Consider the following 57671-nt stretch of genomic DNA (forward strand, 5'->3'; position numbering starts at 1 on the left):
CCTGGTCATCGAGCACGTCTGCGAGCCCCCGATCGACCGGATCGACACCGCCGCGTTTGCCGGCAGACGCCTCGCCGACATGCTGCATCGTCGTCTCGCCGACGTGCCCGCGGCCTGCACCAAACTCAAGGTGGAGGCCATCACCGAACGCGGACAACGACATTCGCGGGTCTGGCGGTGCGCCCAGCCGCTGACCCCGGACGCCACCGCCGACCGCATCCGCTGGCAACTCGAAGGCTGGCTCACCGCCGGTGGGCGGGGCCGAGGGGAACAGGGCACCCGGCCCGACTCGCCGATCGCGATACTCCGGCTCGAACCGGTGGAAACCGTCGACGCGGGCGCCCTGCACTATGCACTGACCGGATACGGGCTACCCGGTGAGACGGAGGTCGGGGAGCGGGCAAGACGATCGCTGGAACGGGTACAGGGTTTGCTCGGCGGCGACGCGGTACGGGTTCCGGTGCGTGCGGGTGGTCGGGGACCGGCCGAACAGATCACCCTGATCCCGTTGGGAGACGAGAAGATTCCGGAGAGAGATGCCACCGCGCCGTGGCCCGGCCGGGTGCCCCGGCCCACCCCGGCGATCATCTCCGACACCCCGGTGCGGGTGACGGATCCGACCGGTCGGGAGGTCACCGTGACCGGTCGAGGGGCCTTCTCCGACGAACCGGCCGCGGTGCAGATGGCCGCACGCCGGCCCGGTGGCGACGATGCCGCCCGATCGGACAGCTGGGCGTTGCGCTGGTGGGCCGGACCCTGGCCGGACGGCATCGACGACGCCGGGATCACCGCCCGGGCGCAGGTGCTCCTCGACGACTCCCGGGCCCTGCTGTTGCACTACCGCGCCGGCGGATGGGTGGTCGAGGGTGTCTACGAATGAGTGCTGTTCACGTATTGCGACTCACGTATTGCGACTCACGTATTGCGACTCACGTATTGCGACCCCGGGCGGTCACCGGCCACATCGTGGTCTCGCCGTCGGAGGTGCTTGCGACGAGGGTGTCCACCAGGTTCACCGCGGTACACACGTGATTGGGGATCACCCGCGTCACCGCGCCCGGATCGGGCAGTTCATCGGCGGAGACGCCCGCGGGATACTCCACGACGGCATGATGTTCGGAGAGCGCGACGATACGTGCATCGGGTTCGTCGAGGATGCGGCCGTGCCCGCTCGCCCACACCGGCCGGTCGGCACCCAGGATCTTGCTGCCCGCATCCACCACCACCCGGTTACCGCTGCGGTGCACCACCGTGGCCACCGCGGTCAGCGCGACATCGTCGACGCCGCACGAACCGAGCTCCACCTGCTGCGCGTCGTAGAACGGGTAGACGCCCGGACGGATCTCGGTGAGCACGCCGGAGCCGGCGAACTCGATGGTCGGAGTGGACCCGCCGCTGCGCACCCGCGGTTCGATGCCGATGGTGCGCAACGATTCCGATGCCTCGGCCAGCGCACTCACCTCCTGGTCGGCGGCGGTGCGTCGCGCGTCGCCCGGTCCGTATCCGTGTCCGGGAAACGTGAAGACGCCCACCACCTCGAGTCCCGCGTCGCGTGCCGCGGCCGCCACCTCGCCCGCGGCAGCCGGCGCCACGCCGGTGCGGTGCTGGCCGGAATCGACCTCCACCGCCACCTGCACCCCGCGATGGGCGCCCGTCCACCCGGCGCCGAGTTCGGCACCGAGACGATTCGCCGCGACCACCGAGTCCACGCCGAGCCGCAACGACACCCGCTGCGCCAGCGCGCGCAGTCGCGCCCCCTTGTGCGCGGTCACCCACAGGGGGTAGGCGATGAACAGGTCGTCGGCTCCGCTGCGGGCGCTCCCGGCTGCGAATGCCTCTGCCTCGCCGATTGTCGCCACCGTGAGACCGACTGCCCCGCAATTCATCTGGCGGCGGGCGATCTCGTCGCACTTGTGTGTCTTGGCGTGCGGGCGCAGGTCGATGCCGGCCTGCGCCGCCAGGGCGGCGACCCTGGACAGGTTGCGGTCGAGCCGGGCGACGTCGACGGCGAGATACGGTGTGTCGATCAGCTGAGCGTATCCGACGGATCGGCCACGGTGCCGAGCGCGGCCGCGGACTCGCGCATCAGCAGGTACTCCTGGTGCAGAATCCACGCCGTCAGACGCGGGGCCACCCGCCGGCCGAACTCCGCGAGGTGGCCGATCGGCGGACTGATCCGGGCGGGGTGCGCAACGATGGCCCGCAGTACCGTGGCAGCGGCCTTGTCGACGTTCCACACGCCCAGCGAATCGCGGTACGCCTCGGTGGGCGCGATCATCCGGGTACGCACCAGCGGGAGCCGGACGTTGGTGAATGTCACGTGATCGGAGAGGGTTTCGGCTCCGGTCGATTCGCTGAACGCCTCCAGCGCCGCCTTGGATGCCGCGTACGCGCCGAATCGGGCGCCGTGGGTCTGCACCGCGATCGACGACACGTTGACCACATGACCCGACTGCCGTTCCACCATGTGGGGGAGCAGGGCGAGCACCAGGTTGACCGCGGCGAAGTAGTTGACGGCCATCACACGCTGATAGTCGTGGGAGCGGTCGGTGGCGTTGCGGGTGGCGCGGCGGATCGATCGGCCCGCATTGTTGACCAGGATGTCAACGTGGCCGTGCTCGCCCAGGATGTTCTTGACCAGGGTGCGCACCGACTCCTCGTCGGTGACGTCACACGGGTAGCCGAAGGCACGTCCCGGGGGCACACCGGGTTTGGACTGCGAGGCGTTGAGTTCGGCGACCGCGACAGCGAGATCGTCGGCGTTGCGGGCCACCACGTAGACATCGGCACCGCGCGCCACACACATCCGCGCCGTCGCCTTGCCGATGCCGCTGGATCCGCCGGTGATCAGGATGTGTTTGCCGACGAGTGGGCCGCGCGGATCGGAGCGACGGTGCCGGGCCGGGTCGAGGTGTTCGGCCCAGTACCGCCAGAGCCGGGGGCCGTAGTCGTCGAGGTCGGGAAGGGTGACGCCGAGTCCGCCGAGCCGCGTGAGCGTCTCATCGGCACGGAAATCCGCGGACATCCGGGTGGCGTCGAGCACCGCGGGCGGGATGCCCTCCCCGATGGCGATCAGGTCGCGGATCGGTTTGACCGGTCCGGCGCCGGACAGCGTGATCATCGGCGCCACCAGCCGACGGTCGAGGGCGGCGATGCCACGCGGGCCGCCGAAACCCGGTGCGAGGGCGTTGTACATGCCGACGACTCCGCGGTCCTTCGGGTCGGCGAGGTGAAAGACCAGTCCGCTGCGATCGGGGTCGGTGTCGGCCAGCGCCACGATCGCGTCGACCACGAAGTCGACGGGCACCAGATTGAGGCGGCCGAGGTCGGGCATTGGCACGATCAGCGCCGACGGCAGCATCCCCAACAGTCGCAGCCGGTGGAAGAAGTAGTAGGGGCCGTCGACCTTGTCCATCTCACCGGTGCGCGAATCACCGACCACCACCGACGGCCGGTAGACACGCCAGCGCAGGCCGTCGCGCTCGCGGACGAGCTTCTCGGCCTCGAACTTGGTGCGGTGATAGGGCGTCGGAAATCCTTGTCCCAGATCGAAATCGGCCTCGGTGAAGGCACCGGAATGATCTCCGGCGACGGCGATCGAGGAGACGTGATGAAGCATGGCGCCGCGGTCGGCGGCGAGGTCGGCGACGTGCGCGGTGCCGTCGACGTTGGCCCGCTGCTGCGCCTGCGCGTCGGCGGTCATGTCGTAGATCGCGCCCAGGTGGATCACGTGGTCGATGGTGGTCGGGGTGTCCGCGGGGTCCATGCCGAGGCCCGGTGCGGTGAGATCGCCGACCACCGGATGCAGTCGATCGGCGGATACGTCGGCGAACATCTCACTGAAACGGGTGAGCGAACCGGCGCGTACCAGTGCGTACACCGTGGCGTCGGGCCGGTTCTCGAGCAGCCGCCGGATCACCCGCCGGCCGATGAAACCGGTGCCGCCGGTGAGGAAGTACGTGCTCACTGTGTTGTCCCCGATCGCCGCACTGCTTCTTACTTGTCGGTAAGAACGCATCTCACCCTGACACTTACACCGACAGATGGCAAGGTTCCCGAGGGTCGGGGAACCGGTGGATCTGTTCACAACGAGGCGACGCGATCGACTTCATCGAACAGGTGTTCTATCATTGTCGGGTGGGCTGGAACCAGGGTCCGCCGACCTGGCGGGAGATGGAGCGGGTGCTGTCGGGGCGGGCGCCGGGAGGTGCGCGGCCCGGTGAGTTCTTCGGCCCGGAGAGCGGGGGGCGCAGCGATCTGTCGCCGCCCGGCGACGGCGGTGACAGCCCCGCCTGGTCGCGGAAGCGGGGCGCCTACACCGCGCCCGAGGTCGATCGGGTGCGCTCGTCGCTGCCCTACGCCGAACTGCACGCACACAGTTCGTACAGTTTTCTCGACGGCGCCTCGATGCCGGAGGAGATGGTCGAGGAGGCGGTGCGTCTGGATCTGTCCGCGCTCTCGATCACCGATCACGACGGCTTCTACGGCGTGGTCCGATTTGCCGAGGCGGCAAGGGAATTCGGCATGCCGACGGTGTTCGGCGCCGAACTCTCGCTGGAACCGGATGTCGCCCGCACGGGGGTCAACGATCCGGCGGGCGAGCATCTGCTGGTCCTCGCGCGCAGCGGTGAGGGCTACCGGCGCCTGTCGCGGGTCATCGCCGATGCCCACATGACCGGCGGCGAGAAAGGGTTGCTGCGGTACGACGTCGACCGGCTCACCGGTGAGGCCGGGCACTGGGTGGTGCTGACCGGATGCCGCAAGGGTGCGGTGCGTCGGGCCCTGGACCGGGCCGGGACCGGTGCGGCCGAGATCGCACTACGCGGGCTGGTCGACCGCTTCGGCCGTGATGGCGTGGTGGTGGAACTGACGGCGTCGGGACTACCCGACGACGATGAACGCAATGCCGCGCTGGCCGAACTGGCCGGGCGTTTCCGGTTGCCCACGGTGGCCACCACCGGTGCCCATTTCGCCGCGCCGCGCCGCCGGCGGCTGGCCATGGCGATGGCCGCCGTGCGGGCCCGCACCGACGTCGACACCATTGCCGGCTGGATGCCGGGTGTGGGCGGCGCGCATCTGCGCAGCGGTGACGAGATGGCGCGGCTGATGCCCGCCCATCGCGATGCCATCGTCGCCGCGTCGGAGTTGGCGGCCGAGTGCGCCTTCGAACTCGGGCTGATCGCGCCGCAACTCCCGCCGTTCGACGTGCCCGACGGGCACACAGAGATCAGCTGGCTGCGCCACCTCACCATGACCCGCGCCCAGCGTCGCTACGGCACACCCACCCAACACCCGGCCGCCTACCGGCAGATCGAACACGAACTCGCCGTCATCACCACCCTCGATTTCCCCGGCTATTTCCTGGTGGTCGCCGACATCGTCGACTTCTGCAAACGCAACGACATCCTGTGTCAGGGTCGGGGCAGCGCGGCCAACTCGGCGGTGTGTTACGCGCTCGGGATCACCAACGTCGACCCGGTGGCCAACGCATTGCTGTTCGAACGATTCCTCTCACCCGAACGCGATGGGCCGCCCGACATCGACGTCGACATCGAGTCCGATCGCCGGGAGGAGGCCATCCAGTACGTCTACCGCCGCTACGGGCGTGATTACAGCGCACAGGTGGCCAACGTGATCACCTACCGCGGCCGGTCGTCGGTGCGCGACATGGCGCGTGCGCTCGGCTACGCGACCGGTCAGCAGGACGCGTGGAGCAAGATGCCCGACACCGCACCGGACGACGTGCTCGAACTCGCCGCCGAGATCGAGGGGATGCCCAGGCATCTCGGCATCCATTCGGGCGGCATGGTGATCTGCGACCGACCCATCGCCGACGTCTGTCCCACCGAATGGGCTCGGATGGACAACCGCAGCGTGCTGCAGTGGGACAAGGACGACTGCGCGGCGATCGGGCTGGTGAAGTTCGATCTGCTGGGGCTGGGCATGCTCTCGGCGCTGCACTACGCGATCGACCTGGTGGCCGAACACAAGGGCCTCCACGTCGATCTCGCGCGTCTGGACCTCACCGAGGAAGCCGTGTACGAGATGTTGTGCCGCGCCGATTCGGTGGGGGTGTTCCAGGTGGAGTCGCGTGCCCAGATGGCCACGCTGCCGCGGCTGAAACCGCGGTGTTTCTACGATCTCGTTGTCGAGGTGGCGCTGATCCGTCCCGGCCCGATCCAGGGCGGGTCGGTGCATCCCTACATCCGGCGTCGCAACGGCGACGAGAAACCCGACGTGGAGCATCCGTCGATGCACAAGGCGCTGGCCCGTACCCTCGGGGTGCCGTTGTTCCAGGAACAGCTCATGCAACTCGCGGTCGACGTCGCCGGGTTCGATGCCGCCGGGGCCGATCAGTTGCGCCGGGCGATGGGATCCAAACGGTCGCCCGAGCGTATGCAGCAGTTGCGCCGCCGCTTCTATGAGGGGATGGAGCGCGAGCACGGTATCACCGGGGAGGTGGCCGACCGGATCTACGAGAAGATGGCCGCCTTCGCCAATTTCGGTTTCCCGGAGAGTCATTCGCAGAGTTTCGCCTCGCTGGTGTTCTATTCGTCGTGGTTCAAGCTGCATCATCCGGCCGCGTTCTGCGCGGCGCTGCTCCGGGCACAGCCGATGGGCTTCTATTCGCCTCAGTCCCTGGTCGCCGACGCGCGCAGGCACGGTGTGCGGGTGCATCGACCGCACATCAATGCCTCGCTCGCCGAGGCGACGCTGGAGGCCGGGGGACTCGAGGTGCGGCTCGGTCTGGCCGCGGTGCGCGGGGTGGGGGAGGAGGTGGCGGCGCGCATCGTCGAACGCCGTGTGGCCGACGGTCCGTACGAGAGCATCGTCGAACTGTCGCGGCGCGCCGATCTCGAGTTGCGACAGTTGGAGGGGCTGGCCGGTGCCGGGGCCTTCGAGTGTTTCGGGATGAGCCGACGGCAGGCTCTGTGGGCGGCCGGGGCGGCGGCCACGGCCAGTGCCGATCACCTCGACCTGCGCGGATCGGCGCAGACGCCCACCCTGCCCGGACTGTCCGACGTGGAACTCGCGGCCACCGACGCCTGGGCGACGGGCGTCACCCCCACGAACTATCCGACGCAGTTCCTCCGGCCGCGGTTGGCCGCCATGGGTGTGTTGCCCGCCGAGGCGTTATTGTCTGTGCCGGATGGGTCCCGCGTCATCGTCGGCGGGGCGGTCACGCATCGGCAACGTCCCGCGACGGCGTCGGGCGTGACGTTCATCAATCTCGAGGACGAAACCGGCATGGTGAACGTTGTGTGTTCGGTGGGGCTGTGGTCGCGGTATCGCGACCTGGCACATTCGGCCTCGGCACTGCTGGTCCGCGGTAAGGTGCAAAACGCCGAGGGTGCGGTGACGGTGGTTGCAGATCGTTTGCAGCGCATGGATCTTCGAGTCGGAACCCGTTCGCGGGACTGGCACTGAACCGAGTTGAACCGACGCGCGGTCTACCCGCGCGCTGAGCGAGAGACGAGAGATGGCACAACAGGTGATCGTCACGGCCAAGCCGAGCAGCCGAAAGGGGCCGCTGGTGGAGACCGGACCCGACGGTTCGATCACCATCTACGTGCGTGAACCCGCGACCGAGGGCAAGGCGAACAAGGCGATCGCCGAACTGCTGGCCAAGCATCTCGGTGTTCCCAAGAGCAAGGTGGCCCTCGTCGGCGGCGCCACCGCGCGCACCAAGCGCTTCCGCGTCGGCTGAGTCGAGCGTGCCCAGATCCGCGTCGAGCGTGCCCACATCGCGGTTGAGCGTGCCCGGTTTCGACTAGACGGCTCCGTCGAATCCGTTCTGTCGCCACGCCTCATAGACGACGATGCTCGCGGCGTTCGCCAGATTGTGTGAGCGGCGCCCGGCAAGCATGGGTATACGGATCTGGTCGGTGACCCGGTCATCGTCGAGGACCTCGTCGGGCAGTCCGGTGGGTTCAGGTCCGAACAGTAGGACATCACCCGGCTGGTAATCGACGTCGGTATAGAAGCGTTCGGCATGCGCGGTGAACGCGAACACCCGACGCGGGGCCAGTGCGTCGAAGGCCCGATCGAGATCGGGATGAACTGTGACAGTGGCCATTTCGTGGTAATCGAGCCCTGCACGCCTCACTTGGGCGTCCGACATGGAGAACCCGAGCGGCTCGATGAGGTGGAGTTCGCAGCCGGTGTTGGCGGCCAACCGGATCGCATTGCCGGTGTTGGGCGGAATGCAGGGCTGATAGAACATCATTCGGAACAAGTGAATTCCTCGGGCCTCGTGTCGTGGAACTGCGCCGAAGCGCACTCGGTCTCGCAGCGCACGACGCGTCGTCGTCTCATATCGAGGGTGGCACATGGAAGATTCGCCGATATGGGCACGGTCGACTCGGTTGTGGGCACGCTCGACGGGATTATGGGCACGCTCGACGGGATTATGGGCACGCTCGATCCGTCAGAGCCCGTCGAGTGACGTGTTGGCGCCGCACAGCACCACACACAGCGTGGAGTCGGCGGCGGGTTGCGCGGCCCCGGTGGTGACCGCGGCCACCGCGGTGGCGGTGCCGTGCTCCACCACGATGCGCCATCGTTGCCACAGCATCCGGCGGGCGGCGATGATGTCGTCGTCGGACACCACCACACTCTCGACGTCGCGGCCCGCGATGGTGGCCCAGCAGATGTCGCCGACGCGGGTGGCGCCCAGCGAATCGGCGGCAACGCTTTCCGGCCGCACCGAAACCGGGTGGCCCGCGGCCACGGCACCATGCAGGCACGACGCACCCTCCGGTTCGGCACCGATCAGCCGGTCGCCGGGGCGCATCTCGGCCGCGAGTCCGCCGAGCAATCCGCCGCCGCCCACGCACACGACGGTGGTCAGCGGCCCGTCGACCTCCTCGCGGAGCTCGGCGCCGATCGTGCCGGCGCCGGCGACCACGTCGGGCAGATCGTAGGCGTGCAGCAGCAGCGCGCCGGTCTCCTCGGCCCGCGCCGCGGCGTGATCGGCGGCGTCCTGATAGATCTGTCCCACCAGATGGACGTCGGCCCCCAACGCCCGCAGCGCCGCCACCTTCACCGATGGGGCCGTCTCGGGCACCACCACGGTGCAGTGGGTGCGGGTGATACGCGCCGCCCATGCGGCACCGATCGCGGCGTTGCCGCCGGAGGCCACCATCACACCCGTGTCGCCCAAGATCCCCTGCTCGCGCGCGTGGAGTACCGCATTGAGGCTTCCGCGCGGCTTGAAGCAGCCGCCGAGCTGCGTGAACTCGAGTTTGAATACCACGTCCACCGGGCCGGAAGGCGTGTCGATCCCGGTGCGCAGGATCGGCGTGCGACGCAGATGGCCGTCGATTCTCGCCCGCGCGGCCGTGACGTCCCCGGGCGAGATCGCGGAGACTGCCTGACCCGACATGGACGCACTGTATCCCGCGGCGGGGTTGCGGTCGGATCGGCCACCTCCCGGATGGAACCCTCAGAATGGAACAATGGACGGGTGAGTGCGATACGACTCGATGGCAAGCTGACCCGCGACGAGATCTTCGCCGACCTCCGCGAGCGGGTCGACGCACTACGTATGGCCGGTGTGATGCCCGGCCTGGGCACCATCCTCGTGGGCGACGATCCGGGTTCACACTCGTATGTGAAGGGCAAACACTTCGATTGCGCCAAGATCGGCATCGCGTCGATCCGCAAGGATCTGCCCGCCGACGCCACCACCGCAGACCTCAACGCCGCGATCGACGAACTCAACGCCGACCCGGGCTGCACGGGGTACATCGTGCAACTCCCGTTGCCGCGGCACCTCGACGAGAACGCCGCCCTCGAGCGCATCGATCCTGCCAAGGACGCCGACGGCCTGCATCCGATCAACCTGGGGCGCCTCGTGCTGGGCAAGGAGTCGACGCTCCCGTGTACGCCGCGCGGGGTGATCCACCTGCTGCGCCGCTACGACATCCCGCTCGCGGGGGCGCGCGTCACGGTGGTGGGCCGTGGGGTCACCATCGGCCGGCCCATCGGCTTGCTCCTTACCCGCCGCAGCGAGAACGCCACGGTCACCCTGTGCCACACCGGAACCCGGGACCTCGCCGCCGAGGTTTCGCGCGCCGACATCGTGATTGCCGCCGCCGGGGTACCGCATCTCGTCACCGCCGACATGGTCAAGCCCGGTGCGGCGGTGATCGACGTGGGTGTCAGCCGTACCGCCGACGGTCTGGTCGGCGACGTGGCGCCCGACGTGTGGGACGTCGCCGGGTACGTCTCGCCGAATCCGGGCGGGGTCGGACCGTTGACCCGCGCATTCTTGCTGGTGAACGTGATCGAACGCGCCGAGGCGCAGCTGGCGGCATCGGCTCAGGGTGCGGCCCGGTGAGTGCCGCCACCGACGCCCGCGTGGCGCAGTTGCGCCGGGCGCGGCGTGTGCGCCGGTACCTCGTGCAGATCCCCTACCTGCTGGTCATGCTGGGCGTGGTGGTCGCCGCGGCGCTGGTGCTGTTCGACCGATGGCGTCGCGGAGCCTTCGTCTTCGGTTCCGCACTCGTTCTCGGGTCGTTGCTGCGGGCCCTGCTGCCCACGTCCCGGGTAGGGTTGCTGCAGGTCCGGGGGCGGGCTTTCGACGTCTTCTGCTTGGCGTCGGTCGGCGGGGTGATGCTCTGGCTGGCCACGTCGATCGACCCGTTGGGCACAGATTGATTACGGTGGCCAACGACTTGTGACCCGGTCCGGCTGGGTCCGAGGCGCCACCACACAGCACACAACCAGCACATACACGAGGACGGCAGGGGACCCATCACTTCGACGTTCGAGACCGGAGACCACACCACCGACGAGATGACGTCGTTGGGTGTGTCCGCAGGTCAGGGGATGATTCATTACGTCCTGTTGACCCGGGACGCCGCTGGTCGCAACGTGGTCGACTCCCGGGTCATCGAGGTGGACCGCAGCGATGGGCTCGACGAGGTCGGGCGCGTCAACGCGGGTATCGACCTCGTGCTCGACGCGGCGCGTGAACGTGGACACAGGGTGGGGCCCATCGGGGTGGCCGCGCGGGAGGGAATGCGCCGCCGCACGTCGCGGTGGGGAGGGTCGGGCACGCGGCGCCAGGTGCAGTTGGTCTCCGAGGAGGCGGCCGTTGTCGCGTATCTGACCGGCACCGGTCAGATCGACCGTTACCGCAACGTCGTGGTGGCCGATTGCGGCGACACGGGCATGAGCCTGTACACCGTGCGGACATCGGACAGCGCGATCTCGGGGTTCGAGCGAACCGATGTGCTCGGCGGTCGTCTACTCGACGACGCCATCGCCGACCATCTCGCCGATGCGCGACCGGACGTCGGGCAACGGCTGACCGCGCGGTCCGACCGCACCGCGCTGTTGCGTGCAGCGCGGATGTCCAAGGAGGAGGCCGGGGGTGTAGCCCCGGTCGAATCCGTTGCGCGGGTGACTGATTCGGATACCGACGGTCGGCTCTTCATCACCCTCGCCGACGTGGAGTCAGCGGCGCGCCCACTCATCGAACGGGCACGCGAAGTGCTCGGACGCTACTTGTCGGAGCACCCCGCCGATGCCGTCGTACTGGTCGGTGGCCTCGCCAATCTGGACGTGCTGCGCGACATGGTGCCCGCCGATGAGCCGTCGGCCCCCGACATCGTCGCGCCGTCGGATCCGGAATTGGTCGCCGCGACCGGCGCGGCGATGCTTGCCCGCCAGGGTGCGCAGGCGCCGTCGCGTCTGGCGTTCCTCGGCGGCAATCGTCGCCGCCGGTGGCTCTCGCCGGTCCCGATCGCGGTTGCGGCGGCGATCGTGGCCGCGGTGGTGATGGCTGCCTACGCGATGGACAGTGCCCTCACCGGACAGAGCAGAACGGTGCTGCCGGCCAGTACCTCGGTGGCGGCGACGACGGATGTCACCACCACCGAGGCGGTCACCTCCCGGGGTACTGCCGAGGCGCCGAGTCCGATTCCGCAGACCACCGAGACCCCGTGGCTGCAGCGCGACGAGGCCGGTCCCCGATGGGCGACCACCGAGCTGCCGCCCACCACCTCGGTGGCGACGCGGACATTGTCGGCGACGTCGCGGCCGGTGGTCCCCGAAACCTCGACGCCGCCGCCCACCTCCACGCGCCCGACATTGCCACTGCCACCGGGCATTTCGATACCGCCCGATCTGCTGCCGCCGAATCTTCGGCCGTCGCGACCCTCCACGCCGCCGTCGACCTCTCCCACGCCGCGGCAGCCACCGCGCGACGACGCCCCGTCGACCACGACGACAACCCCGATGGCCGGACTGCTGCCACCGCCGTGATGGGCCGCTGCGGCCGCGCTATCGCCGCGCCAGCGCCACCGTACGTTTGAGTAGGTCGCTGATCGCGTCGAACTCGGTGAGGAATCCGTCGTGACCGTTGTCGGAATGCACCACCTGCAGGCCACCGATGCAGTTGCCGAGCTCCTCGGCGAGCTCCACCTGTAACCGCAACGGGTACAGGCGATCCGAGTCGATACCGCCGACGATCACCGGCACCCGACAACCATTGAGGGCGGCCTTGACCCCGCCGCGACCGCGGCCGACGTCGTGGTGGTTGAGTACCTCCGACAGCACGACGTAGCTGCCGGGATCAAAACGTTCGACGAGCTTGTCCGCCTGGTGCTCGAGATAGCTCTGCACCGCGTAGCGGCCACCGCGCAACGGCTTCTCGTCGCCCTGGGGGTTGTTGGCGAAACGCTCGTCGAGTTCGGCCTCGCTCCGATAGGTGAGGTGGGCGATGCGTCGTGCCACACCCATGCCGGCGGTCGGCGTGTGCCCGGTGCCGTGGTAATCGCCGCCCTGCCACTGGGAATCGGAGGTGATCGCGGCGATCTGGGTGGTCTGGGTGCCGATCTGGTCGGCGGTCGCGCGGGCACCGACGGCCAGCACTAGTGCGCTGCGCACCCGCTCGGGGTATTCGATGATCCACTCGAGTGCGCGGGCACCGCCCATCGAACCGCCGAGCACCGCCCCGACCTCACGGATGCCGAGGCGATCCATCAGGGCCACCTCCGCTCGCACCTGGTCGAGGACGGTGATCTGCGGGAAACGTGAACCCCACGGTCTCCCTTGGGAATCCAGCGACGCCGGCCCCGTCGACCCGCGACATCCGCCGAGCACGTTCGCGGAGATCACACACCACTCGTCGGTGTCGATCGCACGTCCGGGTCCGACGAGTCCGTCCCACCAGCCCGGGGTGGGATGGTCGTCGTCGGCCGGACCGGTGACGTGCGAGTCGCCGGTGAGTGCGTGTAGCGCGAGGATCACGTTGTCCCGCGCGGGCGACAACCGTCCCCAGCGCTGGAATGCGAGCGTCACGTTGTCGATTCGCGCACCGCTGTCGAGTGGCATCGACCCGAGACGTGCGCTGAGCATCTGCCCGTCCGGGACGTTCTCCCAGTCGGGCTGCTCGGCGGTATCCGTCTGCGGGTCGATGCTCACCGACACGAGTTACCTCGCTCCTGTCCTGATCGTGTTATTGCGCTGCGCGGAAGCCGCGGTCGAGGTCGGCGAGGATGTCGTCGATACCTTCGACGCCGACGGCCAACCGCACCAGGCCGGGGGTCACACCGGCCGCCAGTTGCTCCTCGGGGGTGAGCTGGCTGTGCGTGGTCGATGCGGGGTGGATCACCAGCGACCGCACGTCCCCGATGTTGGCGACATGGCTGTGCAGCGTCAGCGCCTCGACGAAGCGCTTACCCGCGTCAACGCCGCCGACGATCTCGAATCCGATCACCGCGCCCTGCCCCTTGGGGGCCAGCTTCTGGCCGCGCTCGTACCACCGCGACGACGGCAGGCCCGCATACGCGACGGATTCCACCTGGGCGTGGTTGTTCAGGTACTCGGCCACCCGTTGTGCGTTGGCCACGTGACGCTCGACGCGAAGACTCAAGGTCTCGAGTCCCTGGGCGAGCAGGAACGCGTTGAACGGGGAGATCGCCGCGCCCGTGTCGCGCAGCAGTTGCACGCGGGCCTTCAACGCGTACGCGGGTGCGCCGAGATCGGCGAACACCGCACCGTGATAGCTCGGGTCGGGCGTGGTGAACCCCGGGAACAGATCCTTCCCGTCACGTTGCACGCGCCAGTCGAAGGTGCCGCCGTCGACGATCACGCCGCCGATCGCGGTGCCGTGTCCGCCGATGTACTTGGTGGCCGAGTGCACGACGATGTCGGCGCCGTGGGCCAGCGGATTGAGCAGGTACGGCGTGGCGACGGTGTTGTCGACGATGAGCGGAACACCGTTGCGGTGCGCCACCTCGGAGATGCCCTCGATGTCGAGGATCTCGTTGTCGGGGTTGGAGATCGACTCACCGTAGAACGCCCGGGTGTTGTCGCGGACGGCGGCCTGCCACGAGTTGAGGTCCTCGGGGTCGTCGACGAAGCTCACCTCGACGCCCAGCTTGGGCAGCGTGTAGTGGAACAGGTTGTAGGTGCCGCCGTAGAGGCGTGGGCTGGAGACGACGTGTCCGCCGTTCTCGACGATGTTGAGGATCGCGTAGGTCTCCGCAGCCTGGCCCGACGCCACCAGCAGGGCCGCGACGCCACCTTCGAGTGCGGCCAGGCGCTGCTCCACGACGTCCTGCGTCGGGTTCATGATGCGCGTGTAGATGTTGCCCGGCTCGGCGAGCGCGAAGAGGTTCGCGGCGTGTGCGGTGTCGTTGAAGGTGTACGACGTGGTCTGGTAAATCGGCAGTGCCCGCGCATTGGTGGTGGCATCGGAGCTCTGGCCGGCGTGGATCTGCTTGGTCTCGAAACTCCAGGAAGCCGTCGGGTCCTGTTCGGCGATGTTCTCGTTGCCACTGTTGGCTACGTCAGACATGGGTATAGATCACTTTCTGCGGTCGGCAGGGCACGGTGACCCTGTTGGGGTCCGACCTTCGGACCCGCGCTTGCCGGGGAGGCCTGTGCGGCCGTCCCACAACCCGGTCATCACCCGGAGCACCCCACCGCGGTTGGAGGGTTGCCGATCAGCAAGCCGGGGCTTCACGCTGATGCTCATGACCTGGCGTCAAGGATATAACACGGACGCAACATGGTGAGAACCCTCTGACGCAGCCTGGTTTCACCGGTGGACATCGGGCAGGTGAGAGCGGTGCGACTGCGCGCGTGATGTCGTCCGATCGGGCCAATCGCGGCGGATTCAGGTGCTATCTGCGGTATTGAATCATCGCGTCGACATGGCGGATCTAGAATGGATTTGATGCCTGTGGGCAGTTGAGGGTGAGGAAGCGATGATGAGCGCCGTGGGTCTCCGTAAGACATTCACCGTGATGGCCTTGATCGGGACCGCGGCCATCATGGCCGTGCTCCTGGCGCTCGGTCAGACCTTCGGTGCGGGGGTGGCCCGGGCCGAGGATTCCGCGGATTGCGGCAACGGTGCGCTCGTCATTGTCGGCGGAACCTGGGACTCCAACGGCAACTTGCTCACCCAACCCTATTTCGGAGTCCAGAATCAATCGCAGTACTCCGGGTACACGATCGAGCGCGCGACCTACCCGGCCACGATCTGGCCACTCGGCTCGTTCGGCTTCGACAACAGTCAAGCGCAGGGGGTGCAGGCCACCCTGGCGACGGTGTCGAGCTACCAGTCCCGCTGCCCGGACTCCCCCGTCGTCATCGTCGGTTACTCACAGGGCGCGGGGATCGCCGGCGACGCGCTCACCATCATCGGCACCGACACGACCGGTACATACGACAAGAGCAAGGTGTCGGGCCTGCTCTACTCCGATCCGCGACAAGCCGGAACCCTCTACGGCGAAGGAATCGAGCTCGTGCTCGTGGGAGTCATCCCCGGCCTGACGATGGCCGGAGCGCGCGCCGACGACGACTTCGGCGGACTGCCGGTCACCACAGTGTGTTTTTCCGGTGACCCGATCTGCGATCTCCCCGACCCGCTGCACGATCCCATCGGCGCTCTCGACGGGCTCGCGGGCTATTGGGTGAAGCACGGCCTGTACCCGTGGTACATGATGCTGTCGGCGACCAACGGCTCGTATTGGGACGCATGGGGGCCCAAGCGGTTACAGTGCGCGACCGCCGCCGGAACGTCGACCAGCACGTGCGTGCTGGTGGTGCCGTCGTCGGCGGCGATCCTGACGCAGGAGTTCGTCGACAAGATCGGCCTCAACTGGACCGTCCCGGACCTCCTGCAGTACCGGCTGGTGCTGCCGGATATCTTCGGCATCCAGCTCAGCACCTTCCAACCGCCGATCCGGTTCGCGATGGGCTGGTTGCCGCAGCTGCCGCAACTCGGCTACGGCGGCTATCTGCCCGATCTGTACGCCTTCCAGAACACGGTGGTCGGCCTGTTCACCTGGAATCCCGAGTTGTGGGGTGAGGGAGTCGCCGCACTCAAGGCCAGCGGGAAGAGCATCGTGCTGATGCCGGTCAACAAGCTGTCGTATTGGGCGTCGGTGATCGCGGGGTTGCCCCCGGTGGCACCGGGACCGGCATACCGCCCGTCGCTGGTGGCCACGGTGAACTGGTTGCAGTCGATCCTGCCGCATACGACGCTCCCGGACACGAGCCCCGGCACGCAGGCGAGCACCCTGATGGCCGTCGACGAGAACGCGGGTGTCACGTCCACCGACGCACCGCATCCGGCCGAAAAGGTCGAGAAGTCTGTGACCCAAGAGCAGCAGCCGTCGTCGGGTGGTGGGCAGCAGCAATCCGGCGATGATCATCAGCTGAGCGGCGAAGGCCAGCAGCAAGGTGGCGAGCAGCAGAACCAGCAGCAAGGTGGCGAGCAGCAGAACCAGCAGCAAGGCGGCGAGCAACAGCAAGGCGGCGAGCAGCAACAAGGCGGCGAGCAGCAACAAGGCGGCGAGCAGCAACAAGGCGGCGAGCAGCAACAAGGCGGCGAGCAGCAACAAGGCGGCGAGCAGCAGGAGCAGCATAAAGGCGGCGACACCAGCACCTCCGCCAACACCACCTCGAACTCGGAGGAGTGAGGTCTCCGACCGAAGAGAGCGCCGCACGACGTGATCGCCGGTACGCCCGCGTCGTGTGAACGATCTCACCGTCGTATGGGGGTATGGGTCCGACGGGTGGGTTCGTTGCCACAACAATGTCCACTCCCGCCACCTCCGTCGCGCGGCATGGCACCGACCCCAGCCGGAATGGCTTGTCAGCGCACCGCGGCGCGATCATCGCGATGGCTCTCGGCGGCTTCGGTATCGGTACCACCGAGTTCGTCGCCATGGGTCTGCTGCCCAACATCGCCGGTTCGCTACGGGTCAGTGAGCCCACCGCCGGATACGTGGTGTCCGCCTATGCGCTCGGCGTGGTGGTCGGCGCCCCGCTGATCGCAGCACTCACCGCACGGGTATCCCGGCGGACACTGCTCATCGCCCTGATGGTGGCGTTCACCGTCGGCAACGCCGCCACCGTGCTCGCACCGGGCTTCGGGCTGCTGATCGCCGCGCGATTCGTGGCCGGAATCCCGCACGGCGCCTACTTCGGGGTCGCCGCGCTCGTGGCCGCGCATCTGGCGGGTCCGCGCAAACGCGCCAAGGCGGTAGGACTGGTGTTGCTGGGGTTGTCGGTGGCCAACGTGGCCGGAGTTCCGCTGGCCACCTGGCTCGGCGAAAACCTCGGTTGGCGCAGCGCTTTCGCGGTCGTGGTGGTCATCGGCATCTCGACGATCGCCGCGCTCGCCGTCTACCTGCCACCGCTGACCGACATGGCGGTGACCGACCCGATGACCGAACTCGGGGCGCTACGACGCTCGCAGGTGTGGTTCACACTCGCGATCGGCGTCGTGGGCTTCGGCGGGATGTTCGCGTTCTACACCTACCTGAACACGGCGCTCACCAGCCTGGCCGGGATTCCGGTGGGATTCATCCCGATCGCGCTGATGCTCTTCGGGCTCGGCATGGTGGTGGGCAACCTGGTGGGTGGCGCCGCGGCCGACCGCAGCGTACCGATGGCCATCCTGGGCGGGCTGCTCGCCATCACCGTCGCCCTGCTGGCCTTCGCGCTCCTGGTCCAGTACGCCTGGGTCGCTCTCATGCTGACCTTCTGCGTCGGCGTGACCGGCACCGCGATGGTGCCTGCGCTACAGACCCGGCTCATGGACGTCGCCGACGACGCCCAGACCCTGGCCGCCGCGCTCAACCACTCCGCGCTCAACGTCGCGAATGCGTCGGGCGCGTGGCTCGGCGGACTGGTGATCGCGGCCGGCCTTGGCTACCGCGCTCCGTCGGTGCTCGGCGCCGGTCTCGCGTTGGCCGGCGTCGCCGTGCTGGGCGTCGCGGTGTTAGCGGGTGGGCACGCTCGACGGGGTTCTGGGCACGCTCGACGGGGTTCTGGGCACGCTCGACGGGGTTCTGGGCACGCTCGACGGGGTTCTGGGCACGCTCGACGGGAAGTGGTCGAGGGTGCGGGTGCGGATCAGCCTACGTCGGGTGGAGTGGCCACCGACTTCGACAGGTAGAGCGGTTCGCCGAGCTTGTCGAGGAGTTCGAGCTGCGTCTCGAGGTAGTCGATGTGGTGCTCCTCGTCCTTGAGGATCTCCTCGAAGATCTTCGCGGTGGTGATGTCCTGCTTCTCCCGGCACATGGCGATGCCGGGCTTGAGGCGGTCCACCACCTCGATCTCGATGGCCAGGTCGGACTCGAACTGCTCGCGCAGGGTCTGCCCGATGCGCAGCGGCAGCAGCTTCTGGTAGTTGGGGAGACCTTCGAGGAACAGGATGCGATCGGTCAGGATCTCCGCGTGGGTCATCTCCTCGATCGATTCGGCCCTGGTCTTGGCGGCCAGTTCGGTCAGGCCCCAGTTGTCCTGCATCTTGGAGTGCAGGAAGTATTGGTTGATCGCCGTCAGCTCGCTGGTGAGCTGCTCGTTGAGTAGTGCGATGACCTCGTCATCCCCGCGCATGGCTGTCTCCGTTCGGCTGGTGGTGCCAGCGAACGTAACACGACAGAAGCCCCCGCGGGATCATTCCACGCGGGCGGTCTTCGCAGGTCAGGTTAGGCTGCGCTCGTGTGAGCGACCTTTCCGGCGACACGCGTGGTCACGATCTGTGCGAGTCGTTCCACGCAGGTGCCGCAGCCCTCGCCCGCGCCGCAGCGCTCGCTGACCGCATCGGGAGTGTGCGCGCCGGCGTCACAGTGCTCGTGGACCTCGTCGACGGTGACGGCACGGCATATGCAGACGAACATCGGGCACCTCGCAATCTTGTTAGGCAAGGTTTACATAAAAGCCGGCAGGGTGCAAGGGTTGCTAACCTTCTGGACTCGATCCGGATTATGGGCGGGACGCCGGGGCCGATGTCATCGTGCTCCGTAATGTGGTACCCCGTGCCGACAGCGATCACCACCGTGAATGTGAACGGAATCCGCGCCGCGACCAAGCAGCGGTCGGAACTCAACCCCGGCCTGCTGCCCTGGCTGGCGTCCGCGGACTCCGACATCGTGCTCCTGCAGGAGATCCGCGCGAGCGAGGAGCAAGCCCGCGAGGCGCTGGGCCCCGCGCTCGACGACGGCTGGCACCTGCGGATGTCGGAGTCGACGGTGAAAGGCCACGCCGGCGTCGGAGTGCTCAGCCGGACCGAGCCGACGGCGGTGCGGGTCGGCTTCGGCAGCGACGAATTCGATTCCACCGGAAGGTATCTCGAAGCCGACGTGCCCACGTCGTCGGGTCCGGTCACCGTTGCGAGCCTGTATCTGCCGAAGGGCGCCGCCGCACCGGCCGCGGGTTCCACGGACAAGGATGCCGCCAAGTACGAGGAGAAGAAGCGCTTCCTCGGCGACTTCGGTGGCCACCTGGCGACGCTCGCCCGTCGTCGCCGCCCCGTGGTGGTCGGTGGTGACTGGAACATCGCCCCCGCCGAGCCCGACATCAAGAACTGGAAGGGCAACCTGCGCAGCCCCGGGTTTCTCCCGCACGAGCGTGCCTGGGTCGCCGACCTCCTGCGGACGGGATGGTCCGACGTCGTGCGCGACCTGCATCCCGACGTCGACGGGCCGTACTCCTGGTGGTCGTGGCGTGGCAAGGCGTTCGACAACGATTCGGGGTGGCGCATCGACTATCTGCTCGCCAACCGGGCGTTGGCGCGACGAGCGGTCAAGGGCTTCGTCGACCGGGCGCAGGCGTACGACCGTCGCTGGTCGGATCACGCGCCGGTCACGGTGATATTCGAGTGACGCCGTCTGAGAGACTGGAATCCATGAACGACGTCCCAGAAGCCGTCCCGGCACCCCGCCGGCGGGTGCTGTCGGGTATCCAGCCGACCAGCGATTCCTTCCACCTCGGCAACTACCTCGGGGCCGTGCGCCAGTGGGTCGAGCTGCAGGACGAGTTCGACGCCTTCTACTTCATCCCCGACATGCACGCGCTGACCGTCGCGTTCGATCCCAAGACGCTCGCCGACCGCACCCGGCTGTCGGTGGCCCAGTTGCTGGCCGTCGGCGTCGACCCCCGCCGGGCCACCGTCTACGTGCAGTCCCACATTCCCGAGATCGCGCAGCTCACCTGGGTGCTCAGCTGTATCACCGGGTTCGGCGAGGCCAGCCGGATGACCCAGTTCAAGGACAAGACCGCGAAACAGGGTGTCGACTCGGCGGGGGTGGGGCTGTTCACCTATCCGATCCTGATGGCCGCCGACATCCTGGCGTTCCAGGTGGATCTCGTTCCCGTGGGCGAGGATCAGCGTCAGCATCTCGAACTCACCCGCGACCTCGCCCAGCGGTTCGACAAACGGTTCGGCACGGCGTTCAAGGTGCCGCAGGCACACATCGTCAAGGAATTCGCCAAGATCTACGATCTGCAGAATCCCACCGCGAAGATGAGCAAGTCCGCCGAGACCGACAAGGGGCTGATCAACCTGCTCGACGACCCGAAGCGGTCGGCGAAGAAGATCCGATCCGCGGTCACCGACACGGGCACCGACATCGCTTTCGACCCCGCCACCAAGCCCGGCGTCAGCAATCTGCTGACCATCCAGTCGGCGCTGACGGGGGTGGGTGTCGACGACCTCGTGGCCAAATACGACGGCAAGGGATACGGCGAGCTCAAGGTCGACACCGCCGAGATCCTCACCGATTTCGTGACGCCGCTGCGCGGTCGGGTCCAGGAACTCCTCGACGATCCCGGCTACCTCGATGAGGTTCTCGCAGCCGGAGCCGAACGCGCGCGCACCATCGCTTCGGCCACACTGCGCGACGTGTATGACAAGGTGGGATTCATGGCGCCGGTGCGCTCCACGTCCTAGCGCGACGATTCCCCGACCGTTTCACCGACCGGCCCATGCGACAGCCGTCGGGGGCTCGCGCGCCGACACACAAGAGGCGGTAGGCGATGAGTTCGGTGGTCGACTCGGCGAAGGGTGTGGTCGCGCGCGGCAAGCAGGAGTACGCCGCGGCGCGTGAGCGGTGGGGCTGGTTGGATCATCTGTTACGCACCGTCGAACGCTATGGCGACCGACGTGGAAACCTCTACGCCGCGAGCATCAGTTTCAACGGCATCCTCGCGATCGTGCCGATCACGATGGTGGCGTTCGCGATCGCCGCCTTCGTTCTCGTCAATCACCCCGAACTGATCGACGACATCAAGGATGCGATCGTCAAGGCGATGCCCGGTCAACTCGGCACCACCCTGGAGAAGGCCATCGACTCGGCGATCGATTCACGCGCCACCGTCGGTGTGATCGGTCTGCTCGGTGCCGCGTTCACCGGCATCGGCTGGATCTCCGGCGTCCGGCTGGCGATGACCGAGATGTACGGCGGGCGTGTGAATCGAAATGCTGTGCTGTCCAAGGTGTTCGACCTGCTCACCTTCATCCTGCTCGGACTCGCGTTCCTGGTCACGCTCGCCCTCACCACGTTGGCCAACAGCAGCCTCATCGTGAGGATCCTCGGCTGGCTGCACATCGAGGACGCCTCCTGGACGCCCGTGGTGGTGCGTGCGGTGGCGCTCGTGATCGCCGTGTTCGCGTCGTGGATGCTGTTCTCGTTCGTGCTCTACCGGCTGCCGCTGTCGGGGGTCCCGTTCCGCAATGTGCTCAAGGCGGGACTGGCCACCGCGGTGGTCTTCGAGATCCTCAAGGCCGTCGGCGGCATCTACCTTCGGTCCGTGCTCAGCAGTCCCGCCGGTCTCGCCTTCGGCCCGATCCTCGGTGTGATGGTCTTCGCGTACCTGGCGTCGCGGATCATCCTCTACGCCAGCGCATGGTGTGCGACCGATCCGATCAACGAGCCATATCAGGTGGTCGACCCGGACGAGGCCGAGCAGCCGGCGCCGGTCGTGGTGCGGCCGAGCTACGAGGTCAATCCGGTACCGCGAGCGGGAGCGGTGGCAGCGGCGCTCGCAGTGGGCGCCGCGATCAGCGCCGCGACCGGCTGGGTGCTGCGGCGCTGACCGCGACGTGCTCTGCCGCGCCCGCCGCGACCGCGCTCACCGCCGGGAGAACAGGCGAAGTCCCACGGCGAGCGATCCGAGTGCCGCCAATGCACACAGGAGTCCGATGAGAATGCGGATCGACCACTTCGGGGCCTGATCCTGACCGGCCGCGGCGCGCTGGGTGGCGGCCCGGGTGTCACGCGGCGCGTCCGTCGTCGGCGCGGCGTCGGGGGACGGGGCCACCGGAGACACCAGCCGGCCGACGGCGTACTCGCGGCCCGCGTGCACGCCGTAGTCGACGAGTGAGCGGGCTTGGGTCCAGTAGTTGTCGTCGGCGGTGGACAGACCGTACATCTGCACGACGAGGACGGTGCGTCCGTCGCGGTGGACGGCTCCCACATAGGTCTTCAATGCATCGTCGGTGTAGCCGGTCTTACCGCCGAGCGCACCCGGATCACCTTCGAGGACGAGATGATTCGACGTCTGCATCATGTAGGCGGGATGGTCGGTGTCGCCGGGCACGTCGGCACGTTTGGGGTATCCGGGAAACCGGTAGGTGGGCATCGCGACGAACTCGCGAAACGCGGGTTCGGCCATCGCGGCGCGGAAGATCAGGGCCAGATCGTAGGGGGACGTCGACATTCCGGCGGCATCGAGTCCCGACGGACTCGCCGCGCGGGTGTCGTCCGCATGCAGGCTGTGGGCCAGGCTGTTCATCGTCTCGAGGGTCGTGTCGACGCCGCCGAGTTCGCGGGCGAGCACGTGCGCGCAGTCGTTGCCCGACACCATCAGCAGGCCGATCATCATGTCGCGGACGGTGTAGTGTCCGCCCGGCCCGAGACCACACGAGTCGCCCTCGGCGCTCCAGTCCTCCGGTGTGGCGGTGACCACCCGGTCCATCGGGATGCCTGCGCGCAGCACGGCGAGCGCCAGCAGCACCTTGATCGTCGACGCCGGCCGATAGCGTCCATGCGGGTCCTTCGCGGCGATCACCGCCCCGCTGTCGAGGTCGGCCACCAGCCAGGCCGCCGAGGTCAGCCGTTGCGGGATCGGGCCGGCGCCGGGCTCGGCGATGACACCGCACGCCGATAACGCCTCGCCGCCGACGGCGGGGTTGGGCACGGGGAGCGGCGCGGGTGTCGACGATCCGGGCGCGACGACCTCCGACTCGTCCACCGCGGCGGGGGGCGTGACGCGATGCGGACAGCGGTCGGTGTCGGGGGTCGCGAAGGGTGTGGTGATCGGGCCGGCGGCGGGCTCGGCATGCGCGGGCGGCGCACCCATCCACGCCGCAGCCGGCGAGCACAACGCCGCGCCGACGACGATCCCGGCGGCGACGGAACCGATTCGTCGCCGCCAGCTGGATCGAATCCTGGTCCGCCGGTACACCGCTGGTGAGACTAGCACCGGCGGACGGCGGCGTCTCAGAGCAGCGTGTACGCCTCGGTGAGGACGTGGCGCAGGATCTGTTCCATCTCGTCGAACTCGGCCTGCCCGCTGATCAGCGGCGGCGCGAGCTGGATGACCGGGTCCCCGCGATCGTCGGCGCGGCAGTACAGGCCCGCGTCGAACAGCGCCGTCGACAGGAAGCCGCGCAGAATCCGTTCGGACTCGGCTTCGGAGAACGTCTCCTTGGTGGCCTTGTCCTTGACGAGTTCGATCCCGTAGAAGAAGCCCTCGCCGCGCACATCGCCGACGATCGGCAGGTCGTGGAGCTTCTCGAGAGTCGCGCGGAACGCGGGGGCGCTGCTCTTGACGTGATCGTTGAGGCCCTCGCGCTCGAAGATGTCGAGGTTGGCCAGCGCGACCGCCGAGGAGACGGGGTGCCCTCCGAACGTGTAGCCGTGCGCGAACGTGGTGATGCCGTCGTTGAACGGTTCGAAGAGTCGCTCGCTCGCGATCATCGCACCGATGGGGGAGTAGCCCGACGTCATCCCCTTGGCGCACGTGATGATGTCGGGGGTGTAGCCGAAGTCCTCGCAGGCGAACATCGATCCGATCCGGCCGAACGCGCAGATCACCTCGTCGGAGACGAGAAGAACGTCGTACTCATCGCAGATCTCGCGGACCCGCTCGAAGTAGCCGGGCGGCGGCGGGAAACACCCACCGGCGTTCTGGACGGGCTCGAGGAAGACGGCGGCGACGGTGTCGGGACCCTCGAACTCGATCGCCTCGGCGATGCGGTCGGCGGCCCAGCGGCCGAACTTCTTGGGATCTGCCGCCAGATCTTCGTCCGGGGCGCGGTAGATGTTGGTGTTCGGTGCGCGGAACCCGCCCGGGGTCAACGGTTCGAACATCTTCTTCAGGTCGGGAATACCGGTGATCGCCAGCGCGCCCTGCGGGGTGCCGTGGTAGGCGATGGATCGTGAGATCACCTTGTGCTTCAACGGTTTTCCGGTGAGCTTGAAGTATTGCTTGGCCAGTTTCCAAGCGCTTTCGACGGCTTCACCGCCGCCGGTGGTGAAGAACACCCGGTTCAGGTCGCCGGGAGCGTAGGCGGCGAGGCGTTCGGCGAGTTCGATGGCCGGGGGCGTGGCATAGGACCACAGCGGGAAGAAGGAGAGTTCCCGCGCCTGCTTGGCGGCGGCGTCGGCGAGCTCCTCGCGCCCGTGACCCACTTGGACCACGAACAATCCGGCCAGCCCGTCGAGGTAGCTGCGGCCTCGGTCGTCGAAGATGCGAACGCCCTCGCCGCGGGTGATGACCGGCGGCGTGAGGCCTCCGCCGTGCCGGCTGAAGTGTCCCCACAAGTGTGCGGCGCTGCGTTCGCCGAGCAGACTCGGCGAGGTGGTGATGGTCATCGGGTTCCCCAATTGTATTGCTGTTTCACTAATTTGAGATAGACGAGGGTTTCGGTCGCGTTGACCTCGGGATGTGTGCGCACCGTTCGGTTGATGATGCTCAGCAGGTGATCGTCGTCTTCGCAGACCACCTCGATCACGATGTCGAAGGTGCCTGCGGTCAGCACCACGTAGTCGATCTCGGTGTGTTCGGCGAGCTGGCGGGCGAGCGCCTCGGTGTCGCCGGTACACCGGATGCCGATCAGCGCCTGCCGGGAAAACCCCAGCTTCAGCGGATCGGTCACCGCCACTATCTGCAGGAGCCCGCTTTCGTTGAGCTTCTGCACGCGGTTGCGGACCGCCGCCTCCGACAGGCCGACGGACTTGCCGATCGACGCATACGAACTTCGACCATCGGACTGAAGCTCTTCGATGATCTTCTTCGCGGTCGCGTCGAGATGCGGGGGAACGGGTTCGGCCACCCCATGATCGTGACGGAATCCGCAATCAGATGCAACAGATACTGTCGTTATCGATACTTGATTCGGCATTGAAGTCGTGAATCAGTAGTTGCGCAGGTACTATTGCAGCCCATGTCCACCACTACGAGTATCGCGGCGGGATGGCTCGACGGAACTGCGTATGTCGCGGGCGGCGCGGCGCACACCGTGAACGATCCCGCCACCGACCTGCCGGTGGCGACCCTGAACCTCGCCGGCGGCGGCGACGTCGACCTGGCCGTGATGAATGCGCGGCGCGCGCAACATGATTGGGGTCGTGCCACGCCGGCCGAGCGGGCTGCGGTGCTGACCAGGCTCGCCGGGTTGGTGGCCGAGGCCGCCGATGTGCTGGCCGCCGAGGAGGTTTCGCACACCGGCAAGGCGATCAGGCTGGCCACCGAGTTCGATGTGCCCGGCAGCCAGGACAACATCGAGTTCTTCGCCGGTGTGGCCCGGAACCTGGAGGGTAAGGCGGCTGCCGAATACTCCGGCGACCACACGTCGTCGATCCGGCGTGAGCCGGTGGGAGTGGTGGGGTCGATCACCCCGTGGAACTACCCGCTGCAGATGGCCGTGTGGAAGGTGATCCCGGCACTCGCCGCCGGTTGTGCGGTGGTGCTCAAGCCCGCCGAGATCACGCCGTTGACCACCCTGACGCTCGCCCGGCTGGCCACCGAGGCCGGACTGCCCGACGGCGTGTTCAACGTCCTCGTCGGCACCGGCGCACAGGTCGGCGCGGCCATCGCCGGTCACCCGGGCGTCGACATCGTGACCTTCACCGGCTCCACCGCGGTGGGTCGGATGGTGATGGCTCAGGCCGCGGTGAACGGTACGCGCGTACAACTCGAACTGGGCGGCAAGGCGCCCTTCGTCGTGTTCGACGACGCCGATCTCGACGCCGCGATCCAGGGGGCGGTGGCGGGATCGCTGATCAACGCGGGCCAGGACTGCACGGCCGCCACCCGCGCGATCGTGGCACGCGAGCTCTACGACGAATTCGTCTCCGGCGTCGCCGATCTCATGGCATCGGTGCGGGTGGGCGATCCGCGTGATCCGGCCACCGACATGGGGTCGCTGATCTCGCACGCCCACCGCGACAAGGTGGCCGCGATGGTGGCGCGAGCCCCGGGCGAAGGCGGCCGGGTGGTCACCGGCGGGCGAGTCCCCGACGGTCCGGGATGCTTCTATCCGTCCACTCTGATCGCCGACGTCGACGAACGCTCGGAGATCTACCGCGACGAGGTGTTCGGGCCGGTGCTGACGGTGAGCTCCTTCGCCGACGACGCCGACGCGATCCGGCGTGCCAACGACACCGTCTACGGGCTCGCGGCATCGGCGTGGACCCGCGACGTGTACCGGGCGCAGCTCGCCGGACGCGAGATCCACGCCGGGTGCGTCTGGATCAACGACCACATCCCGATCGTCAGCGAGATGCCACACGGGGGAGTCGGCGCATCCGGCTTCGGCAAGGACATGTCCACCTACTCCCTCGACGAGTACCTCGCCATCAAACACGTCATGAGCGACATCACCGCGGTGGCCGCAAAGCCCTGGCACCGGACGGTTTTCGCGGACAACAGTGCTATCGAACAGAAGGTGGAGCAATGACCGCGAGTTGGGCAGCCGAGCCGACCGCGCGCGGGATCGCGATGGTCGCCGACGCCGCACCCGAGTCGTATTGGCTCGACCGGCCGGAGCGGCCCGCGCCGCGGCCCCGGCTGACCGGCGAGGTGACGGCCGATCTGCTGGTGGTCGGCGGGGGATTCACCGGATTGTGGGCCGCGGTGCAGGCTGCCGAGCGCGATCCGGGGCGCAGCATCGTGCTCGTGGAACGCGACCGCATCGCCGAACACGCTTCCGGGCGCAACGGCGGCTTCTGTTCGGCGAGCCTGACCCACGGTCTGGGCAACGGGCAGGCGCGTTTCGCCGACGAACTGCCCGAACTGCTGCGGATGGGCCGCGACACCCTCGACGAGATCGAGAAGGCGATCCGCCGGCTGGGCATCTCGGCCGACGCCGAACGCACCGGCGAACTCGACATCGCCAACTTCGACTGGCAGACCGAGGAACTGGCCGAGATGTCCTCGGCGGCGGCGTTGCTCGGCGAGCAGCTGGTGCTGCTGCCGAAGGAGCAGGCGCGCGAGCGGGTGGACTCGCCGATGGTGCAGTCGGCGCTCTTCGATCCGGACGTGGTGATGCTCGACCCCGCGAAACTCGCCTGGGGACTGGCCGATGCGGCTCAACGGCTCGGGGTGCGGATCTACGAACGCACCGAGGTCACCGGTGTGCGGACCGACCGCGGCCGGGTGCGCGCCGACACCGGATTCGGCGCGGTGATCGCCGATCGGGTGGTGCTCGCGACGTCGGCGAGTCCCTCACTCGTGCGGCGCCTACGGCTCTACACGGTGCCGGTGTGGGACTACGCCATCGTCACCGAACCGCTCACCGACGCGCAACTGGAATCGATCGGCTGGGCCGGCCGTGAGGGACTGGCCGATTGCGGCCCGCGGTTCCACTACTTCCGGCTCACCGCCGACAACCGGATTTTGTTCGGTGGCTGGGATGCGTTGTACCACTACGGTTCCGGTGACTCGCCACGTCATCAGCAGGAGCCGCAGGAGTTCGCGCTCCTCGCCGAGCAGCTGCTGCAGATGTTCCCGCAGCTCGAGGGAATCACCGCGAGCCACGCGTGGGGCGGGGCGATCGACACGTGTTCGCGCTTCTGTGCGTTCTGGGACCGCTCGCACGGTGGCCGGGTGGTGACCGCGGTGGGATTCACCGGACTCGGGGTGGGGGCGTCGCATTTCGCCGCGGCCACCGCACTCGATCTGGTGGACGGACGGATCACCGAACGCACCGAACTCGACATGGTGCGTAGCAAGCCCCTACCGTTTCCGCCGGAGCCGTTGCGCTGGTTCGGGATCAACGTCACCCGCTATCAGATCGCCCGCAGCGAACGCCGTAACGGCAAACGCGGTGCGTGGCTCACCGTGATGGACAAGGTGGGGCTCGGCTTCGACAGCTGAGGCCCCGGCCGTTCTCAGCGCGCGGCTCGGGCCAGCCAGCGCGTCATCGCGGTGGTGGCCATGGCGGCGGTGGTGGTCTGCACCCGCGCGATGTCGGCGCTCACGCGGTCGGGGCCGTCCGCGCCGAGCGCGTTCTCGAGTTCGGTGCGGTAGTGCGGCACCGCCAGCCACGCGTCGAGCAACGGCGAGTCCACCTCGAGATGAAACTGCACCCCGTAGCTGTTGCCGTGACGGAACACCTGGTGTGGGTAGCGATCCGACGACGCGAGCAGCGTGGCTCCGTCGGGCAGCGCGAACGTGTCGAAGTGCCACTGCATCACCGGAAACGTGGTGGGCGAGAGACCGGTCCAGACCGGGTCGGCGCGGCCCGCCTCGTTCCAGGTGACCTCACAGACACCCACCTCGCCGACGGGACCGGTGGTCACCTCGGCGCCGAGTGCGGCGGCCAGCAACTGAGAGCCCAGGCACACACCCCAGATGGGCACCTCCGCCTCCACCGCGCGGCGCAGGAAGCCGATCTCGTCGCCGATCCAGGCGATCGTGTCGGCATCGTTGACACCCATGCCGCCGCCCATCACCACGATGGCGTCGAAGGCGGCCGGATCGGCGGGCAGCGGCTCCTGCCAAACCCGAACCGTGGTGATCCCGCCGTGTCTCACCAGCGAATCGGTGTAGCTGCCGGGCGATTCCGGTTCCGCGTGGCGCAGTTCGAGAATCCGCAGGGGCGTCACGGCGTGGCGTCCCGCGGTACCACGATCACCGGCGCCGTGGTCCACCGCAGGATGCGGGCGGCGGTGGTGCCGAGGAAGACGTGGTCGTCGGCGCCGAGACGGCCGGAACCCACGGCGACGATGTCGTTGTCGTCCCACGGCAGGTTGTCGAGGGCCTCGTCGAGCGTGTCGCCGTCGGCGACGAGGACTTCCACGTCGATGTCCAGATCGACCGATGCACGAGTGTCCTCGAGCAGCTTCTGCGCGACCGCGACCTGCTGTTTGCGTGCCTCGAGACTCGACTCGTCGGCGAACGGAAGGTCAAGGGACACAAGGGAGAGAAGCCGGATGTCGATCGAGGCCAGTTCGGCCAGTCCCAGGGAGAAGGGCAGCGGGCTCGACCCCGAGTCGGTCGCCGGGACCGCGACCGTGAGCATGTCGATCTTGACCCGCCTGCGCTCGACGTACCCCCGGGGAGCCAGCGCCACCGGAAGTGGGGAGGAATGCAGCAGTTCGGTGCTGACCGTGCCGAGGCGGTGGCGGCGGATGAGACCGTCGGTGGCCCCGCCGACCACGATCATCGCCGCGCCGGACTGCCTGGCGATCTCGATGAGTCCCGCGGTGAACGAGTCGTTCACGGTGACCACCGCACGGGTCTCGATGCCGTCCGGGATGAGGGCCGCTCCTTCGGCGAGCCACTCGGCGGCCTGGTTCTCCACGCGTTCCATATAGCCGCCGACCCCGGGATTGCCGTCGTACGGCACGGGATGCAGGACACAGATCAGGTCGATGGCCGCACCGGTCACCGCCGCGAGTGCGGCCGCGAAGGCGACGCCGTCCTTGCCCGACGGGGTGTTGATGTAGCCGACGGCGAGGCGATAGGGATTCCCAGTAGCGGGATTATCAGTAGCGGGATTATCAGTAGCGGGAGTATCAGTAGACATCGGGCACCTTCACTTCGGTGTTCGCGTTGAGTGTCTTGCCTTGGAAGAACTCACGGTCGTTGGCAAAGCAGGCCAGCATCAGCGGGATGCCGAGGACCAGCATGCCCACACCGAGGATGAAGACACCGCCGATGCCGCCGACCGAGGTGGAACCGTAGTCGGGCGCGATCATGTCGATGGCGCTCTTGATGAACGCCCACGCCATGGCGATGCCGCCGAGGAGGGGAAACAGGCCGCGCATGAAGAAGTTTCGCGCCGAGTCGAACAGGGTGCGGCGGAAGTACCACACGCACGAGAACGCGGTGATGCCGTAGTAGAAGGCCACCGCGAGACCCAGCGAGGCGATGGAGTCGGCAAGGGTGTTCTGGCTGGCGATCGAGAGCACCAGATAGAACACGAGCGCCGACACACCCATCACCGCGGTGCCGAAGGCGGGGGTCATGTAGCGGGGATGGACGACCCCGAAGCGGGCGGGCAGTGCCTTGTACACGGCCATCGACAGTGTGCCGCGGGCGGTGGGCAGGATCGTCGACTGGGTGGACGACAACGCCGAGATGCACACCACCAGAAGCAGTGCCGAGGCCATCACCGGACCCGCGACGGGTTCGCCGAGAATGGTCAGGACGTCGTCGGCGTTGTCGGGATTGTTCAGGCCGATCCCGGTGGTGCCGAATCCGGCGAATGCCTCCACCGCGTAGGCCACGAGCACGTAGGTGGCCACCAGGATGAGGCAGGTGATCACGGCGGCGCGGCCCGGGGTCTTCTCCGGGTCCTTGGTTTCCTCGCCGACCGCCAGACAGGCGTCCCAGCCCCAGTAGATGAAAATGCACAGGATCACCGCGGCGGCGATCTCCGACTGGCTCAAGCCCCCCGGCCACAGCCACCCGAGTTCGGGGGTGGCCGCCTGCGGTCCGGCGTGGTCGGTGGCGACCTTCACCAGCGCGATGACGCTGGCCAGGATGAGGATGCCGAACTGGATGAACATCAGCACCGACTGCATGCGTTCGCTGATCACGATGCCGCGGATGCTGACGTAAGTCATCACCACGATGAAGAAACAGCCCAGTGCCACCTTCGCCCAAGGACTTTCGGCAAGAAAGTCGAGGTGCAGGAACTTGAACAGGTAGACCGCGGCAATCTCGGCGACGTTGGCCAGGACGATGATCGCCGAGACGGCAAGACCCCAGCCGCCGATCCACCCGACCCAGGGTCCGAAAGCCTTGGTGCCCCAGGTGAATGTGGTGCCACAGTCGGGTGTGTCGCGGGACAACTCCCGATATGCGAACGCCACCAGCAGCATCGGGATGAAGGCAACCACGAACATGGCCGGCGCCTTGGTGTGGACCGCCACCACCACGTAGCCGAGTGTGGCGGCCAGACTGTAGGCCGGCGCCACCGCCGACAGTCCGATGATGACGTTGCCGAGCAGGCCGATCGACCCCGCTCGCAAACCCTTTTCGCCTGCCTGGATCTCGGCGTGGACGCTCTGTGGCATGGTGATCTCCCACTCATGAGGACATGATGGGGATAAGGCTAACCAGGCGGAGTAGTCCTCGCCGGATATGTCGGAAAGAGGGGGCATCGCAGCTCAGGCAGGTGGGCGCGGAGTGTCGTCGTCGGCGAACTCGTCGCCGGTCTCGGTCTCCACCGCGACATGATCTGGCGGTAGGTTCGAGAGATCCGGGGCGATCACCGTGGGCATCAGCCCCGAGTCGGGCAACCCGAACTTGGGGTCTGACCCGTAGGCGGGCTCGAGCAGCAGGTCGTGGCTCCGGCGGGGAAGTGTCTCGCCCCGGAAGAAGTCCGGCCGCATCACCCACCACACGATCATCACCACGACGCCGAGCAGCAGTGCGCCGATACCCACCACGGCCACAGCGCCGATCCCGAGGATCGTGACGTTGTTGCCGTTGTCGTCGGTGAGCCACGAGGGCTTCGCGTACTGGATGAGGCCGTAGACGAAGACGACGAGCAGCACGATGCCACCGAGGCCCGGCAGGATGCCGCGCATGAAGAGATCGCGCGTCGAGCGGGTGAGTGTCTTGCGGTAGAACCACACGCAGGCAAATCCGGTGAGGCCGTAGTAGAACGCGATCATGAGACCCACCGAACCGATCAGCGCGGTGAGGAGGTTGGTGCTGATCACCGTGAAGAGCAGATAGAACACCACCGACACCACGCCCATCACGATCGTCGAGACGGTGGGGGTGAGAAACCGGGGATGAATCCTGGCGAATGAGTTCGGCACCGCCTTGTACACGCCCATCGACAGCGTGGTGCGGGCCGTGGGGAGGATCGTCGTCTGCGTCGAGGCCGATGCCGATGTCAGGATCGACGCCGAGAGCAGCAGCAACCCGATGTGACCGATGAAGCTGTCGCCGAACAGGTCGGGTCCGATCGCGCGGAAGACGTCGTCGGAGTTGTCGGGGTTGCCGAGGCCGTCGCCCGTGGTTCCGACCCCGGCGAAGGCGATCGCCGCGACCGTGACGATCGCGTAGGTCGCCAGGAGCAACACGGTGGAGATGACCGCGGCACGTCCCGGTGTCTTTCCGGGATCGTCGGATTCCTCGTTGCACGCGACAGCGGTGTCCCAGCCCCAGTAGATGAAGATGGCGGTGAGTAGGGCCGGTGCGATGACGCTGGAAAAATCCATACCGCTGGGCCAGAACCACGACAGCGACGGGGTGATCGAGTAGGGCAGCGCGTGGTGCGAGTAGACCTTGACCAGGGCTACGACGGAGAGCACCACGAGCACGATCACCTCGAAGGAGAGCAGTCCGTACTGCAGTCGCGCCGACACCTCGATGCCTCGGTAGCAGATCCAGGTCATCAGCGCGATCCAGATGATGCCCGCAACGGTGGCCCACACGGTGTTGTCAGCCAGGTCGGCCACCGAATGCCAGCCGAGATCTCCGACGAATGTGAACGAATACGCGCCGGCGATCTGCGCGAGGTTCGCCATCACGATGACGTCGGCGGCGATGATTCCCCAGCCGCCGAGCCAGCCGACGATGGGGCCGAATGCTCGCGACGCCCACGTGAACGTGGTTCCGCAATCCGGTTCGGCTTTGTTGAGTTCCTGATAGGCGACCGCGATGAGATACATCGGGATGAACGCGATCAACACGATCGCCGGCGCCTTGACACCGGCCAGCAGCGAGCCGCCACTGGCCACGATGAGTCCGAGCGTTGCGGCCAGACTGTAGGCGGGTGCGGTGGAGGCCATTCCCACCACGATCGATCCGACGAGTCCCAGGGCGCCGTCCTTGAGGCCCTTGCTCTCCACCGATGACATCGATGTGGGTGGAACAGTGGTGTTGTCGCTCACGGGAACTCCCTCCGCGGCCCGGCGACGATGCGGGCCCGACTGCTAATTCTGTGGAGAGACTACGGTTTTCGCGGAGTTTTCGCGCAGCGGTAACGGAATTTGTAGGAATAAGACCGATTTGTCGCGAATTGCGTTGCTCGATGGCGGGGCCGTGGCGCACCGATCGGCCCGTGGCGATCGACCGCGAACTCTCTCCCGACGGTGCTCCCACGACTCGAGCCCGCCACCCCGGACGGGGTTGCGGGCTCGAGTCGGGCTGCAGAGAAGGTTTGTGGTCAGCGCGAGAACAGCAGTGCGCGCTTCACCTCTTGGATGGCCTGGGTCACCTGGATTCCACGCGGGCAGGCGTCGGTGCAGTTGAAGGTGGTGCGGCACCGCCACACGCCGTCGGAGTCGTTGAGGATGTCCATCCGCTCCAGGGCGCCCTCGTCGCGGCTGTCGAAGATGAACCGGTGGGCGTTGACGATGGCCGCCGGACCGAAGTAGCTGCCCTCGTTCCAGAACACCGGGCAACTGGTGGTGCAGCAGGCACACAGGATGCACTTGGTGGTGTCGTCGAAACGGGCACGGTCGGTCTGGCTCTGGATACGCTCACGGGTGGGCTCGTTGCCCGAGGTGATCAGGAACGGCTTGATCGCCCGGTAGGCGTCGAAGAACGGCTCCATGTCCACCACCAGATCCTTCTCCACCGGAAGGCCCTTGATGGGCTCGATGGTGATGGTGATGCTCTTGGACTTGTCCTTGGGCAGGAAGTCCTTCATCAGGATCTTGCAGGCCAGCCGGTTGACCCCGTTGATCCGCATGGCGTCCGAACCGCAGACGCCGTGGGCGCAGCTGCGCCGGAAGGTCAGGGTGCCGTCGAGGTAGCCCTTCACGTAGAGCAGGAGGTTCAGCAGGCGATCGGTCGGCAGCGCCGGCACCCGAAAGCTCTCGAAGCCCTGCGCGTCGGGATTCTCCGGGTTGAACCGGTAGATCTTCAGCGTCACCATGGTCGCCTCGTCGGGCACCGGTGGCAGCGGCGGCTCGTCGGACGACGGCGTCGGATTGTTCTCCAGCGTGACGGTCATCAGTACTTGCGCTCCATCGGCTCGTAGCGGGTCTGGATGACGGGCTTCCAGTCGAGCTCGATGTCGGACAGGAGCGCATCACCCTTCTTGTAGGCGATCGTGTGACGCATGTAGTTCACGTCGTCGCGGTCGGGGTAGTCCTCGCGGGCGTGACCGCCGCGCGACTCCTTGCGGTTGAGTGCGCCCACCACGGTGACCTCGGCGAGCTCGAGCAGGAAGCCGAGTTCGATGGCCTCGAGCAGATCCGAGTTGAAGCGCGTGCCCTTGTCGTGCACGCGGATGTGCTCGTAGCGTTCCTTGAGGGTGTGGATGTCGGTGAGCGCCTGCTTGAGGGTCTCCTCGGTGCGGAACACCGACGCGTTGTTGTCCATCGACGCCTGCAGTTCGGTGCGAATGTCGGCGACGCGCTCGTGGCCCCGCTCGGACAGGATCGTTTGGAGCCATCCGTCGACCATCGCGGTGGGCTCTTCGGGCAGATCGGTGAACTCGTGTGCGTTGGCGTACTCGGCGGCCGCGATGCCCGCACGACGGCCGAACACGTTGATGTCGAGCAGCGAGTTGGTGCCGAGCCGGTTGGCGCCGTGCACCGACACGCAGGCGCACTCGCCGGCTGCGTAGAGGCCGTGCACGATGTCGTCGTTGTTGTTGCTGCGCAACACCTGGCCCTCGACGTTGGTGGGGATGCCGCCCATCAGGTAGTGGCAGGTGGGGTAGACCGGCACCCACTCGGTCACCGGGTCCACACCGAGGTAGGTGCGCGAGAACTCGGTGATGTCGGGCAGCTTCTCGTTGAGGACGTCCTCGCCGAGGTGGGTCACGTCGATGTAGACGTAATCCTTGTTGGGTCCGGCACCGCGGCCCTCGAGCACCTCGAGCACCATCGACCGGGCCACGATGTCGCGGGGCGCGAGGTCCTTGATGGTGGGGGCGTATCGCTCCATGAACCGCTCGCCCTCGGCGTTGCGCAGGATGCCGCCCTCGCCGCGCACCGCCTCGGAGATCAGGATGCCGAGCCCGGCCAGGCCGGTGGGATGGAACTGGTGGAATTCCATGTCCTCCACCGGCAGTCCCTTGCGGAACACGATTCCCACGCCGTCGCCGGTGAGGGTGTGGGCGTTGGACGTGGTCTTGTACATCCGGCCCGATCCGCCGGTGGCGAAGATGATCGACTTGGCATGGAACACGTGCAGTTCGCCGGTGGCCAGCTCGTAGGCGACGATGCCGGTCGCGACGGGCTCACCGTCGGCGTTCTCCGACAGGCACAGGTCCAGTGCGTAGTACTCGTTGAAGAACTCGACGTCGTGCTTGACGCAGTTCTGATAGAGCGTCTGCAGGATCATGTGCCCGGTGCGGTCGGCCGCGTAGCAGGCGCGACGCACCGGCGACTTGCCGTGGTCGCGGGTGTGGCCGCCGAACCGGCGCTGGTCGATCTTGCCCTCGGGGGTGCGGTTGAACGGCAGGCCCATCTTCTCGAGGTCGAGGACGGCGTCGATGGCCTCCTTGGCCATGATCTCCACCGCGTCCTGGTCGGCGAGGTAGTCGCCGCCCTTCACCGTGTCGAAGGTGTGCCACTCCCAGTTGTCCTCCTCGACGTTGGCCAGGGCGGCGCACATGCCGCCCTGCGCCGCGCCGGTGTGGCTGCGGGTGGGATAGAGCTTGGTGAGTACGGCGGTACGGGCGCGGGGCGCCGACTCGATCGCGGCGCGCATGCCTGCGCCGCCTGCCCCGACGATGACGACGTCGTAGCGGTGTTCCTGCATCGGTGTTGGTCTCCTTAGCTGACGCTGTTCGCGTCGAAGGTCAGCAGCGCGTACGTGCCCAGGGTCAGGACGAGGATCATCGAGATGCCCAGGAGCACGTTGAGCCAGAAGCGGGTGGTGTCCTTGCGGGAGTAGTCGGCGATCACCGTGCGGACACCGTTGCCGCCGTGGAGCTGGGCCAGCCACAGCATCAGCAGATCCCAGATCTGCCAGAACGGTTCACGCCAGCGTGCGGCGACGAAGGAGGCGTCGATGCGGTGCACACCGTTGTCCCAGGCCAGCATGATGAACATGTGGCCGATGGTCAGGATGATCAGGGCGAGGCCGGAGAAGCGCATGAACAGCCATGCCCACTTCTCGAAGTTGCCGCCGCGGGGCTTGCGCGGTGACCGCGGGTTGTCGAGGCTCGCGGGCCGGTCGTGCTGGGTACCCAGCGTCTTGGCGATGTGCGGTGTCGAGGAGGAAGTCGTCATCGAGGTTCTCCTAGAGTGAGTCGATCAGGATCTGCAGGAGCCGGATTGCCGCGGCGCCGAACACGACGACGAACAGCCCGATGATCACCCACAGCATCTGACGCTGGTACTTCGGTCCCTTCGACCAGAAGTCCACCAGGATGATGCGGACACCGTTGAAGGCGTGATAGAGCACGCAGGCGACCAGCGCGATCTCCATCAGGCCGATGATGGGGGTCTTGTAGGTCTCGATGATCTCCGAGTACTTGTTCGGATCGATCCGGATGACTGCCGTGTCGAGCACGTGCACGAACAAGAAGAAGAAGATCGTCACGCCGGTGATGCGATGCAGCACCCAGGACCACATACCTGGATCACCGCGGTAGAGGGAACGCTTACGCACCGGCTCCGGTGCGACCTCGGTCTCGGAACTCATCGGGAAATTGGCCTCCAACATCGTCGATGGACGCGGCCAGCCGGACGGGCCCGGCGTGACCTTTGACCCATATCCAACAGACTTTAAACCTATGCTGAGGGCATCGTTGAATTGCCCGAACAGATTTGGGCCACAAGACAATCCGACTTAGGTTTGCCTAACCACTGTCCCGATGGGGTGTGGAGTGGTATCCACGTGTCATCGGGCGAGACGACGGGAGAGCTGCGTGACCGCAGAGGTGGACTGGAATTTGTTGCGGGACAAGGCAAAACAGATGATTCCGAATGCCTACGCACCGTATTCGGGCTATCCCGTCGGGGCCGCCGCCGTCACCACGACGGGACAATTCGTCGTCGGATGCAATGTGGAGAATGTCTCATATGGGCTCGGCATCTGCGCCGAGGTGGCGCTCGTCGCGCAGTTGATCGCGTCGGGCGCCGGTGAGCCGGCGGCCATCAGCGTCTGCGACGCGAGAGGAGCCGTGCTGATGCCGTGCGGCCGCTGCCGTCAGGTGCTCTTCGAGCACGGCGGTGCGGCGATGCTGGTGGACCACCGCGACGGCCCCCGGACGCTGGAGAGCCTGCTGCCCGACGCCTTCGGTCCCGACGACCTCGACGCGGTGCGTCGGTGAGTGCGAGCACCGGGCCGCACACGGGTGCCGACGATCCGCACGCCGTGGGCGTGATCGCCACCAAACGCGACGGCGGGACGCTGACCGACCGGCAGATCGAATGGATGATCGATTCCTACACGCGGGGCGAGGTGGCCGACGAGCAGATGTCGGCGCTGCTGATGGCGGTGGTGCTGCGCGGCATGGACCGCCGGGAGATCCGCAGCTGGACGCGGGCGATGATCGACAGCGGCGAGCGGATGGACTTCTCCGGCCTGCGGCGGGACGGACACGGCCTGCGCACCGTGGACAAACACTCCACCGGCGGCGTCGGCGACAAGATCACGCTGCCGCTCGCGCCGCTGGTCGCGTCGTTCGGTGTCGCGGTACCGCAGTTGTCGGGGCGCGGACTCGGGCACACCGGCGGAACGCTGGACAAGCTGGAGTCGATCCCGGGATGGCGCGCGGAGATCCCCGTGGCGGCGATGGTGGCCCAACTCGAGCGGGTGGGCGCGGTGATCTGCGCCGCCGGTGGCGACCTCGCCCCCGCCGACCGCAAGCTCTACGCGCTGCGGGATGTCACCGGCACGGTCGAGTCGGTACCACTCATCGCGAGTTCGATCATGAGCAAGAAGATCGCCGAGGGCACCGGCGCGCTGGTGCTCGACGTCAAGGTGGGCTCCGGTGCCTTCCTGCCCGACGAGGCGCTGGCCCGCGAACTGGCGGCCACCATGGTGGCGCTGGGTGCCGATGCCGGGGTGCGCACCAGTGCCCTGCTCACCGACATGGACGCTCCGCTGGGCTACACGGCGGGCAACGCGGTCGAGGTGGCCGAGTCGGTGGAGGTACTCGGCGGCGGCGGCCCGGCCGACGTCGTCGCGCTGACTCTGGCGCTCGCGCGCGAGATGCTCGACGCGGCCGGCGTCGTCGATGCGGACCCGGCGGCCCATCTGGCCAACGGGCGGGCGATGGATTGCTGGCGCGCGATGATCGCCGCCCAGGGCGGCGACCCCGATGCGCCGTTGCCGAGCGCGCCGGAGCACGAGGTGCTGCCCGCTCCCGCGGGGGGCATCGTGGCGCGGATGGACGCGCGCGCGGTCGGGGACGCGGCCTGGCGGCTGGGTGCCGGGCGGGCGCGCCCCGGTGAATCGGTGCAGGCCGAGGCGGGCGTGACGTGGCATGCGCGCCCCGGCGACCGGATCGTCGCGGGCGCGCCGCTGTTCACCCTGCACACCCGCACCCCGGAACGGTTCGCGGCGGCGCGCGCGGCCTTGGCCGACGCAGTGGTCATCGGGCCGGACGAGGTCCCCACGCGGCCGTTGGTGCTCGATCGGATCGCGTCGGACGGCTAGGTTCGATCAGGTGACCGTCCACGCCGATCCGCGCCCCCTCGACATGCCCACCATCGCGCTGGCCCCCAAGGTGCTGCTCCACGATCACCTCGACGGGGGATTGCGTCCGTCGACCGTGCTGGAACTCGCCCACGAGACCGGCTACGAGGGACTGCCCGCCGACGACGCCGACGCGTTGGCCCGCTGGTTCCGCGACGCCGCCGACAGCGGATCGCTGGAGCGCTATCTGGAGACCTTCGCGCACACCGTCGCGGTGATGCAGACGGTGCCCGCCCTCGAACGGGTGGCCCGCGAATGCGTTGAGGATCTCGCCGCCGACGGTGTGGTGTACGCCGAGGTGCGCTATGCCCCCGAGCAGCACCTCGAACACGGGCTGACCCTCGACGAGGTGGTGGAGGCGGTGCTGCGCGGATTCGCCGAGGGCGAGTCGGTGGCCGCGGCAGGCGGACGGTCGATCACCGTGCGGTGCCTGGTGACCGCGATGCGCCACGCCGCCCGGTCGCGTGAGATCGCCGAACTCGCCGTGCGATACCGCCATCGCGGGGTGGTGGGATTCGACATCGCCGGCGCCGAGGCGGGTCACCCACCCACCCGGCATCTCGACGCGTTCGAATACATGCGGGCACACAGCGCGCCGTTCACCATCCACGCCGGTGAGGCATTCGGTCTGCCGTCGATCCACGAGGCGATCGGGTTCTGCGGTACTGACCGGCTCGGCCACGGCGTGCGGGTGATCGACGACATCGAACTCCCGGCGGGGGTGGACCCCGCCGCGCACTCGTTCGACGGTGCGCGCCTCGGTGAGATCGCCAACGCGGTGCGCGACAAGCGGATTCCGTTGGAGCTGTGTCCCAGCTCGAACGTGCAGACCGGCGCGGTCCCGTCGATCGCCGAGCATCCGTTCAACGTGCTCGCACGACTGCGCTTCCGGGTGACGGTGAACACCGACAACCGGCTGATGAGCGACACCACGATGAGCAAGGAGTTCTACCGCCTCGCACAGCAGTTCGGCTACGGCTGGACCGACCTGGAACGCTTCACGGTCAACGCCATGAAGTCGGCCTTCATCCACTTCGACGAGCGCCTGGCCTTCATCGACGACGTCATCAAGCCGGGATTCGCGGTCCTCATCGGCTGAATGGGGTATTTGGTCCCATATCGGGAGGGACCTTGTCCACACGCTCGACCCCTCGCGCACTGGAAGTCTGGACGATGCCCACCTGTGTGGGGTACTTGTCAGCGCCTGAGGGGAGCCCGTTCGTGGCCATTGACCAGCCCATCGCCCGCCCCGCGAGTTCGGTTGGGGTAGCAGACGTTCCCGCGGCGACGCGCCCGTATCCGCCGACCTGGGGGATGAAGGGCACCCTGATCTACAAGATCATGACGACGACGGATCACAAGTTCATCGGGATCATGTACATCGTCACGTCGTTCGTGTTCTTCGTGATCGGCGGCCTGATGGCGCTGCTGATGCGCGCCGAACTCGCGCACCCGGGAATGCAGTTCCTCTCCACCGAACAGTTCAACCAGCTCTTCACCATCCACGGCAGCATCATGCTGCTGCTGTTCGCGATGCCGTTGTCGTTCGGGATGGCCAACTTCCTGCTGCCACTGCAGATCGGTGCCCCCGACGTCGCGTTCCCGCGCCTCAATGCCTTCGGCTACTGGCTCTACCTGTTCGGCGGGCTCACCGTCGCCGCGGGCTTCCTGACCCCCGGCGGCGCGGCGGACTTCGGCTGGACCGCCTACACTCCGCTGACCGACGCCGTGCATTCGCCGGGTGTCGGCGGGGACCTGTGGTTCATGGGTGTCGTCGTCGGTGGTCTCGGCAGCATCCTGGCCTCGGTCAACTTCATCACCACGGTGATCTGCCTGCGTGCCCCCGGCATGACGATGTTCCGGATGCCGATCTTCACGTGGAACATGCTGGTGACCAGCCTGCTGGTGCTGTTGATCTTCCCGCTGCTCGCGGCCGCGGCCCTCGGCGTCGAGGTGGACCGGCAGTTCGGCGCGCATCTGTTCGATCCCGCCAACGGCGGCGTGATCACGTGGCAGCACCTGTTCTGGTTCTTCGGTCACCCCGAGGTGTACGTGCTGGCACTCCCGTTCTTCGGCATCATCACCGAGATCATCCCGGTGTTCAGCCGCAAACCGCTCTTCGGGTACTCCGGCATGGTGTACGCGACGCTGGGGATCGCGGCGCTCTCGATCGCCGTCTGGGCGCACCACATGTACGTCACCGGCGCAGTGCTGCTGCCCTTCTTCGCCTTCATGACCTTCCTGATCGCGGTGCCCACCGGCGTGAAGTTCTTCAACTGGATAGGCACGATGTGGAAGGGGCACATGACGTTCGAGACGCCGATGCTCTTCGCCGTCGGCTTCATCGTCACGTTCCTGCTCGGTGGCCTGACCGGTGTGCTGCTGGCCAGTCCGCCGCTGGACTTCCACATCTCCGACACCTACTTCGTGGTGGCCCACTTCCACTACACGCTCTTCGGCGTGGTGGTGTTCGCCGCATTCGGCGGCATCTACTTCTGGTTCCCCAAGATGACCGGACGCATGATGGACGAGCGGCTGGGCAAGTGGCACTTCTGGACCACGTTCATCGGCTTTCAGGTGACCTTCCTGGTGCAGCACTGGCTGGGTAATGAGGGCATGCCGCGTCGTTACGCCGATTACCTGCCGTCGGACGGATTCACCACCCTCAACGAGATCTCCACGGCCGGTTCGTTCGTCCTCGGACTCTCGTCGATCTTCTTCTTCTGGAACGTGTTCAAGAGCTACCGGTACGGCGAGGTGGTGACCGTGGACGACCCGTGGGGCTTCGGCAACTCGCTGGAGTGGGCCACCAGTTGCCCGCCGCCGCGGCACAACTTCACCGAGTTGCCGCGCATCCGGTCCGAGCGGCCGGCGTTCGAGCTGCACTACCCGCACCTGGTGCAACGCTTGCACGACGAGAAGTACATGGGCCGCGGACACAGTGCTGCCGACGCCGAGGCCATAGGGGCGTCGAACGCCGCGCCGTGACCGCAGGGTAGCGACGAGAAATCGGGCCGAGGATCTTCCTCGGCCCGATTTCTTTGTGGCTCTCGGGCTTTCGAGCTCTCACGCTCTCGAGGTTACGGTCTCGCGAGCGTCAAGGTCTCTCAGCGCTTGATGACCAGCCGGTCCTCGAACTCGTGCTCGAGGGCACGCCATGCCTCGGCCTCGTTGTCGAACGGCGGGCTCGGGGCCAGCCGTTTGGGGTCGGGATTGACCGCGTAGTCGACGAACCAGCCCAGCGGCGTGGTGGTGCCGAGCGCTTCGTTGACCGAGTCGTCGTCGGCGTAATCGGCTGCGTCGGTGAACAATTCGACAGCCAGATCGAGCTGGTTGCGATCGATGCGGCGCGGACCGTCGACGATGTCCTCGGTGAGACCGGGAAGCACGTACACGTTGTCGTCGATGACGTCGAACTCCAGCGACCCGTCGGTGGCGGCGGTGCGCACCTCGTCGAACGTCGACACGTCGGTGAGGTCGTGATCGCTGTTCTCGGCGAGGAACTTCGACAGCGCCCGCGGTGAGGCGAAGACGAAGATCTTGCCGCGCGATCCGAGGAAGACCGGGTCGTCGCCGAGATAGCAACGCAGCGAGAGGTATTCGCCGGTGCCGGTCACGATGCGGATCGGGTCGATGCCGACCACCGCCCAGAAGTCGTCGTCATCGACGTCGTCCTGATCGTCCTCGTCGTCGTCATCCTCGTCGAGTTCGTCCCCGGCGTCGTTGTCCGAATCGTCTTCTGCGTCTTCGGCGGTGGCGCCGACGAGATCGATGTCGTCGTCCTCGGGCTCGTCCTCGTCCTCCGCCGACGCCGCTGCCTCGAGTTCGGCCTCGGCCGCGGCCACCGCGTCGGCATCCACGTCGGGGGTGGAGATGACGCCGTCGATCGCGTCGAGCACGTCGTCCCAGTGTTTGGCGATCAGCCGGCCGATACGGACCCAGAGGTCCACGCCGTCACGGCCATCGAAGTTGCGCGTTCCGGTGGTGACGGCACCGAGGATGGGATTGCCGTTGAAGAACTTGGTGATGGTGATGAGTTCGCAGACCTCGCCGAGGATGCGCACGATCTCCAGCGCGTCCTCGAGTTCGGCGATGACCTCGGGACTGGGGTCCTCGGCGGCGAGTTCCGGAACGCCCACAAGATCGTAGGTGTGCCGGTCATCGGGGACGAGTTCGTCGGCCTGCAGCCGCGCGACGGTCGACCAGGCCGGATGCTCGGCGAGGTCGTTCTCCTCGTCGTTGCGGATGAACGCCACCAGCTCGGCGACGCCGGGAAAGACGTAGAGGTCCTCGTCGAGACCGAGGAACGCCTCCCACTCGTCGTCGCCTTCTCGCCAGCGGGGCGCCCAGAGGGTGAAGCTGTTTCCGTCGGTGAGTCCGAGCTCGATGGGGACGATGTCTCCGGCCATGAGCACACAGCCTAGTCGCCGAAACTGTGAGCACGATGGGCGACCCCGCCACCTTCGAGTGAACGATTTGTGCCACAGCGCGAACGCGTGCCGACGGTGTGGGTGGGCTACTCACCGAGGCCGGTAGAAGCCCTCGAATGTCTGGTCCAGATTGGTGGTTCGCACCGGCGACACCTGCACCGGATCCCCGGCCTCGACCATCTGGCCGTTGCCGATGTACATGGCCACGTGACCCGACCAGACGGCCAGATCGCCGGGCTGCAGATCGGCCTGGGAGACCGCGGTGCCCGCGGTGTCCTGGTCTTGGGCGAGCCGTGGGATGTCCAGGCCCGCCTGACGGTAGGCCCATTGCGTCAATCCGCTGCAGTCGAAGCCGGCGGGGCTGGTTCCGCCCCATACGTAGGGCACCCCGCGCTGGCTCAGCGCTGCCCGCACAGCCGTGGCCGCGCGCTCGTTGGGGGCGTGCACCACCGAGCCGTCCGGGAGCGTGATGGCCACGCCGGGACCGCCCGCGAGGTCGGTGCCGGCGGCGGGGGTGGGGGTCGAGGGGCCGGAAGCCTCGGCCGGCGCCTGATGACGCGCGAGTTCGGTCATCGCGTGGGTGTCGTCGGCGAGGTCGGCCCGGGCGCGGGCCACCACGGCCAGGCCGCGCTGCACGTGGTCGGCGGCCACGGGAACGATGGCCGCGAGGCCCGCCGGGGTGAACAGTGCATCGCCGAGCGTGCGGGCGTAGCGCTCGAAGGAGTCGACGAGGCCGTCGAGTTGCTCGGCGGCGCTGCGCACGCGGGCGCTCGCGGTGACCACGAGCCGCCCGATCTCCGCGGCATCGTCGTCGGCCAGGCGACCGGTCCGCCGGGTGGTCTCCGTGGCCGTCACCGCGCCATCGGAACCGGCACCGCGCCATCCGGCCAGCATGGTGTCGGTGGCGCGGGCGGTGCGGGCGCGGACGTCGTCGAGGTCTGTTGTCGCGGTGCGCATCCGGTCGGCGGGGTTACCGGCGGGCAGGATGCCGGTGCCCAGCGCCGTGAGAAGCAGGCGCAGCGGCTCGATGAGGATGTCGATCGGGATCACAGCCGCAACCCCATCTCGGCGGAACGGTCGGTGGTGGCGTAGGCGGTGTCGGCGGCGCGGGTTGCCTCGGCCACCGCCCGATGTGCCGCGGCCACCTGTTCCAGCCGTCGGCTGCGGATCTCGAGCGCCGTACCCAGCGCGGACAGGAATTCGGCACCGATCATGCCGAAGGTGGGGGTCAGGGACTCCAGACCGACCCGGGTGCTCGCGGCGTGCGCGCCGACGCGGGCCGCCGCGGCGCGGTGTGCGGTGGCGAATCCGTCCATGAATTCCGTCGTGGCGGTGAGGGTGGGATCGGTGGGCGCGGGGTCGGTGGGCCCGGGATGGGCGGGTGCGGGGCCGGCGGGAACTGTCATGGAAGGTCTGACGCGATGAGTGCGTGCGTGGTTCCGTCCACGTCGGCGCCGCTGTGACGCCGACAGCCGGGCACACCGAGTGCCCGCACCCTAGTGTTGTCCGCATGCACGTACAGATCGTCGATCATCCGCTTGCCGCGGCACGCCTGACCACGATGCGCGACAAGACGACGGATAACGCGGGTTTCCGTGCCGCACTGTCGGATCTGACGCAGATGCTCGTCTACGAGGCTCTCGTCGGTGCCCCGGAGTCGAAGCTCGAGATCGAGACACCACTGCAGCGGTGCGTGGGGTCGAAGCTGGCGTGCCCGCCGCTGCTGGTGCCGGTGCTGCGCGCGGGTCTGGGCATGGTGGAGCAGGCGCACGCGATGGTCCCGGAGGCCCGCGTCGGGTTCGTGGGGATCGCCCGCGACGAGGAGACCGCGAAGCCGGTGCCCTACCTGGAGTCGCTGCCCGCCGACCTCACCGACATCCCCGTCTTCGTGCTGGATCCGATGCTCGCGACCGGCGGTTCGATGCTGCACACCATCGAGCTGCTGGTGGCCCGCAACGCCACCGACATCACCGCGGTGTGTGTCGTCGCCGCACCGGAAGGTGTTGCCGCTCTGGAGAAATCGGGCCATCCGGTGCGACTGGTGGTGGGCGCGGTGGACGACGGACTCAATGACGTCGCCTACATCGTGCCCGGACTCGGCGATGCGGGGGACCGTCAGTTCGGTCCGCGCTGACGGTCCGGGCGCGAATCCCGCGGTCGAGCCAGTACGAGCCGAGGGCGGCCACGAGCAGTATCGGCACCATCGGCAGTGGGGGATGCACGAGTTCGGCGGCGAAGGCGGTTGCGAAGAATGCCGTCCGCTGGGTCACTGCGAGGACCGCGCATGCGGCGATCAGTGCGAAGCCGGGCACGCTGGCGTGACCACCGAGGTGGCGTATCAGCAGCGCGACGAACGCTCCGAGGGCGGCCCCGGTGGCGAATGCCGGGGTGAGCAGGCCGCCTGTCGCACCGGCCCGCAGGTACGCGGCGGTCAGGACGGGCTTGAGCACCACCGCCGCGGCCACCGCCGCCAGGGTGACCGTCGGCGAGAAGGTGGTGGCCACGATGCTTTTGCCGTTGCCGGGCAATTCCGGAAGGTAGAGAGCCGCCACCCCGGTGAGAAGGCCCGCCGCGCCGATCGCCACGATGATCCACGGCGAGCGATGACCCAGGGGATTCGTCCCGGAGGTGAGCGCCAGGAACCCGCGACCGAGGAGAACCGCCACCGGAATGACCGCGCAGGCAAAGATGATCGTTCCCCAACCGGTGTGGGTCACCGGCCAGGCGAAGGTCGGTGCGCCGTGCGTGATCGGCCACGTGGTGCCCACGGCGATGGCCGACACCGCCAGTGCGGTGAGCACCGCGGCCGGGCGCCACGATCGCAACAGCACCTCGACGGTGAACAAGGCACCGGCGATCGGCACGTTGTAGACCGCGGCGAGGCCGGCCCCCGCGGCCGCCGCCCACAGCAGGCGACGCGCGTCCGGCGTCATCGCGAACAAGCTGGTGACGCGCGTGGCGGCCACCGCCGCGAGCTGGCGTGGTGCGCCTTCGCGGCCGAGTGAGGCGCCGGTGCCCACCGCCAGGATCTGGATGAGCGCGTCAGCGGTCTGTCCGGGGACGTCGAGGCGATCTCCCTCGCGGACCTCGTCCTCGAGACGCAGCACGTGCCGGCGCCTGCGCAGCAGCCACCAGCATGCGCCCGCGAGAACTCCGCCGATGACGGGGCCGAACAGTCGTCGCTGCCATGGGGCGTCGGACACCCCGAGCAGCAGGCTGCCCGTCTGGTAACCGAAGGTGAGGTGCTGCAGCGCGTGGAGCGCGAACGTCGTCGCCAGCCCGATCAGTCCGGCCAGGACGCCGATCGCGACCACCGAGAATCCGAATGCGAGTCGCCGCGCCCACATCGGTGTCGTCCGGTCCTCAGGCGGCGGTCGCCGACCAGCGGCCGTGGTGGCGCCGGACCGCCACGGGATGGTCGAAGCAGGTGCTGATCGTCTCGGAGGTGAGGGCGTCGGCCACCGGGCCCTGGGCGACGATCTCACCGTCGCGCAGCAGCATGGCGTGCGTCGTGCTGGCGGGCAGGTCTTCGAGGTGGTGGGTCACCAGCACGCTGGCCAGGTCGGCGACCTCGGTGCGCAGCCGGTCGATCGCCGACAACAACTTCTCGCGGGCGGCCAGATCGAGGCCGGTCGCCGGTTCGTCGAGCAGCAGCAGGGCCGGGCGGGGCATCAGTGCGCGCGCGATCAGCGTGCGGCCGCGTTCACCCTGACTCATCACCGGCCACAACGAGTCGCGGCGTGCGGTCATGCCCAGCAGTTCCAGCAGATCGTCGGCCGCGCGGTGCTCGGTGTCGCTGTAGGTGCGTCGCCGGTCGAGTTCGGGGGTGTTCGTCAGACCGGTCAGCACCACGTCGTGGGCGCTGAGCGGGATGTCGATGCGCCAGCGTGGGTCGACGTGCCCGATGTGGGTGCGGAGTTCGCGCATGTCCACCCGGCCCAGACGCCGACCCAGCACGTCCACGGTGCCGCGGGTGGGGTGCGACCGTGCGCCCGCGATCGCCATCAACGTCGACTTGCCAGCGCCGTTGGGGCCCAGCAGCGCCCAATGTTCGCCCGCCGACACGCTGAGATCGATGTCGTGCAACAGCATGCGGCCGCTGCGGACAACATCGACCCCGGACAGGTTCAGTAGTCGTTGCATCGCTCAGGGACCCGACGTCCAGTAGGCGAGCATCGGTTCGGTGGCCACCGTCTCACCGTTCTGCACGATGGTCAGTTGCCCGGGCGCGATGATGTATTTGACGTCGTTGTTGAGTACCTCGTAGGTGTTGCCGACGCGGGTCGGATACTGCACCTCGATGGCGTTGCCGTCGGCGAGCCCCTTGTAGTACATGCGGCCCACCTGATCACCCACCTGGCAGATCACCACCCGCGAGCGAGCGGTCTGACCGATCACCACCGCGGGGTCGTCGGCCGCGTTGCATCGCGGTCCGTCGGTGAAACCCTGCCAATCGGCCCCGGCGACGCTTGGGGTGGCCCGCGGTGTGGTGGGTGGTGTGGTGGGCGGTGTGGCGGGTCCCGCGCCGCCGCCGGGTGCCGTGGTGACAGTGTTGGTGACCGTCGACGGGCTCGGGGTGGTGGCCGACGACGTCGCCGACGGTTGCGCGGTGGTGTCGGAGTCTCCCGGGAGCAGCAGCACCGCGGCGAGCACGCCGCCCACCACGATCAGCACACCGGCCGCGATCGCCACGATCACCGCCGGTGACGACCACGGCGAACGATCGTTGCCGGGCGGCCGGTCGCCCGGATAGCCACCGCCCGACGACGGGTAGCCCCCGCCCTGATAGGGGTTGGGGGGTCCCGGCGGGTAGCTCATGGGCGTTCTCCTTCGGTGGGCAGCTCGTCGGCGACGCGGTGCGCGAGGTCGTGCAGTCGATCGCGCGTGCGGTGCACCCGCGACAGGTCGTGTGTCGACGCTGGGTCTGTCGCGGCTGTGTCTGTCGCCGCTGGGTATGTCGCCGCTGGGTATGTCGCTGCCGTGCCGGATTGCGTTGCCGATGGCGCGACTTCGGGCGCCGCTGTCATTTCGATGTAGTACTTGAGCTTCGGTTCGGTGCCCGACGGCCGCGCCATGACGCGCACGCCCACGCCGTCGGGCGCGGTCCCGTGCAGCGCCACCGCGTCGGTCCGTAGCCCGTCGTCGCGTTCGGCGTAATCCTCGGCGATCACCGGAATGCCGCCGAGGGTGGCCGGCGGATGCCGGCGCAGCCGGGTCATCACCGCGTCGATCTCACCCGGGTCGCGCACGCGCAGGGACCGCTGGCGGGTGACGTGCACACCGTGTGCGGCGAACAGCGTGTCGAGTTCGTCGGCCAGGGTGTGCCCGGCGACGGCGCATCGATGCGCGAGCATCGCGATCGCGACGGCCGCGCTGATGCCGTCCTTGTCGCGGACCGCGTCGGGGTCCACGCAGTGGCCGATGGCCTCCTCGTAGGCGTAGAGCAGTGGCTCGCCCGCCCGTACCAGCCACTTGAATCCGGTGAGGGTGGTGACGTGCCGGGCACCGTGGTGCCGCGCGATGTCGGCCAGCAGGGTGCCCGACACCAGCGTGCTCGCGACCACCGGTTCGCCGAGCCCGGTGGTCGCGAGCAGGAACGAACCCAGCAGGGCCCCGGTGTCGTCACCGCTGAGCATGCCCCATCGACCGTCGACGCGGATTCCCACCGCGCAGCGGTCGGCATCGGGATCCAGAGCGATCGCCAGATGGGCATCGACCTCCTCGGCGAGCGCGAGCACACGGTCGGCGGCCCCGGGTTCCTCCGGATTCGGGAACGCCACGGTGGGGAAGTCGGGGTCGGGCTCGAACTGCTCGGGAACCACGTGCACATCGGCGAATCCGGCGTCGGCGAGCGCGCGGACCGCGAGCGGTCCGCCGACCCCGTGCATGGCGGTGAGCGCGATGCGCAGCGGGCTGTCGGATACGCGGGGGAACCGCACCGCGAGGCGATGGAGGTAGCGGTCGGCGACCGCGTGGGCCCGCGCGTCGGGGACCACGGGACGTCGCGGGATGGCTGCGGCGGGTCCGGCGTCGGCGATCAACGCCTCGATTTCGAGGTCGGCAGGGGGAACGAGTTGCGCGCCGCCGTCCAGGTACACCTTGTAGCCGTTGTCGGCGGGCGGGTTGTGCGACGCGGTGACCTGTACGCCCGCCACCGCGCGCAGGTCGCGGCAGGCGAAGGCCAGCAGCGGCGTCGGCAGCGGCTCGGGAAGGGCGACGACGTCGAAACCGGCCGCGGCGAGGACCTCGGCGGCGCTGCGGGCGAAGGCCTGCGATCCGTGCCGGGCGTCGCGGCCCACCACCACGGTGCCGCCCGCGCAGCCGTGCCCGGTGAGCCACGCGGCCAGGCCCGCGGTGGCGCGGGTCACCACCGCCACGTTCATGCCGTTGGGTCCGGCGCGCACCGGACCGCGCAGCCCGGCGGTGCCGAACCGCAACGTCCCGGCGAACCGGTCGGCGAGGTCGTCCGCGTCGCAGGCGGCGAGTTCGGCGCGTGTCGCGGGGTCGGGGTCGGCGGCGATCCACGCCGCCACCCGCGGATCGGCCGCGGTGATCTCGGTCGTGTTGGTGTTCTCGGTCGTCTTGGTGTTCTCGGGCATGACGGTGGCGGCCCGGATCTACAGTTCGCCGACGATGCGGGCCAGCAGGTCACCCATCCGGCGTGCCGATTCGCGGCCCACCTCGAGCACCTCGGCGTGACTGAGCGGTTCGCCGGTGATGCCGGCGGCAAGATTGGTGACCAGCGACACGCCGAGCACGTTCATACCCGCCGCCCGCGCCGCGATCGTCTCGTGCACCGTGGACATGCCGACGAGGTCGGCGCCGAGGGTCCGCAGCATGCGGATCTCGGCGGGCGTCTCGTAGTGCGGTCCCGGCAGTCCGGCGTAGACGCCCTCGGCCAGCGTGGGATCGACGGCGCGTGCGATCTCGCGCAGCCGCGGGGCATACGCGTCGACGAGATCCACGAACTGCGCGCCGGTCAGGGGCGAACGCGCGGTGAGATTCAGGTGATCGGAGATCAGCACGGGCTGGCCCACCGACATGTCGTCGCGCAGACCCCCGGCCGCGTTGGTGAGGACCACGGTGTGCACGCCCGCGGCGGCGGCGGTGCGGACGGGGTGGACCACCCGCGAAAGGTGGTGACCCTCATAGGCGTGGATGCGTCCGAGCAGGATCAGCACTCGCCGTCCGCCGATCTGCACCGACAGCACGGTGCCGCCGTGCCCGGCGGCCCTGGGGGCGGTGAAGCCGGGGATCTGGGACATCGGGATGGAGGCGACCGGTGTGCCGAAGGCGTCTGCGGCTGGCGCCCACCCGGAGCCGAGGATGACGGCCACATCGTGTGCTGCCGCGTCGGTCTCGGCGGCGATGGTCGCCGCAGCGGCGACGGCGGCCGCGTCGGCGTCGACGGTGGGATCCATGGGCACAAGCCTAAGGGCATCGCGCGTGGACCGAGCGGGCAGGCGATAGGGTCTGTGCCATGCCATTTCTGAGTGACACGCCGCACGGTGGGGCCGAGATCGCCGAACTCTACCTCGGATCGCCGGGTGTGGAACTCGACGAGGCCAATCCGGAGAACAGGTTCGGCGTGGAGTGGTTGACCACGGTGGGCAAACTCCTCGACGAGGTCGCCGCGGGTCCGGCCAAGGCGCTGGTGATCACGGCCACCGGAAAGTTCTTCAGCAACGGACTCGACACCGATCACGTCTTCGCCCACCCCGCGGAGCTGCCCGCCTACCTCGACTCGGTGCATGAGCTCTACGCCAAGGTGCTGACGCTGCCGGTGGCCACCGTGGCGGCGGTCAACGGCCACGCGTTCGGCGCCGGCGCGATGCTGGCCCTGTGCGCCGACCACCGGGTGATGCGTACCGGCCGCGGGTTCTGGTCGCTGCCCGAGGCGGCGCTGAACATGCCGTTCACGCGCGGTATGGCGTCGCTGGTACGCACCCGGGTGCCCGACCGTTCCGCCACCGAGGCGATGCTCACCAGCCGCCGCTACGGCGCCCAGGACGCCGTGGTCGCGGGCATTGTCGACGAGGCCGTCGAGGCCGCCGACCTGATCGGGCGGGCCAGTGCCGTCGCCGCCGAGCGATCCGCGACGGCCGGCGACAACCTGTCGGTGATCAAGCGCGGGCTGCGTTTGCACCTGCTCGAAGACCTGGCGGTGACGACACCGCCATCGCTGCTGTGACCGAGGACTGGGCGTCGGTCATCGACCGGTGGACGTCCACGCACGGCGGCGACGTCATCGGCTGGCGGCGCTCCATCCACGCGCACCCGGAGCTGTCGCGTCAGGAGGTGGTGACCACCGAACTGGTGATGAGTGCGCTCGCCGACCTCGGCCTGTCGCCGCGGCGACTTCCGATGGGCACCGGCGTGGTGTGCGACCTCGGTCCCGCCGACGGATTGCGGATCGCGCTGCGCGCCGACATGGACGCGTTGCCGGTCACCGAGCACACCGGGCTGTCGTTCGCCTCAGGTGTCGACGGCGTGTCGCACGCGTGCGGCCACGACGCACACACCGCGATCCTGCTGGGCGTGGCCGCACTGCTGGCATCGGTCGATGCGCTGCCGGTGGGTGTGCGGCTGATCTTCCAGCCCGCCGAGGAGGTGATGCCCGGCGGCGCGCTGGACGCGGTGGCGGCCGGCGTCCTGGAGGGTGTCAGCCGCATCTTCGCCCTGCACTGCGATCCGCGGCTGCCGGTGGGCACGGTGGGGTTGCGTGCCGGACCGCTGACCTCGGCCGCCGATCACATCGACCTCACCCTGCACTCGCCGGGTGGTCACACGTCGCGGCCGCACCTGACCGCCGACCTGGTGTACGCGATGGGCACGGTCATCACCGGGCTGCCCGGCGTGCTGTCGCGCCGGGTGGACCCGCGGTCGGGCACGGTGATGGTGTGGGGTGCCGCGCACGCGGGCAACGCGGCCAACGCCATCCCGCAGGAGGGCAGGCTGCGCGGCACGGTACGCACCGGTGATCACGCCACCTGGGCCGAACTGGAACCGCTGGTACGCAACGTGATCGGCCAGCTCGTCGCACCGCTCGGCGTGTCCTACGACCTCGCCTACTTCCGTGGTGTGCCGCCGGTGGTCAACGACGAACTGGCCATTGCGATGCTCGCCCGGTCGGTGGCCGCCATCGACCCGGCAGCGGTCGTGGACACCCCGCAGTCACCGGGCGGCGAGGATTTCTCCTGGTACCTCGAGCAGGTGCCGGGTGCGATGGCCCGGCTCGGTGTGTGGGACGGTCGGCGCCCGCAGGTCGACCTGCATCAACCCAACTTCGACCTCGACGAACGTGCCCTCCTCATCGGGGTGCGTACGCTCGCCGGCGTGGTGCTCGGCGCGCACGGGTAGTCAGGCCCGATCGGTTGGTCAGGGTTCGATCGGTTGGTCGGGGTTCGATCGGTTGGTCGGGGCCCGATCGGTTGGTCAGGGCCCGATCCGGTCAATCAGGGCTCGATCGGGCCCGGCCCCACGTTGCGGGCTTCCCGCAAGCGGATGTCTTGCACGTATTCTGCTGGGGCACCGGCGATCTCGGCGGCATCGGCCATCACGCCGAGATAGCGTGCCGACGGCAGGCCGCCCTCGAACGCGTCGAGAACGTAGAGCCACGCCAGCACCGCGCCGTCCGCGGTGTCCACGCGGGCGCGGATCTTGCGGTGGATGTCGAGCTCGGATCCCTCCCACCGGTCGAGATTCTCCTCGTCCTCGGTCGGCACGTCGTAGAGAACCACGAACACCTTCGCGGTGGGATCGTCGCGGTCTTCGGTGACCGTCGCCAGTGAACCCTCCCAGCCGATGTCGGCGCCGCCGAAGGTCAGTCGCCACCCGTGCAGCCAGCCCGTCCCCGCCATCGGGGAGTGCGGCGCCCGTTCGGCCATCTGATCGGGATGCATGTTCGACCCGTAGGCGGCATATATCGGCACGTCGGAAAACTCTAGATGCTCACGGGCGACGGCGAAAGGCGGACGCATCCGCACCGGTGTTGCGCGGGCGACCACCGGCCGCACCCTGGTTGTCGTGTCCTGACACCCAGTCGGCACTGAGCGTCCGTCGCCGGACGACTAAGTTGGAGTGCGGTCCGGCCGCCCGGCGGTCGACAACCCAGCCCCGCACGTCGATGACAGGAGTGTGCCCAGTGACCAGGATCGTGATCATCGGTGGTGGGCCTGCGGGTTATGAGGCGGCCCTGGTTGCCGCGGCCTACGGCGCGGACGTCACCGTGATCGATTCCGACGGCATCGGTGGGGCCTGCGTGCTCTGGGATTGCGTTCCCTCCAAGACCTTCATCGCCTCCACCGGCATCCGCACCGAGGTGCGTCGCGCGATCGATCTCGGCATCAACATCAGGACCGACGACGCAATGGTCACGCTGCCGCAGATCCATCAGCGGGTGCGTGATCTCGCGTTCGCGCAGTCCGCCGACATCCGGTCGCGACTGATCAGCGAGGGCGTCACCCTGGTGTCCGGGACGGCGACGTTGGAGCGCACCGACGTCGGGGTGGCCACCCACGGGGTGACCGCGACGCTCGCCGACGGATCGACGCAACACTTCGAGGGTGACGTGGTGCTGATCGCGACGGGCGCATCGCCGCGGGTCTTGCCCGACGCGCAACCCGACGGTGAACGCATCTTGACGTGGCGGCAGCTCTACGACCTCGAGGAACTGCCCGAGCATCTGGTGGTGGTGGGATCGGGTGTCACCGGAGCCGAGTTCGTGCACGCCTACACAGAGCTGGGCGTGAAGGTGACCCTGGTCTCCAGTCGCGACCGGGTGTTGCCCGGTGAGGACGAGGATGCGGCCCTGGTACTCGAGGACGCGCTGGCCGAACGCGGCGTGGAACTGGTCAAACACGCCCGCGCCGACAAGGTGGAACGCCACGGCGACACCGTCACCACACACCTCGCCGACGGCCGCACCGTCACCGGCAGCCACGTGCTGATGACGGTCGGTTCGATTCCCAACACCGCCGGCATCGGCCTCGACGAGGCCGGTGTGGCCACCGACCGGGGCGGATACATCACCGTCGACCGGGTGTCGCGCACCTCGGTACCGGGTATCTACGCCGCCGGCGACTGCACCGGTCTGTTCCCCCTCGCGTCGGTCGCCGCCATGCAGGGACGGATCGCCATGTACCACTCCCTGGGCGAAGGGGTCAGCCCCATCAAACTCAAGACGGTCGCCTCGGCCATCTTCACGCGACCCGAGATCGCCACCGTCGGGGTTTCGCAGAAGGCAATCGACGCCGGGGAGTATCCGGCGCGCACGGTGATGCTGCCGCTGGCGACCAATCCGCGGGCCAAGATGAGTGGGCTGCGCCGCGGCTTCGTCAAGATCTTCTGCCGCCCGGCGACCGGTGTGGTGATCGGCGGTGTGGTGGTGGCGCCGACCGCCTCGGAGCTGATCCTGCCGATCGCCCTCGCGGTGCAGAACAAGCTGACCGTCGGGGATCTCGCACAGACCCTGTCGGTCTATCCGTCGCTGTCGGGCTCGATCACCGAAGCGGCCCGGCAACTCGTGCGCCACGACGACCTGGACTAGTCCACAGGGCCGCGGTACGGACCTGCCGGAGGGGGACGCGCGGGGTAATCTCGACATGATTTCGGGCCGTGGACCAGGGGAGGGCCGGTGACGTCACCATCGTCGGGTCGCGACGGCGACTCGGGTCCGTCGCGGGAGGCGCGAGTCCGCTCGAAGGGGGACGATCAGGGTGGCGGGGACGTCACCAACTGGGAGTCGATGAGCATCGTCGAGGTGCTGCACAAGATCTCGACGATGAAGGAGACCTCGGCGTCGGGCGACGCCGCCGCAGTGCTCATCGCCCTGGGTATCGCGCGCGATGTGGCCGCCAGGATGCGTTACGCGTTCGGCACCGAAGACGAGCTCTACGGACTCGCCGCGACCGGCAGTCTTACTGCGGGACAACAACTCTCGAAGCACATCACCGACTCGGCGGACGCGGCGCAGGTGGCGGCGACCGCCATGCAGACCGCGGTGGGGATTCTCACCGCGACGCACGGTCAGACGCCGGACCTGGAGCGGTTGAGTACTCACCTCGTGTCGCACCCCGAGGACTCCGCCGACGTCCGTGCGCAGGTGAGATCGATCATGCTCGGCACCTACAGCAACCCGATGGTCGATGTGCAGTCGACGCTGCCGCAGCCGGCGCCGGAGGGGACGATGTCCACGATCAGCACCTTCGGCGGTACCGGCGGAAGCGGTGGGGGTGATGCCACCAACACGCGTTCGCAGGCGGGCAATCTGGCCGACGCCGACGGACCCGATCCGGCGGGTCCCGGGTCGTCGCCGCCGGCCGCCGCCCCGGCCGTGACGCCTGCCGGCGCCCGGCCGACCACGCCGGCCGGGGTCGACGCGCCATCGGGTCCCGGCGGTCCGACGTCGCCGTCTCGCCGGCCGGCATCCGATCCCGGCCGACTCTCGCGCGACGGGCAGGCCGATCCGGTGGTGCCGGTTGGTGGACCCCGCTCGCCGCGCGCGCAGGGAGCTCCCCGGCCCGGTGGGCCGGGGAGCTCCGATGGGGGGCCGTCGGCCGGTGGCCCCTCCGACGTCGGTGGTCCCGCCGCGACAGGTCCGGAAACACTGCCCCCGGCGGCACCGTGGGGACCGGTGCTGCCGGGCTCCGCGAACGCGCCCACCACCACGGCTCCCATCGGTGGGCCGGCCCGCGGTGCGCTGCCGGCGGCGTCCACGCCCGGCGCTCCCGGAGGGGCTGTGCGCCCCAAAGGAGACGAGAAGCACCGTCCGGCAAGGTATCTCAACACCCGCGAGAACGGCGAGGAGCTGGTTGGCGGTTTGCCGCTGGTCGGTCCGCCGGTCATCGGCGACTGGGTGCCGCAGTCGAGCCCGGCCACCGGTACGAACGCCGATGCCGGGACTGCCGTTCCGGCGGTCGCCGCCGACAAGGGTGCCGAGGGTGCCGCGACCCCCGACACGGGCACCGCGTCGGGCAAGGAGTTCGGTTCGGTCCCGTCATGACCATGCCGTCGGTCCGCCGCATCGATCGCCTGCCGGGAGGTGTCGGCGGCCTGGTGGAGCGGGTGCCCCGGGCAGCGATCGACGAGTGCCTCGGACTCATCATGGCCACCGTCATCGACCTCGCCGGCCTCGGCGGACTGCAGGCGGTGCGCGAGGCGGCCGATCAGTGGCGCTCGCACGGTACGGTGCCCGCCGAGACCCGTGCCCGCGTCGACGCCGCGCTCACCCGGTGCGAACTCGACGCGGTGTTGGCCCACCGCGTCGCCGACGTCGAGAGCCAGCGTGTGCTGTTCCGGAAAGCCCGCGGACTGGCCTGCGTGGCGATGGTGTGCACGCCGGGGATCGATGCACGCACCCGGTTCGGTGAGGCCGTCTACGAGGCGGCGAGCGCGATGGGCGGCACCGCGGGTTTGGTGGGGATCATCGCCGACTTCGTGCCGTGAGCGGCCCGCAGTGCGCCCAAGGGTGCCACCGGGCGGCGGCGCGTCTCGATGAGTTCCCGGTGGGGGCGCCGCATCTCCATTAGTGTCGGTGGGCATGGAGACCGAGTTCAATCCGGACCGGCCTGCGGACTTGGGGCCGCTGTACCGTGCCGAGGCCTGGCGGCGGATGGGTACGGAGCAATTCGACATCGTCGTGATCGGCGGAGGCGTGGTGGGTGTCGGTGCGGCGCTCGATGCCGCGACCCGCGGCCTGCGCGTGGCCCTCGTGGAGGCCCGTGACATCGCGTCGGGCACATCGAGTCGCTCGTCGAAGATGTTCCACGGCGGGCTGCGTTACCTCGAACAACTCGAATTCGGCCTGGTGCGTGAGGCATTGCACGAGCGGGAACTCTCGCTCAGTCTGCTGGCACCACACCTGGTGAAGCCGTTGCCGTTCCTGTATCCGCTCAAACACCGGGT

General features: G+C 68.3%; 52 protein-coding genes and 1 riboswitch (2 of these 53 only partly in view). Of the genes, 24 read left to right on the forward strand and 28 right to left on the reverse strand.

The genetic code is table 11. The annotated features are described in order from the left end of the window. Positions 1-880, forward strand: partial view of a DNA polymerase Y family protein gene (locus tag ACWDSI_RS02695; RefSeq protein WP_449755702.1) — the 3' portion only. The gene continues 674 nt to the left of window position 1, outside the view; 880 of the gene's 1554 nt are visible here — the last part of the coding sequence; its start codon lies beyond the left edge, outside the window; the stop codon is at positions 878-880. A 49-nt stretch (positions 881-929) separates the two neighbouring features. Here the strand turns inward: ACWDSI_RS02695 and ACWDSI_RS02700 are convergent, their stop codons facing one another. Continuing rightward, positions 930-2030: an alanine racemase gene (locus tag ACWDSI_RS02700; RefSeq protein ID WP_449755703.1), complete on the reverse strand. Its 1101-nt coding sequence runs from the start codon at positions 2028-2030 to the stop codon at positions 930-932. Then, on the reverse strand, positions 2027-3967 hold the full coding sequence (locus tag ACWDSI_RS02705; protein WP_449755590.1) for an SDR family oxidoreductase: 1941 nt from the start codon (positions 3965-3967) through the stop codon (positions 2027-2029). The genes ACWDSI_RS02700 and ACWDSI_RS02705 overlap by 4 nt, the downstream gene beginning before the upstream one ends. A gap of 170 nt (positions 3968-4137) precedes the next feature. On the opposite strand from ACWDSI_RS02705, the gene ACWDSI_RS02710 reads away from it, so the two are divergent. Both ACWDSI_RS02710 and ACWDSI_RS02715 read left to right on the forward strand, forming a co-directional pair. After that, entirely contained in the window at positions 4138-7428 is a 3291-nt protein-coding gene (locus ACWDSI_RS02710; RefSeq protein WP_449755591.1) for an error-prone DNA polymerase, read from the forward strand. 52 nt (positions 7429-7480) lie between these two features. Next, complete coding sequence (locus tag ACWDSI_RS02715) at positions 7481-7708, forward strand: DUF167 domain-containing protein (RefSeq protein ID WP_449746117.1); 228 nt, start codon at positions 7481-7483, stop codon at positions 7706-7708. Between the two features lie 63 nt (positions 7709-7771). Here the strand turns inward: ACWDSI_RS02715 and ACWDSI_RS02720 are convergent, their stop codons facing one another. Beyond that, positions 7772-8236: a tRNA (cytidine(34)-2'-O)-methyltransferase gene (locus ACWDSI_RS02720; RefSeq protein ID WP_449755592.1), complete on the reverse strand. Its 465-nt coding sequence runs from the start codon at positions 8234-8236 to the stop codon at positions 7772-7774. A 192-nt stretch (positions 8237-8428) separates the two neighbouring features. After that, the gene (locus tag ACWDSI_RS02725; protein ID WP_449755593.1) at positions 8429-9385 is read right to left on the reverse strand and encodes a serine/threonine dehydratase; all 957 of its coding nucleotides are present in this window, start codon (positions 9383-9385) and stop codon (positions 8429-8431) included. An 81-nt stretch (positions 9386-9466) separates the two neighbouring features. Here ACWDSI_RS02725 and ACWDSI_RS02730 point away from each other — a divergent pair, with 81 nt between their 5' ends. From ACWDSI_RS02730 to ACWDSI_RS02740, 3 genes are all read left to right on the forward strand, one after another. Further along, on the forward strand, positions 9467-10342 hold the full coding sequence (locus ACWDSI_RS02730) for a bifunctional methylenetetrahydrofolate dehydrogenase/methenyltetrahydrofolate cyclohydrolase (protein ID WP_449755594.1): 876 nt from the start codon (positions 9467-9469) through the stop codon (positions 10340-10342). Then, on the forward strand, positions 10339-10662 hold the full coding sequence (locus tag ACWDSI_RS02735) for a DUF3017 domain-containing protein (RefSeq protein ID WP_449746112.1): 324 nt from the start codon (positions 10339-10341) through the stop codon (positions 10660-10662). The genes ACWDSI_RS02730 and ACWDSI_RS02735 overlap by 4 nt, the downstream gene beginning before the upstream one ends. Positions 10663-10833: 171 nt before the next feature. Further along, entirely contained in the window at positions 10834-12273 is a 1440-nt protein-coding gene (locus ACWDSI_RS02740) for a hypothetical protein (RefSeq protein ID WP_449755595.1), read from the forward strand. Positions 12274-12291: 18 nt separating this feature from the next. Here ACWDSI_RS02740 and metX read toward each other — a convergent pair whose 3' ends face one another. Both metX and ACWDSI_RS02750 read right to left on the reverse strand, forming a co-directional pair. After that, on the reverse strand, positions 12292-13440 hold the full coding sequence (gene metX / locus ACWDSI_RS02745) for a homoserine O-acetyltransferase MetX (protein ID WP_449746110.1): 1149 nt from the start codon (positions 13438-13440) through the stop codon (positions 12292-12294). Between the two features lie 28 nt (positions 13441-13468). Further along, positions 13469-14812, reverse strand: a complete 1344-nt coding sequence (locus ACWDSI_RS02750) for a bifunctional o-acetylhomoserine/o-acetylserine sulfhydrylase (protein ID WP_449755596.1) — start codon at positions 14810-14812, stop codon at positions 13469-13471. 61 nt (positions 14813-14873) lie between these two features. Further along, positions 14874-14996, reverse strand: a riboswitch (SAM riboswitch). A 231-nt stretch (positions 14997-15227) separates the two neighbouring features. On the opposite strand from ACWDSI_RS02750, the gene ACWDSI_RS02755 reads away from it, so the two are divergent. After that, positions 15228-16943 carry a cutinase family protein gene (locus tag ACWDSI_RS02755; protein WP_449755597.1) on the forward strand — a complete coding sequence of 572 codons (1716 nt, stop codon included), beginning with the start codon at positions 15228-15230 and terminating at the stop codon, positions 16941-16943. 203 nt (positions 16944-17146) lie between these two features. After that, complete coding sequence (locus tag ACWDSI_RS02760; protein ID WP_449755704.1) at positions 17147-18427, forward strand: MFS transporter; 1281 nt, start codon at positions 17147-17149, stop codon at positions 18425-18427. Here ACWDSI_RS02760 and bfr read toward each other — a convergent pair. Then, on the reverse strand, positions 18385-18870 hold the full coding sequence (bfr, locus tag ACWDSI_RS02765; protein ID WP_449746105.1) for a bacterioferritin: 486 nt from the start codon (positions 18868-18870) through the stop codon (positions 18385-18387). The genes ACWDSI_RS02760 and bfr overlap by 43 nt on opposite strands. Positions 18871-18962: 92 nt before the next feature. Then, entirely contained in the window at positions 18963-19154 is a 192-nt protein-coding gene (locus ACWDSI_RS02770) for a (2Fe-2S)-binding protein (protein ID WP_449755598.1), read from the reverse strand. A gap of 138 nt (positions 19155-19292) precedes the next feature. On the opposite strand from ACWDSI_RS02770, the gene ACWDSI_RS02775 reads away from it, so the two are divergent. From ACWDSI_RS02775 to ACWDSI_RS02785, 3 genes are all read left to right on the forward strand, one after another. Then, on the forward strand, positions 19293-20138 hold the full coding sequence (locus ACWDSI_RS02775; RefSeq protein ID WP_449755599.1) for an exodeoxyribonuclease III: 846 nt from the start codon (positions 19293-19295) through the stop codon (positions 20136-20138). A gap of 23 nt (positions 20139-20161) precedes the next feature. After that, a complete protein-coding gene (trpS, locus tag ACWDSI_RS02780; protein ID WP_449755600.1) occupies positions 20162-21205 on the forward strand; it encodes a tryptophan--tRNA ligase in 1044 nt (347 codons plus the stop codon). Positions 21206-21291: 86 nt separating this feature from the next. Further along, positions 21292-22350 carry a YhjD/YihY/BrkB family envelope integrity protein gene (locus tag ACWDSI_RS02785; RefSeq protein WP_449755601.1) on the forward strand — a complete coding sequence of 353 codons (1059 nt, stop codon included), beginning with the start codon at positions 21292-21294 and terminating at the stop codon, positions 22348-22350. 36 nt (positions 22351-22386) lie between these two features. Here the strand turns inward: ACWDSI_RS02785 and ACWDSI_RS02790 are convergent, their stop codons facing one another. Genes ACWDSI_RS02790 through ACWDSI_RS02800 form a run of 3 tightly spaced genes read right to left on the reverse strand, consistent with a single transcriptional unit; the run spans position 22387 to position 25594 of the window. Continuing rightward, positions 22387-23703 (reverse strand): D-alanyl-D-alanine carboxypeptidase family protein, encoded by a 1317-nt coding sequence (locus ACWDSI_RS02790; RefSeq protein WP_449755705.1) that lies wholly within the window; start codon positions 23701-23703, stop codon positions 22387-22389. Positions 23704-23756: 53 nt separating this feature from the next. Then, positions 23757-25133, reverse strand: coding sequence for an aspartate aminotransferase family protein (locus tag ACWDSI_RS02795; protein WP_449746100.1), 1377 nt, complete (start codon positions 25131-25133; stop codon positions 23757-23759). Next, a complete protein-coding gene (locus ACWDSI_RS02800) occupies positions 25130-25594 on the reverse strand; it encodes an Lrp/AsnC family transcriptional regulator (RefSeq protein WP_449746099.1) in 465 nt (154 codons plus the stop codon). The genes ACWDSI_RS02795 and ACWDSI_RS02800 overlap by 4 nt, the downstream gene beginning before the upstream one ends. 111 nt (positions 25595-25705) lie before the next feature. Here ACWDSI_RS02800 and ACWDSI_RS02805 point away from each other — a divergent pair, with 111 nt between their 5' ends. Continuing rightward, entirely contained in the window at positions 25706-27220 is a 1515-nt protein-coding gene (locus ACWDSI_RS02805) for a gamma-aminobutyraldehyde dehydrogenase (protein ID WP_449755602.1), read from the forward strand. Then, a complete protein-coding gene (locus tag ACWDSI_RS02810; RefSeq protein WP_449755603.1) occupies positions 27217-28638 on the forward strand; it encodes an NAD(P)/FAD-dependent oxidoreductase in 1422 nt (473 codons plus the stop codon). Before ACWDSI_RS02805 ends, ACWDSI_RS02810 begins: the two co-directional genes overlap by 4 nt. A 14-nt stretch (positions 28639-28652) precedes the next feature. Here ACWDSI_RS02810 and ACWDSI_RS02815 read toward each other — a convergent pair whose 3' ends face one another. From ACWDSI_RS02815 to sdhC, 8 genes are all read right to left on the reverse strand, one after another. Then, a complete protein-coding gene (locus ACWDSI_RS02815) occupies positions 28653-29369 on the reverse strand; it encodes a type 1 glutamine amidotransferase (protein ID WP_449755604.1) in 717 nt (238 codons plus the stop codon). Continuing rightward, positions 29366-30292, reverse strand: a complete 927-nt coding sequence (locus ACWDSI_RS02820) for a universal stress protein (protein WP_449755605.1) — start codon at positions 30290-30292, stop codon at positions 29366-29368. The genes ACWDSI_RS02815 and ACWDSI_RS02820 overlap by 4 nt, the downstream gene beginning before the upstream one ends. Beyond that, entirely contained in the window at positions 30282-31787 is a 1506-nt protein-coding gene (locus ACWDSI_RS02825; protein WP_449755606.1) for an APC family permease, read from the reverse strand. The genes ACWDSI_RS02820 and ACWDSI_RS02825 overlap by 11 nt, the downstream gene beginning before the upstream one ends. Positions 31788-31880: 93 nt before the next feature. Then, a complete protein-coding gene (locus ACWDSI_RS02830) occupies positions 31881-33587 on the reverse strand; it encodes an APC family permease (RefSeq protein ID WP_449755706.1) in 1707 nt (568 codons plus the stop codon). 308 nt (positions 33588-33895) lie between these two features. Further along, positions 33896-34687: a succinate dehydrogenase iron-sulfur subunit gene (locus ACWDSI_RS02835; protein ID WP_449746093.1), complete on the reverse strand. Its 792-nt coding sequence runs from the start codon at positions 34685-34687 to the stop codon at positions 33896-33898. Beyond that, positions 34687-36447: a succinate dehydrogenase flavoprotein subunit gene (gene sdhA / locus ACWDSI_RS02840; RefSeq protein ID WP_449755607.1), complete on the reverse strand. Its 1761-nt coding sequence runs from the start codon at positions 36445-36447 to the stop codon at positions 34687-34689. The genes ACWDSI_RS02835 and sdhA overlap by 1 nt, the downstream gene beginning before the upstream one ends. Positions 36448-36461: 14 nt before the next feature. Then, positions 36462-36920: a succinate dehydrogenase hydrophobic membrane anchor subunit gene (locus tag ACWDSI_RS02845; RefSeq protein ID WP_449746091.1), complete on the reverse strand. Its 459-nt coding sequence runs from the start codon at positions 36918-36920 to the stop codon at positions 36462-36464. A gap of 10 nt (positions 36921-36930) precedes the next feature. After that, the gene (sdhC, locus tag ACWDSI_RS02850) at positions 36931-37335 is read right to left on the reverse strand and encodes a succinate dehydrogenase, cytochrome b556 subunit (RefSeq protein ID WP_449746090.1); all 405 of its coding nucleotides are present in this window, start codon (positions 37333-37335) and stop codon (positions 36931-36933) included. 226 nt (positions 37336-37561) lie between these two features. On the opposite strand from sdhC, the gene ACWDSI_RS02855 reads away from it, so the two are divergent. The 4 genes from ACWDSI_RS02855 (at position 37562) to ctaD (ending at position 42324) form a co-directional block, all read left to right on the forward strand. Beyond that, positions 37562-37966, forward strand: a complete 405-nt coding sequence (locus tag ACWDSI_RS02855; RefSeq protein WP_449755608.1) for a cytidine deaminase — start codon at positions 37562-37564, stop codon at positions 37964-37966. After that, on the forward strand, positions 37963-39297 hold the full coding sequence (locus ACWDSI_RS02860; protein ID WP_449755609.1) for a thymidine phosphorylase: 1335 nt from the start codon (positions 37963-37965) through the stop codon (positions 39295-39297). Before ACWDSI_RS02855 ends, ACWDSI_RS02860 begins: the two co-directional genes overlap by 4 nt. A gap of 43 nt (positions 39298-39340) precedes the next feature. Next, positions 39341-40435 carry an adenosine deaminase gene (locus ACWDSI_RS02865; protein ID WP_449746236.1) on the forward strand — a complete coding sequence of 365 codons (1095 nt, stop codon included), beginning with the start codon at positions 39341-39343 and terminating at the stop codon, positions 40433-40435. A 74-nt stretch (positions 40436-40509) separates the two neighbouring features. Then, positions 40510-42324, forward strand: a complete 1815-nt coding sequence (ctaD, locus tag ACWDSI_RS02870; protein WP_449755707.1) for an aa3-type cytochrome oxidase subunit I — start codon at positions 40510-40512, stop codon at positions 42322-42324. Between the two features lie 119 nt (positions 42325-42443). On the opposite strand, the gene ACWDSI_RS02875 is transcribed toward ctaD, so the two are convergent. The 3 genes from ACWDSI_RS02875 to ACWDSI_RS02885 all read right to left on the reverse strand — a co-directional run bounded on the left by ACWDSI_RS02875 (position 42444) and on the right by ACWDSI_RS02885 (position 45172). Next, positions 42444-43745 carry a primosomal protein gene (locus ACWDSI_RS02875; protein ID WP_449755610.1) on the reverse strand — a complete coding sequence of 434 codons (1302 nt, stop codon included), beginning with the start codon at positions 43743-43745 and terminating at the stop codon, positions 42444-42446. A 111-nt stretch (positions 43746-43856) separates the two neighbouring features. Continuing rightward, positions 43857-44816 (reverse strand): C40 family peptidase, encoded by a 960-nt coding sequence (locus ACWDSI_RS02880; protein ID WP_449755611.1) that lies wholly within the window; start codon positions 44814-44816, stop codon positions 43857-43859. After that, the gene (locus ACWDSI_RS02885) at positions 44813-45172 is read right to left on the reverse strand and encodes a type VII secretion target (RefSeq protein ID WP_449755612.1); all 360 of its coding nucleotides are present in this window, start codon (positions 45170-45172) and stop codon (positions 44813-44815) included. The genes ACWDSI_RS02880 and ACWDSI_RS02885 overlap by 4 nt, the downstream gene beginning before the upstream one ends. A gap of 104 nt (positions 45173-45276) precedes the next feature. On the opposite strand from ACWDSI_RS02885, the gene upp reads away from it, so the two are divergent. After that, a complete protein-coding gene (gene upp, locus ACWDSI_RS02890) occupies positions 45277-45900 on the forward strand; it encodes a uracil phosphoribosyltransferase (protein ID WP_449746085.1) in 624 nt (207 codons plus the stop codon). On the opposite strand, the gene ACWDSI_RS02895 is transcribed toward upp, so the two are convergent. Genes ACWDSI_RS02895 through ACWDSI_RS02915 form a run of 5 tightly spaced genes read right to left on the reverse strand, consistent with a single transcriptional unit; the run spans position 45833 to position 51187 of the window. Continuing rightward, on the reverse strand, positions 45833-47113 hold the full coding sequence (locus ACWDSI_RS02895; RefSeq protein ID WP_449746084.1) for a chloride channel protein: 1281 nt from the start codon (positions 47111-47113) through the stop codon (positions 45833-45835). The two genes, upp and ACWDSI_RS02895, sit on opposite strands and share 68 nt — an antisense overlap. Positions 47114-47129: 16 nt before the next feature. Then, on the reverse strand, positions 47130-47909 hold the full coding sequence (locus ACWDSI_RS02900) for an ABC transporter ATP-binding protein (RefSeq protein ID WP_449746083.1): 780 nt from the start codon (positions 47907-47909) through the stop codon (positions 47130-47132). 3 nt (positions 47910-47912) lie between these two features. Then, positions 47913-48584 carry a hypothetical protein gene (locus tag ACWDSI_RS02905; RefSeq protein ID WP_449746082.1) on the reverse strand — a complete coding sequence of 224 codons (672 nt, stop codon included), beginning with the start codon at positions 48582-48584 and terminating at the stop codon, positions 47913-47915. Next, on the reverse strand, positions 48581-50365 hold the full coding sequence (locus ACWDSI_RS02910; RefSeq protein ID WP_449755613.1) for a phospho-sugar mutase: 1785 nt from the start codon (positions 50363-50365) through the stop codon (positions 48581-48583). Before ACWDSI_RS02910 ends, ACWDSI_RS02905 begins: the two co-directional genes overlap by 4 nt. 18 nt (positions 50366-50383) lie before the next feature. Beyond that, entirely contained in the window at positions 50384-51187 is an 804-nt protein-coding gene (locus tag ACWDSI_RS02915) for a purine-nucleoside phosphorylase (RefSeq protein ID WP_449746080.1), read from the reverse strand. A gap of 59 nt (positions 51188-51246) precedes the next feature. Between ACWDSI_RS02915 and ACWDSI_RS02920 the strand changes: the two genes are divergently transcribed. Together ACWDSI_RS02920 and ACWDSI_RS02925 are read left to right on the forward strand one after the other, a co-directional pair. Next, on the forward strand, positions 51247-51957 hold the full coding sequence (locus ACWDSI_RS02920; protein ID WP_449746079.1) for an enoyl-CoA hydratase/isomerase family protein: 711 nt from the start codon (positions 51247-51249) through the stop codon (positions 51955-51957). After that, positions 51954-53126 carry an amidohydrolase gene (locus tag ACWDSI_RS02925; RefSeq protein WP_449746078.1) on the forward strand — a complete coding sequence of 391 codons (1173 nt, stop codon included), beginning with the start codon at positions 51954-51956 and terminating at the stop codon, positions 53124-53126. Before ACWDSI_RS02920 ends, ACWDSI_RS02925 begins: the two co-directional genes overlap by 4 nt. Before the next feature lie 95 nt (positions 53127-53221). On the opposite strand, the gene ACWDSI_RS02930 is transcribed toward ACWDSI_RS02925, so the two are convergent. After that, on the reverse strand, positions 53222-53698 hold the full coding sequence (locus ACWDSI_RS02930; protein WP_449746077.1) for a gamma-glutamylcyclotransferase: 477 nt from the start codon (positions 53696-53698) through the stop codon (positions 53222-53224). A 194-nt stretch (positions 53699-53892) separates the two neighbouring features. On the opposite strand from ACWDSI_RS02930, the gene ACWDSI_RS02935 reads away from it, so the two are divergent. The 4 genes from ACWDSI_RS02935 to ACWDSI_RS02950 form a co-directional block, all read left to right on the forward strand. Further along, the gene (locus tag ACWDSI_RS02935; protein ID WP_449746076.1) at positions 53893-55314 is read left to right on the forward strand and encodes an NAD(P)H-quinone dehydrogenase; all 1422 of its coding nucleotides are present in this window, start codon (positions 53893-53895) and stop codon (positions 55312-55314) included. Positions 55315-55401: 87 nt separating this feature from the next. Then, the gene (locus ACWDSI_RS02940) at positions 55402-56769 is read left to right on the forward strand and encodes a hypothetical protein (protein WP_449755614.1); all 1368 of its coding nucleotides are present in this window, start codon (positions 55402-55404) and stop codon (positions 56767-56769) included. Then, complete coding sequence (locus ACWDSI_RS02945; protein WP_449746074.1) at positions 56766-57212, forward strand: hypothetical protein; 447 nt, start codon at positions 56766-56768, stop codon at positions 57210-57212. Before ACWDSI_RS02940 ends, ACWDSI_RS02945 begins: the two co-directional genes overlap by 4 nt. Positions 57213-57306: 94 nt before the next feature. After that, positions 57307-57671 carry the 5' end (the start) of a glycerol-3-phosphate dehydrogenase/oxidase gene (locus ACWDSI_RS02950; RefSeq protein ID WP_449746073.1) on the forward strand. 1378 nt of this gene lie beyond the right edge of the window, so only the first 365 of its 1743 coding nucleotides appear in the window; the start codon lies at positions 57307-57309; the stop codon falls past the right edge of the window.

The organism is Gordonia sp. NPDC003429 (assembly GCF_053588575.1).

Coding starts and splice junctions, on each gene's coding strand:
- ACWDSI_RS02715 (WP_449746117.1), top strand. CDS start 7,481: ATGGCACAACAGGTGATCGTCACGGCCAAGCCGAGCAGCCGAAAGGGG.
- ACWDSI_RS02725 (WP_449755593.1), bottom strand. CDS start 9,385: ATGTCGGGTCAGGCAGTCTCCGCGATCTCGCCCGGGGACGTCACGGCC.
- ACWDSI_RS02740 (WP_449755595.1), top strand. CDS start 10,834: ATGATTCATTACGTCCTGTTGACCCGGGACGCCGCTGGTCGCAACGTG.
- ACWDSI_RS02750 (WP_449755596.1), bottom strand. CDS start 14,812: ATGTCTGACGTAGCCAACAGTGGCAACGAGAACATCGCCGAACAGGAC.
- ACWDSI_RS02755 (WP_449755597.1), top strand. CDS start 15,228: ATGAGCGCCGTGGGTCTCCGTAAGACATTCACCGTGATGGCCTTGATC.
- ACWDSI_RS02760 (WP_449755704.1), top strand. CDS start 17,147: ATGGCTCTCGGCGGCTTCGGTATCGGTACCACCGAGTTCGTCGCCATG.
- bfr (WP_449746105.1), bottom strand. CDS start 18,870: ATGCGCGGGGATGACGAGGTCATCGCACTACTCAACGAGCAGCTCACC.
- ACWDSI_RS02770 (WP_449755598.1), bottom strand. CDS start 19,154: ATGTTCGTCTGCATATGCCGTGCCGTCACCGTCGACGAGGTCCACGAG.
- trpS (WP_449755600.1), top strand. CDS start 20,162: ATGAACGACGTCCCAGAAGCCGTCCCGGCACCCCGCCGGCGGGTGCTG.
- ACWDSI_RS02785 (WP_449755601.1), top strand. CDS start 21,292: ATGAGTTCGGTGGTCGACTCGGCGAAGGGTGTGGTCGCGCGCGGCAAG.
- ACWDSI_RS02795 (WP_449746100.1), bottom strand. CDS start 25,133: ATGACCATCACCACCTCGCCGAGTCTGCTCGGCGAACGCAGCGCCGCA.
- ACWDSI_RS02805 (WP_449755602.1), top strand. CDS start 25,706: ATGTCCACCACTACGAGTATCGCGGCGGGATGGCTCGACGGAACTGCG.
- ACWDSI_RS02810 (WP_449755603.1), top strand. CDS start 27,217: ATGACCGCGAGTTGGGCAGCCGAGCCGACCGCGCGCGGGATCGCGATG.
- ACWDSI_RS02820 (WP_449755605.1), bottom strand. CDS start 30,292: ATGTCTACTGATACTCCCGCTACTGATAATCCCGCTACTGATAATCCC.
- ACWDSI_RS02825 (WP_449755606.1), bottom strand. CDS start 31,787: ATGCCACAGAGCGTCCACGCCGAGATCCAGGCAGGCGAAAAGGGTTTG.
- ACWDSI_RS02830 (WP_449755706.1), bottom strand. CDS start 33,587: ATGTCATCGGTGGAGAGCAAGGGCCTCAAGGACGGCGCCCTGGGACTC.
- ACWDSI_RS02835 (WP_449746093.1), bottom strand. CDS start 34,687: ATGACCGTCACGCTGGAGAACAATCCGACGCCGTCGTCCGACGAGCCG.
- sdhA (WP_449755607.1), bottom strand. CDS start 36,447: ATGCAGGAACACCGCTACGACGTCGTCATCGTCGGGGCAGGCGGCGCA.
- ACWDSI_RS02845 (WP_449746091.1), bottom strand. CDS start 36,920: ATGACGACTTCCTCCTCGACACCGCACATCGCCAAGACGCTGGGTACC.
- sdhC (WP_449746090.1), bottom strand. CDS start 37,335: ATGAGTTCCGAGACCGAGGTCGCACCGGAGCCGGTGCGTAAGCGTTCC.
- ACWDSI_RS02865 (WP_449746236.1), top strand. CDS start 39,341: ATGCCCACCATCGCGCTGGCCCCCAAGGTGCTGCTCCACGATCACCTC.
- ctaD (WP_449755707.1), top strand. CDS start 40,510: ATGCCCACCTGTGTGGGGTACTTGTCAGCGCCTGAGGGGAGCCCGTTC.
- ACWDSI_RS02875 (WP_449755610.1), bottom strand. CDS start 43,745: ATGGCCGGAGACATCGTCCCCATCGAGCTCGGACTCACCGACGGAAAC.
- ACWDSI_RS02885 (WP_449755612.1), bottom strand. CDS start 45,172: ATGACAGTTCCCGCCGGCCCCGCACCCGCCCATCCCGGGCCCACCGAC.
- upp (WP_449746085.1), top strand. CDS start 45,277: ATGCACGTACAGATCGTCGATCATCCGCTTGCCGCGGCACGCCTGACC.
- ACWDSI_RS02895 (WP_449746084.1), bottom strand. CDS start 47,113: ATGTGGGCGCGGCGACTCGCATTCGGATTCTCGGTGGTCGCGATCGGC.
- ACWDSI_RS02900 (WP_449746083.1), bottom strand. CDS start 47,909: ATGCAACGACTACTGAACCTGTCCGGGGTCGATGTTGTCCGCAGCGGC.
- ACWDSI_RS02905 (WP_449746082.1), bottom strand. CDS start 48,584: ATGAGCTACCCGCCGGGACCCCCCAACCCCTATCAGGGCGGGGGCTAC.
- ACWDSI_RS02910 (WP_449755613.1), bottom strand. CDS start 50,365: ATGCCCGAGAACACCAAGACGACCGAGAACACCAACACGACCGAGATC.
- ACWDSI_RS02915 (WP_449746080.1), bottom strand. CDS start 51,187: ATGGATCCCACCGTCGACGCCGACGCGGCCGCCGTCGCCGCTGCGGCG.
- ACWDSI_RS02920 (WP_449746079.1), top strand. CDS start 51,247: ATGCCATTTCTGAGTGACACGCCGCACGGTGGGGCCGAGATCGCCGAA.
- ACWDSI_RS02935 (WP_449746076.1), top strand. CDS start 53,893: ATGACAGGAGTGTGCCCAGTGACCAGGATCGTGATCATCGGTGGTGGG.
- ACWDSI_RS02945 (WP_449746074.1), top strand. CDS start 56,766: ATGACCATGCCGTCGGTCCGCCGCATCGATCGCCTGCCGGGAGGTGTC.